This window comes from Legionella donaldsonii (assembly GCF_900452385.1).
GTDB classification, from domain to species: Bacteria; Pseudomonadota; Gammaproteobacteria; order Legionellales; family Legionellaceae; genus Tatlockia; species Tatlockia donaldsonii.
In genome coordinates, this window is sequence record NZ_UGOA01000001.1 from 173015 (window position 1) to 230685 (window position 57671).

Sequence of the window (57671 nt, forward strand, 5' to 3'; positions counted from 1 at the left end):
AAAATGGTGGTATGTCCTGCTGAGAATTTCATCGATTCTTTTTGTAGCTCAACAGTGGTCAAATATTTTTTCATGATCATAAACTCGCTCGTTTATCGTGCAATTGAAAACCGGTTAAAGCCAATTCCATGTTTTTAGTCAAGGCAATGACTTTGAATAGTTCGCCCATTTCACTGGGTTGAAGTAACTGTTTAACTGCTTGTTGGGCCCTTATCCGATTACGGTCTTCAGCCAGTTCATTCAGTAAGCTTAACAAACCGTTGGCAAGCAAAAAAGAGGCTTGATTCGTATAACCGGCAATGTGAAAGCCCGCTGCATGAGCTGCTTCGGCAATATGAGTAAAATCGACATGGGCAGTGATATCTTGCTCACCGACATGAATCAGTGGATTGCTGTGCGCGTGATGGCGATAATGGCACATTAATGTGCCACTGCTACGCTCAGGATGATAATATTCATGGCGTGGGAAGCCATAATCCAGCAAAAAAACAGCGCCTTGAGTCAGCATGGCGTAACATTGTTGTATCCAATCATCAATGAATAAATTTGCTTCTGACTGATAGGGTTTATTTTCGGGGGGTAAAATAGTCGCTACATGAGCAAGCAATCGCTTATCTGTGCAGGGCTTGAAAATTTCTGTTAGTTCCTGTTGCGCATCCAGGGTGATAAAACTTTCCAATATACCCTCGTTTGTTTTTAAAAAACGATGAACAGGCATTGCATCAAGTACTTCATTAGCGATGACCACTCCATTGAAAGCTTGTTCAGGCCAGCGATTGAGCCATGTTACCCTTTCAAGCAAATGAGGGATTTCCTGTCGTATTAATTCCTCTTGTCTTTGGCGTAAATGACTACTGACTTCCATAATATGGTAAGCCTGGGGCAAACATTGATCACGTTCAAGTTGCTTTAAGAGATCAACACAGAGGCGGCCAGAGCCAGCACCAAATTCAAAAAGAAGAGGGTTAGCCATTATTGACAGGAGTTGCTTACATTGTTTGGCTAATGTTTGGCCAAACAAGGGGGTTAATTCTGGTGCGGTAACGAAGTCGCCATGAGCCCCAAATTTTTGCAATCCCGCGCTATAATAGCCAAAATCAGGTGCGTATAGCGCTTGCTGCATAAATTCAACAAAGGGGATATCCCCTTGTTGTATAATCTGACTGCGAATAGATGTGAGTAGGCTCATAATTGCTTAAAAATTATAAAAGTGGGGAACATACCTTGAATCAGGCCAACAAACAAGCCGCTAAAGTGGCTTTGGTAACTGGTGCGGCACGGCGCATAGGTGCTGCAATTGTCAGAGAACTGCATCAGGCTGGTTTTAAGGTTGTTATCCATTGTAATCGTTCGCTGACTGCCGCGGAAGCGTTGGCACAGGATTTAAATCAGCAACGCTCTGGTAGCGCTTATGTTTTACAAAAAGAATTGACAGATGCCAATGCAACAAACGAGTTGATCGCTTCAGTATTGGTCTGGGCCGGACGTGTCGATTTATTGGTAAATAATGCCTCATTATTTATACGTAGTGATTGTACTATCTTCGATGAAACCGGCTGGGATAGGTTGTTTGCGGTTAATGTTAAAGTCCCTTTCTTGTTATCTCTTGCTGCTCGACCTCATCTTGCAGATCAAGAAGGATGCATCGTGAATATTACAGATATCCACACAGATAAACCGCTTAAAGGGTATGCTATTTATTGCCAAAGTAAAGCGGCCTTGCTAATGCAGACCAAAGCCTTGGCTCGCGAGTTTGCTCCTCAAGTACGCGTCAACGCAATTGCACCTGGTGCCATAGCCTGGCCTGAAGATAACAACATGTTAAGTATGGAAACACAGCAACAAATTATCGCTAAGACACCTTTAAAGCGTCATGGAGCGCCTGAATATATTGCGCAAATGGTGCTCGCTCTTGCGACTAATTCTTTTATTACAGGGCAAGTCGTTAATGTGGATGGTGGACGCAGCATTTCCTAAAGCAGCAGTTTTTTTAACTCCCTTTCGATATCCTCAAGTTGTTCAAGTTTGTAAAAAATTTGCAATTCTGTTGGACTCAGTTGTGCTCTGAAATAATAGCGTAATAACGATCGGCTTTGTAACACCGCTTTATAGTCATTTTCCAATTTTGCCAGGTTATGCAAGTGTTGTATAAAAAGAGATTTTATTGTGTCAGGATCAGGATGATTTTCTGTCTTATCAAGGAGATTTTTGTAGAGCCAAGGCTTGCCAGTTCCCGCGCGGGCTATCATATAGGCGTCACAACCACTATTAATCAATGCTTTTGTTAGACTCGCTTTATCACTGATATCGCCATTAGCGATGACGGGAATAGAAACAGCCCTTTTAATTGCGGCAATTTGGGCAAAATTACAGTCAATATTATAGTCATCATTCCAACGTCTGCCGTGGACAATAAGCGCATCAGCCCCGGCTTGCTCTATCGCTTTGGCCAGATCAACATCATTACCATTCCCTTGGATGCGAAGTTTGACTGTTAGGGGAAGCGTAATCATTTTACGAACACTGTTAACTATCTTGAGCAATTGCCGCGGTTCACTGAGTAAGGCGCTACCGGCTCCCTTTTTGCGAATTTTGGTTTTCGGACAACCACAATTAATATCGATTAAATCAGCACCGATGCTCGCGAGGTAAGCGCTTGCTGTGGCCATCATTTCTGGATCATTACCTGCTATTTGGTAGCTGAGCGTTTTTTCTAACGATGAGCGGTAAAGATAGCGTGAATTCAATGAATGCTTATGAAGGACATCATGCGCAGAAATCATTTCGGTTGTGCAGTAGGCAGGGGGCGTAAATTGATAAAATAATTCACGGAAAGGAGCACAACTGAAACCAGCCAAAGGTCCTTGAATTAAACGATTAGGCAAGTGAAGAGAGCCAATACTAAGAGGGCTATTGAGAAAAGAGTGCATCATAATAAGGAGAAAATCTATTAAAGACTACTCACAGTCCGCTACAATTGCTTCTATTATACACAGCCTGTACCGCCAGAAAAATAATTATGCAACAAGAGAACTAACAAGATAGGTTATGCAAGCGATCTATTGGGCAGGTCTCGCAAAATTAGAAGATGCGAATTAGTAAAGAGCCGGTTATAATCCTCTAATTTTTAGGTGTTTTATGGATAAACGATTTTTTTCACCTTTAGAGTTAATGCGGATAGCTACGGAGCATGCTTACTGCGCCGAGTATTTATTACCTGGTAATGCCAAAGTGACCATGTATGGAGATTCCAATTGCGATACGTTAGCGGCAATTACCACACTCATGTATGCGGCTTTTGAATTAACATTCAAAGCATACCTCCTCCATGAACATAAAAAAAATAACCAGCACAAAAACTTAATGGAATTACTGGAATCAGGTCTTGAACTGGAATTATCTCATGAAGATAGGAAACTGTTGAAATATTTAGCACGCCACCAAGCCTTTCGTAAAGGGGTCGATTATGAGCTCTGGGAAGATCGGCAGGATTTGCATGGTTTCTGCGTTGAAATTATTGAGCTTTATGAACGTGTACAACAGTTAATGCCCATAGAATTACAAAGTGAATACCAATCGGTTTAGGAGAAGGCATAAAAATCCTCACAGGCTATATAGTAAGATTTTTTATTGCCCATAATGAAAAGTTCTGCCTAAGAGTCGCTTAGGTCTATTAGGGAAATTAAAGCATGATAAGTGCAAAGCCGATGGAGCAATTATTGGCAGAAGATCAAGCTCTATTAAGACTTAATAAAATTACCAGAATAATTTGTGAAACGACTAATCCGGACGCTTGTAATATCCAATGGAATGAAGCGGAGAAAGATCTCGGGTTTAATTTTGTCCTGCATATGAACGAGTATTCACCGGCTACGGTTCATCATGAGCTATTCCCCATTATTCCTTTCATCCTTGGATTGCCCAATCCGCCTAAAGCTGTTCAGGGCAAAAACAATTTTACTGTAAAGGTAGATACAGTAAATACAGTAGCTGGGGTTTTAAATCGATTGGTGCAACATGAAGTTGAAGCAGTATTAGTCGGTGAGCAAAATTTCTCTTACTTTACTAAATATGGGTTGCCACATCCGAAAACTGGTCGTGGAGCGATGGAAAGGGTTCTATCGAAAGCTAAACGTCTCTTCCATGAACGCACAATGCGGCCTTATGGTATAAAGCTTACTATCAAGGAAAATAATCAGGTAGAAATAATAGTTGATGCGCCTGGCGAGCCAATGATGATTGCAAAGACTCTTTGCTCTATTTGGGGCTTTCCTGTAAATGATGTAGTCGTCAAAGAACGGTCGCTGCTATTTGCTTCTGCTGATGCGATTTTAGACAGCATGGCAGTGAATCGAATTAATTACCAATCGGTGCTCGTTTTAAATAAGCAGGGTGAGCTTGCAATTACAGAATGTACTAGTTCTCTGGGTGAGATACTTGGTACAAGAGAGCATTGCCTGGAGCCTTATTATCCAGAGCTTGATGCACTGGGGCCTGGATTAAGGAAAATGTTTGGTTTAGAGCTAAGGGATCCGCGCCGTTTATACGAACATAGTACAATAATAGCTCACGAAAATAATTGGGCTTTATTTCTGGTTGAAGCGGATGTTTGGGTGGCCGCTTCTGCCCCAACGCTTGTTGAATCGCCTATACCTGAAGCAGAGCGATTTGTTTCCTTAAGCAAGATAAAAGAAAAAGGGATTTTTGGGCAGAGTGCTCCATTGATCCAACATTATCTTTATTTTGAAGCGAATCGTATTGAGAGAGCATTGCAAGCAAATGAGGGGTTGGAAGGAACAATGGTTACCATTGATAGTAGCTTTCAATCCAATCCTGACAACATTAAGAGAAGCCAAGCAGGAGATAATTTTGGCAAAATTTATATAAAAAATAGTGACGGAAGGATTAACCTTATTTATGAGGCGTTTAAACTCAGCCTTCCCCCAACAATCTACCCAAACTGTCAAATAGAATTGGTGGTAGCTGATGATACAGTTGTTCTGAGTAACATTAATCCAGCATTGGTATTTCATATCGTTGAAATCCAGACAAAAATGCATTTTTGTTTCAAACACATTGAGGACGCCCTGCCCGCATCGTGGATTGCAGACCATATTAATACACTGATGAGTGCTCTTGATAAAGAGCCTATTACAATAAGACTTCCAATCATTGACAAAACACAAGCAATTTTAACAAGCTGTCAACAGCTTATTGCACAGTTACCGAATTTTTCTGGTAATGAGAAACAGCAACTGCTTAAATGCTTTATTGCCGAAGTGCAGGCCTATGAGCAAAGTATCCTTGCATTGTCTCCGACACAAAAAACCTTGCTGATTGCTTTTACTTTAGTGGGAACTCTCTTAGGGGTTTCCCTTGGTAGTATGTTTGGTTTATTAGGCGGATTTTGTCTTAGTTCAGGAGCAAATAGCGCTATTCCGGGACTTGGTATGGTTGCTGCTAATTATACAGGTGGAGGTATTGGCGCTGCATTAGCGACTCTTAAAGGAGCGGGTTTAACGGTAATGATTAGTACTGCAGCGAGCAGTTTTTTAGTGGGGATTGTTAGTGGTACTGGCACTTTTCTGGTAGGGCGATTAGGGTTTTTTAGTCCGTCACAATCCCAATTACTTGTTAAAACTTTTTCACAAAAATTACAGGATGACATTAAAAAAGATAAGCTTTTGCAAGATAGCAGTGGAGGTGAGGTGGCGCCAGTCAAAATAGGGGGCAGCGCAGTGCCTTAGGTTTACTAATTGGATATCTATTGCTGAACTTGGCACAATGCTGGTTTCACGCTAGGATTATGTTTTTTTACCCAAGGTGGGATAAATGACACAGCCAGAGGTTACTACAGCACTGACAGTGCAAGAACAACTGTTACAATTGAGTGCCTATCTTAACGGGCGCATCCTTGGTCAAAAAGAGTTGATATCGCGATTATTAATCGCTTTACTGGCCGATGGCCATCTATTGGTTGAGGGTGCGCCTGGCTTAGCAAAAACACGAGCTGTCAAGGAATTATCGTCGGTTGTCGAAGGAGATTTTCATCGTATCCAATTTACTCCGGATTTATTGCCTGGCGATCTGACAGGAACCGATGTCTATCATCCCGAGAACGGTTCCTTTGTTTTTCAACCGGGTCCTATTTTTCATCATTTGATTCTTGCTGATGAAATTAATCGTGCTCCTGCCAAGGTACAATCTGCTTTATTGGAGGCTATGGCCGAGCGGCAAGTTACGATAGGGGGAAAAACTTATCCCTTGCCAGAATTATTTTTGGTTATGGCCACCCAAAATCCCATTGAACAGGAAGGAACTTATCCGTTGCCAGAAGCACAGCTTGATCGTTTTTTAATGTACGTGAAAATTGGTTATCCCGATGTTCAGGTCGAGCGTGATATTCTTATGCTGGCTCGCCGTGAAGCAGAAGGAATGGGTAGCTTAAAGGTAACCACTGCTCCTGTCAGTCCTTTAAGTCAAGTCACTTTATTTGCTGCCAGGCGTGAAGTTTTACGAGTGCATACCAGCGAAGCACTAGAAAATTATTTAGTGCAATTGGTTGTTGCTACACGTAATCCAGCAATTTATAGCGACGAATTGGCACGCTGGTTACGCTTTGGAGCAAGCCCCCGGGCAACTATCGCGCTGGATCGTTGTGCAAAAGCACATGCCTGGCTTGCGGGGCGTGATTACGTGACACCGGAGGATATTCATCTTATTGCTCATGACGTGCTTCGTCATCGCATCTTATTAAGTTTTGAAGCAGAGGCAGAAGGGGTGAGCAGCGATGATTTTATTGATTCTTTATTACGCCTGATTGCAGTTCCTTGAGGTCTATCATGGGTGATGGGGTAATTGTCGAACTTAGCGAATTAATTGCATTAAAGCGTTATGCCCAAAAAGTTAACTATCAGCCTGAAGGTAATGCTTTACGCGCTGGCAATCACCTTTCTAAACTACGTGGTCGAGGGATGGATTTTGCTGAGGTACGTAATTACCAGGCTGGTGATGAAATTCGTCATATGGAATGGCGTGTGACAGCGCGTACTGGCAAACCCTATGTTAAACTTTACCAAGAAGAGCGTGAGCGCCCTATTGTCCTGATTGTTGATTTTAACGCGTCTATGTTCTTTGGTACACGGTTAGCATTTAAATCCGTGGTCGCTGCTCGTTTAGCTGCGATGATTGCTTGGACATCGATTAAGCAAGGGGATCGAATTGGTGGTTTATTGTATTCATCCTCCAGACATGATGAATTTACACCACGTAGCCGGGACGTTGGCGTTCTACCGCTTTTGGCTGCATTAAGTCAATATAGTAAAGAAAATCTTGAGGAAACTTCGCCTCGCCTATTAAGTGATGTTCTGGTTCGTTTGCGTCGTGTGACGCGGCCGGGTAGCGTCATAGTCCTTCTTAGCGATTTTTATCAGATGGATAGAGAGAGTGAGCAACACTTGGCCCGATTGGGAGCGCATAATGATATCCTTGCCTACCATATTTGCGATCCTTTGGAACTTTTGCCTCCAAAACCTAACCACTATGCAATGACCAATGGTAAGCAGGAAATTCTTCTCGATACAACAATTGAAGAAATAAGTCAGGCTTACCAGTCTTATTGCGAATTACGACTAGCTAATTTGCAGTCGCAGTTTAAAAGGTTGCAAATTCAGTATGTACAAGTTCTCGCGGAAACTGATCTACCAAGATTAGTACGGCAGACTTTTCCACGGAGGTCACGTGACTGAATCAGCAGCGCTGGCAAAATTGCGTGATATTCAATTGCCAAACCCCATCAGCTGGTGGCCAATGGCTCCTGGCTGGTATTTTTTAATCTCACTAGCTGTTCTCAGTGTTATTTTTTTACTTTACATTCTTCGCCGTAGTTATCTCTTTGGCCGTGCTAAGCGCGAAGCACTTCAATTATTGACCCATTATCAGCAAGCCTATGAGCAGGATGGCAATAGTCAGCGCAGTAGCATGGAAATTTCAGAATTACTGCGTCGCGTAGCCTTAGTCTATTTTCCCAGGGATAGGGTAGCTGGTTTACAAGGCGAGGCCTGGTTGGCTTTTTTAAATGAAACCGCAAAAGGCGTTGATTTTAACTCAGTACGTCCTTGCTTGTTGGAAGCACCTTACCAAACAGGAAAAAACATGGACCTAAATCCTCTGTTTATTTGTGCAGAAAAATGGATAAAGCAACGGAGAAAACCATGTTCGAATTAGCTGAACCAAGAATTCTACTCTTTTTGCCGTTACCTTTTTTAATTTGGTTTTTAATTCCACGTGCAACGTTGCAATTACCCGCTGCTTTGAAAGTTCCTTTTTATCACGCCATGTTGACTATCGTAAGTAACCAAAAGCGTACTTTTGCCGGTCAGGCACAGCTAGGTTTGTTTTTGCTAATCTGGTCGTTATTACTGCTTGCGGCGGCTGGCCCGCGTTGGGTAGGAGAGCCTAGACCTTTAGCAAGAGAAGGTCGTAATATCATGTTGGTGCTTGATTTATCAGGCAGTATGGCCCTGGATGACATGACATGGCGTGGTCGTCCCGCTACTCGCTTGGCTATTGTTAAACGCACCGCAGAACAATTTGTGCGTGAACGGATAGGTGACCGAATTGGGTTGATTCTTTTTGGTAGTCGTGCTTATTTACAAACACCGCTCACCTATGATCGCCATACTGTATTGCTTCGACTTGAAGATGCCAGTGTTGGCTTGGCAGGACAAACTACTTCCATAGGCGATGCGCTTGGTTTGGCCGTGAAGCGTTTGCAAAATGTTCCAGCTAAAGGACGCATGATTATTTTGCTCACTGATGGCGCCAATAATTCAGGGGTATTGGCACCATTAAAAGCTGCTGAATTGGCAAAATTAGATGAGATTAAAGTTTATACGATTGGTTTAGGTGCAGAGGGGGATCCTCGCGCATTCAATGGGGTTTTTTTTAACATGAATGCCTCCCCTGATCTGGACGAAAAAACGTTGCAAGCGATAGCAAAAGTGACAGGGGGGCGCTATTTTAGAGCAACTGATGTCCAGTCATTACAAACTATTTATGAAACAATCAACCAATTAGAGACTGTAACACAGGAAGACGCAACGATTCGCCCGCAGCATGATTATTATCCTTGGCCATTGGCTCTAGCGCTCTTTTTATTGTTGTATTGGCTCATTAAAAAGATCGCTATATGGACCAGTTTGAAATCAATTTCTGCCCGCCGGGAGTTTTCATCATGATGGCAGATTTCCATTTCCTTCGTCCCTGGTGGTTACTAACCTGTTTACCCTTACTGGGTTTTATTGGGTGTTTATGGCGACAAAGTCCGCGTATGGGAGCATGGGCGACTGTTTGTGATAGTCATTTACTTAACTACTTGGTACAGTCTAAAAAGCAAGGAAAACGGCATGGGGCCTTGTTGTTTTTATTACTTAGTGGCCTATGTATGAGCTTTAGTTTGGCTGGTCCTGCCTGGATTCGCTTGCCGGTGCCAGCTTATCTGCAAATACAGCCAAGAGTATTAGTATTGGATATGTCAGATGCTATGTTAGCAAAAGATTTGGTACCCGACCGTTTAAATCGCGCTAAATTTAAATTGCATGATTTGTTTAAACGTCGGGATGCTGGCCAATTAGGTTTGGTGGTTTATACCGGTGAACCTTTTGTTGTTTCACCATTGACTGAGGATGCACAGACGATCGACGCCCTATTGGACTCTTTAACTCCAGATATTATGCCGGTGGAAGGACAACGTTTAGATAGTGCACTTGAAGAGGCTGGAGAGTTGATAACCCAGGCAGGGTTTGATCATGGCCAACTATTGGTATTGACTGCAGAGACTCCCAGTCTTGCCGCTTTAGAAGTGGCTAGCAAGTTGGCAAACAAACAGATTTTTACTTCAGTAATGCCCATTCTAGCCAATAAAACGCTTAATCCTCTTTTCGAGCGTCTGGCGGTGGCGGGGAAAGGACAACTAGTGTCTTTTACCGACACATCGGCTGATTTAGAGAATTGGCTAAAAAATACCGTAACCGAACAACAATATAGTCGAAGTCAACACAATGATATTCCTATGTGGCGCGATGAAGGGCGTTGGTTTTTACTCCCTGCGCTTGGTTTTTTATTACCGGTATTCCGGCGTGGATGGTTACAGAGGATCGCTACATGAGAGTCCTATGGAGCATTTTCTTATGGAGCCTTGCCAATTCTGGTTATACTTTTAGCTGGCCTGAGCTATGGGTGACGAAAGATCAGCAAGCACAAATGCTTATGCAGCAAAAGCAGTTTGATAAAGCAGAAAAAACTTTTCAGCAGGGAGATTGGCGTGCTACTGCAGCTTATCGTGCAGGGCATTATGAACAGGCAGCAAAAGACTTTCAATCGCTCCAAAATGAACAGGGGTACTACAATCAGGGGAACGCATTGGCCCATTTAGGGCAATATGGAGAAGCAATTAAAGCCTATGAGAAGGCTTTGGCACTAAACCCGCACAATCAAGATGCCATTTATAATCGTAATTTGCTGCAAGAGCTATTAAAAAAAGAAAAGCAGCAACAAGGCAATAATCAACAAGGCAATAATCAACAAGGCAAGAACCAGCAAGGTAAAGACCAGCAAGGTAACGGCCAGCAAGGTAAAGACCAGCAAGGTAAAGACCAGCAAGGTAAAGACCAGCAAGGTAAAGACCAGCAAGGTAAAGACCAGCAAGGTAAAGACCAGCAAGGTAACGGCCAGGAAGGCAAAGACCAGGAAGGCAAAGACCAGGAAGGCAAAGACCAGGAAGGCAAAGACCAGGAAGGCAAAGACCAGCAAGGTAAAGACCAGCAAGGTAAAGACCAGCAAGGTAAAGACCAGCAAGGCAACGGCCAGCAAGGTAAAGACCAGCAAGGTAAAGACCAGCAAGGTAAAGACCAGCAAGGTAACGGCCAGGAAGGCAAAGACCAGGAAGGGAAGGACCAGCAAGGCCAAGACCAGCAGAGTCAAGATCAAGAAAGCAAAACGCAGCAGAGTGAAAAAGAGATGGGTCAGGGAGCCACAACCAAAGAACAAGCTGCCCTAGAGCATGAAAAACAACAGGCAAAAGAGCAATGGTTGCGCTTAATTCCCGATGATCCTGGTGGTTTGATGCGGGAGAAATTTTTACGTGATCACATGCGTAGACAAAGTGGGTGGTATGAATGAAGCGAATTTTAATAAGTTTATTTCTTTGTTGTTGTCTAAAGGTAGTTTTTGCGGATGTCACCGTACAACTTGACGTAACGCAGGTACAATTAGGCCAGCCTTTTAGCTTAACTTTAACACTGGATAGTGCTGTTGATAGCGTTCCTGATTTAACACCATTACAAAAAAATTTTACCATTCTTGGCACGGAACGCAGTATGAATTACAGTGTTATTAATGGTCAAGCACATTCTGTTAGTCAATGGATAATAACGTTAACGGCTAACCGCAATGGGGTTTTACCTATCCCATCGCTGCAAATAGGTCAAGAATATACGAAGGCAAGCAGTATAGAAGTGACTTCGGAAGAAACACCAACAACGAATGTTCAGCCGCAAACGCCTCAGCAAGATGCTGTTTTAGAGACTGACGTGAGTGTGAATAATCCCTTTGTAAATCAACAGGTTATTTTTACTACCCGATTATACTATAGCAGCAGGTTGCTCGATGCATCTTATCAACCTCCTCAGGTGGAAGATGCGTTAATGATTCCTCTTGGGCAAGGACGTCATTACCAGATTTCCAGTAACAACAAGATCTATGCTGTTGAAGAACAGCAATATGCTATCTTTCCACAAAAAAGTGGGGATTTGAAAATTAACCCACCAGCTTTCAACGCCTTGATTTATAGTGTGACTCCAAAACGGGTTCATCTCCAAGCCAAGCCGACTGTTCTTCATGTTAAACCAAGACTTGCAGGCTATAAATACTGGCTCGCTGCGAAACAGGTTTCTCTCTCTGAGACCTATGACAAAAACACAATTACTTTAATGCAGGGTGACACATTAGTACGTACTGTCAAGTTGAGTGCAGTGGCTGTGCCCGCACAATTGTTACCAACCCTGGATTTTGGGAGTTCGGACCAATTTAGTGTTTATCCCGAAAAACCCCAGGAAAAAACTAGTTTTAAACATCCGAATTTAGTCAGCTCTACGACTGTGAAGGCGACGTATTTACTTAACAAAGCGGGGCAAATAACCATACCTGCTATTAAACTAACCTGGTTCAATACAACAACTGGTAAAAAAGAAACAAGCGCTTTACCAGCACTTACTTTGAATGTGGTGGCTTCTGCTGGTGAAACAAAGCAGTCTGCGTCTGCTGCTGTTGCTAATACAGAGCCGGTGGCGCATACAACAGAGGTAGATGCTAAGAAAGAACAGCAAATTACTCTGCCGTCCTTGCGCCCAGAAACCAATGTTGCTTGGTGGCTAGCCAGTGCTTTTGCTATAGCCTGGTTACTTACACTTGGACTATGGTATAGACAACGGCGACAACAGGCAGAAAGGCAAACAGCAGGTCAAGTTATGAAGCAGTTGGCTAAAGCTTGTTTAGATAATCATGCCACTGAAGCGCGTGATGCCTTGCTTAAATGGGCCCGCTTTCAATGGCCTGAAGCCAATTTGTTGAATTTAACAGATGTGGAGAAAATGGTGGATGACACCAGGCTCAAGGAAGAAATTAATCAATTAGCCCAGGCTCTTTACCAGGATGTCAGTCCACAGAAAACTTGGCAGGGAACCGCTTTATGGGCTGCTATTACTTCTTTCAAAGGGGCAAAACTAAGGCCGGAGAATAGCAAAATGACTCCGCTGCCTCCTATTCATCGACTCTAGGGGGGGGTATGCAGCTTGCTGAGTACTGTAAGGAAGATGTACGAGGTTTGGCAAAACTTATCAAAGAAAGAGAAGTCAGTCCTGAAGAAGTGTTGGCTTGTGCTATTCAGCGCATGTATGAAGTCAATCCACAACTGAATGCAATAATTACTGATTGCAGTGATTGGGCACGTCAGCAATTGAAAAAGATGCGTGGTGATGAACCTTTTTACGGTGTGCCAGTACTAGTAAAAGACTTGGGTTTTTCCATGCAGGGAGTGCGTTATACAGCCGGCTCAACTTTTTTGACAACATCTGTTTCGGCATCAAATAGTGATTTTATTGATCGTCTATTGGCCTTAGGAATGTTGCCCTTCGCAAAAACCAATGTGCCTGAGTTCGGCCTTTCTTATGTGACAGAGTCAATTTTACTTGGCCCTTGCCGTAATCCCTATGATTTAAGTCGTACTTCAGGGGGGTCTTCAGGCGGTTCAGCTGCCGCCGTAGCCGCTGGGGTTGCACCCGTCGCTACGGCGAGCGATGGCGGGGGATCTATCCGCATACCTGCGGCTTGTTGTGGACTATTTGGGTTTAAGCCTACTCCCGGTTTAATGCCTGTCGGCCCTTGGGTTGGTGAAGCCTGGTCAGGTTTGTCAACCAATTTCGTATTAACTCGTAGTGTAGATGACTCAGCCCTTTTATTTGAGTTACTCGCTACAAATGTGTTGCCTGAACCTAAAACAAACGTAGTCCATCCACAGCACGATGAGCAGCGCTTTCAACCTTTAAAAATTGCATGTCTTGAGGGGGCTTTTGCAGTTGTGCCTATTGATAAACCTTGTTTGGACGCCTTCGAACAAGCAATAACTATATTAACAAGAACCGGGCATCAGGTGAGCTCCTATAAATTGTCTCTCGATCTGGAGGGAATTGCTGCCTCCGCTTTATGTCTCATTGCAGCCAACACCTGTGCTGAAATTGAAAATCAACAACAGTTGCTTGGGCGTAAGGTGCAAAAAAAGGAATTAGAGCCATTTACCTGGGAATTAATGGGACAAGGGAAGAAGTTGTCTGCATCCCAATTAATTACAGCAAAAAACAAGCTCTACCAACTCTTACGCCCTCTTCATGCACTATTCAACCAGGTTGATTTTGTGTTAACTCCTGCCTTGGCGCAATGGCCTCTTCCTATCGGCAGCTTACCAACCAATGATGATTTTAGTCATTATTTGCAAAAAAATCTTGCTTTTACACCCTTTACTGCCTTGTTTAATCAAGCAGGGCTACCTGCCATGACAATCCCTGTGATGCGTCATAATCATTTCCCACTCTCAGTACAATTTGCTGCTGCCAAAGGGCGAGACAGGTTTTTGTTACATTTTGCTCAGCAATTAAAAACCTTGCTTCCAGATTTTACCTCGCCAGTGATGACTCTTGGAAAAATAAAATAGCGGGCTTCCTTATTAAAGGAGTCCATAAATATTTATTGTTGATTCTCGCTATTTTATAAACACTAGAGTATAATGAAGCCACTTGTAGTTTAGATTTCCTGGCTGAAACATTGTTCTTCGTGAAAATCCCTCCTTTTGTAGTTCAAAGTAGCGAATTTATCGCGTTGCTTCCCTATGATGATTCTGGCTTGGATTGTTTAACGCAAGTGTGTGTTTAATTTAATTTGGAAAGTAGAAATGTCTGTGAAAGAAACTGGCCACGTCAAGTGGTTTAATGATGATAAGGGTTACGGTTTTATCAGTCGTGATAATGGTCAAGACGATGTATTCGTTCATTTTCGTTCGATCAATAGCGCAGCTGGTCGTAAAACTTTGGTAGAAGGTCAACGCGTCGAGTTCATGGTGACCAAAGGACCTAAAGGTCTACAAGCGGAAGATGTAACCGCTGTATAATAATCCTGCTGTTTCTCCAATCTTCTCCCCTCTAGTAATGGACTTTGTGCGCTATTAGAGGGGAGCGAGCTTTTCATTTTTATGAGAAATTCAGACGTAATCATAATTGGTGCTGGTGCTGCTGGCTTGATGTGTGCCATAGAAGCAGGAAAACGAGGGCGGCGAGTACTAGTTCTTGATCATGCTAACAAGGTTGGCAAGAAGATCCTGATGTCTGGTGGTGGGCGATGTAATTTTACTAATTACGAGGTAGAGGCCCGCCATTATTTATCTGCAAATCCTCATTTTTGTAAATCTGCCCTTAAACGTTATACGTCTTTTGATTTCATCAATCTGGTGAAAAAGCATCGTATTCCCTTCCATGAGAAATCACATGGCCAACTATTTTGTGATAATAAGGCTTCTGATATTGTTGCCATGCTCTTGAGTTGCTGCGAGCAAGCAAAAGTCGAAATACGTTTAAATACTGTTATTAATCACGTAGATAAGACAGATAATGGCTATGCTTTAAGGTTAACAAAGGGAGAGCAGTTATTTTGCCAATCCCTGGTTGTTGCAACAGGGGGATTATCCATTCCAACTATGGGTGCATCTCCCTACGGTTACCAATTGGCTACCCAGTTTGGTTTGCCAGTATTGCCTACACGGGCTGGATTGGTCCCCTTCACTTTACAACCTGAAGAAAAAGAGCGTTTGGCCGTGTTATCAGGTATTTCCTTGCCCTGCGAAGTGTCTTGTAATAATCAACGCTTTTCCCTGGATATGCTGTTTACCCATCGTGGTTTAAGCGGGCCAGCAATGTTGCAAATTTCATCTTATTGGCAACCAGGCGGGATCTTGGAGATTGATCTGGATACCAATGATGAATGGGCTTCTCACTTGCCACAACGTAAGCGCTTGGCTCCACAGAGCCGTTTAAAGCATTGTTTGGAGGAAGTTTTGCCCAAGCGAGTGGTTGCTACTTTGGTAGCGGAATCTTTATTAGAACGAGAGTTACAAACGTTATCTGACAAAATTTTGCAAGAAATCGGACAACGTTTACGGCAATGGCGTATTAAACCCAATGGTACGGAGGGATACAGGACTGCTGAAGTGACCTTGGGTGGTGTGGACACGCGAGTACTGTCGTCACAAACGATGGAAGTTAATCATTTGCCCGGTCTTTATTTTGTCGGTGAAGTCCTGGATGTGAGTGGCTGGCTAGGTGGTTATAATTTTCAATGGGCTTGGTCGTCAGGTTGGGCAGCTGGTCAATATGTGTAAACCTTAGCTGAATTGATATTCGGATGTACTCGCTCAGTGATTTCTTCTCTTGGATAGTGGCCCTGACTTCATTGACTGGTTGCAAAATTGATTGTTTTTTAGCAACTTTCTTTCACCGGACTAAGAGTTGTCAGAGCGAATTTAGATAGCGGTTAACGGCTAATCTTGCGCATTGTACTAACTTCCTCTAATGTAGGGGAATTCGTGTAAATGGAATGTGGGCCATGTTGATGCGGTTTTTCTCTTTGTTTTTTATCGTATTATTAGCGTCGAGTTGTGCGAAAGCACCGGCTCATCTGCCTCCAGTTGCAATTAAAGCGGTGCAAAACAGGCAAGTACCTTCTTTCAATCAGGTCCTTGTCGAAGGCCGGATCAATGTTAATTTGCATACTGGCTATGCCCGTCCACAGGTCATCTTATACGGAAATCCCAGTGATTTAATCCATGTATCTACACGAGTAGTCAATGGTATGCTGATTATTAATCTGGGTAGTGGTTATCCTCGCTGCGGAGCTGTTCGAGCCGAAATTCGTGGTCGTTATTTAAATTCCTTCACTTATCGTGGTGCAGGCACTATTACGGGTACTAATTTACGCTCAGGACTTCTTGATCTTGCAATTGATAATCCAGGTAGAACAACATTGGGTGGTTCCATTGTATTGCGTAAAGTGAAGATAAGTGGTGGAGGGAATGTCCAACTCAGCGGTGTTAACGGTAAATATTTGCAATTGACGTTGCTGGGTAAAACAAGGTTGCAATTAGCGGGTATGTTGAATTTAGCCAAGCTCGATTTGGCGGGTCAGAGTTGGGTGAGCATGTATTGGATAAAATCGGATACGCTGACCATACGAGCTCGTGGTAAGACTTTTATCCAGTTGGCAGGTATAGTCAACAAACTGGACGTGGAGTTATGGGATACAGCTCATTTCAATGGTCGATATTTACGCTCAAAACGGACCTTTGCAAAAACACATAATAAATCTGTTGCAGATATTATCGCCGTGAAGCATCAGCATACCTTTGCTACTGATGCCAGTGATATTTATTTTTATAATATTCCTGATACCAAGGCAGATTTCATGGTTTTTGATGGTTCTGTCCTCGATATGCGAGATTGGGATCAGTATGCTATGCGTGAGTACGATCGCTACAATAAATAGCGGTATTAGTTTGAATCAGCTAGCTATTAGCCATATTGTTCTGTTTGATACAGGTTAGGACGCTATCCTTATCGCCATCCAGAGGAATGATATGCGCTGAATTGGCGAGCCAGTGAATAGTCACATTTTCCATATTGGCAAAGCGAGCTGCGACCTGCCAGGAGGCGACGACTTTATCATGGCAGCCAAGAAATAAATCGGTAGGACAGTTAGGCGGTGAAAACTGAAATTGCCTAATAGAGGTTAATACTTCGATAATAACTGCAAGGGGTATCTTGCGGTAAGAAATTTCACAATGCTCATCGGTATATAAATTCCCAGCTACACTTCGTACCTGACTAAAACCCAAATAGTTTAATAGTTTTGCCAGACCCAATGTTCGATTAATCTTTAGACGTAAATCCAGTGCTGGTGCTAATAAATAAAGATGATGGAGCGGGAAACGATTACTCAGGTGACAGGCTAACAATCCTCCCAGAGATAATCCCATGACATCAACCTGAGTAAATTCGTTAACTAATAATTCACAAGTTTGCTCAGCCAGCACAAACCAGTCACTTGCCTTGCTTTGCGCGAAACTATCAAGATTGGCTGCATGTCCTGGTAGCACCGGGCAAATTACAGCATCATAGTAAGCAAGGGAGGGTAGTAAATCACGAAAAACAGCTGGGGACGATGAAAACCCGTGTAACAATAATAAGGCTCGCTGCTTTTTCCCATTACGCTGCTCAATGGGGGCCATCAAAGAAAAATCATCTTGGGTTAAAGAAAAAAGCTGTACGCCCCGTCGCATACAACGAAAAGCATCAATATTCATTCAGATCCTTATGATAAAAAAATTTGCAAAATAAGTGTAAATAAGGCTTCGATTACCCCTTTTACAGCGGTTACTTTGATATTATGTGAATATAACGTGCTTTACTGCTAAAACAGTAGCAGATTTAATAACAATAGCAGAAGAAAGGCAATTTTTTATAAAATTGGTAAAGCCAGAAATAAAATAAGTCAAAAAGGCTAATAAACTAGTTCCATTATTTGAACTATAGTTTATCGCATAAGCTTATCGTAAGTTTTGATATGCTATCTTTAAATTAATAGAGTTAAGAAATTTAGGGTGAATACTATGGGCGATCCGGTCAATGATACAACAACACCAACTACTCCTAAACCTAAGGGGTCTAGTACTGGTGGTCCAAGCCAAACGCAACCGACGCAGACGCAACCAACGCAGCCCCAGCCAACAGGCAAGAAACCTGATGCGAAAAAGGCAGCGCCCAAGACCCCTGCGCCTCAACAACCTAAATCTCCAAAGGCCGAAGATGAGGGTGAGGAAAAGAAAAAGAAAAAAAAGGAACATGAAGAGCCTTTGATTCAGTTGATGCAAGACATTCTCGATATAGTGAAAGAAATCCATAAGCCGCTTACAGATGCAGTGGAAGGGAAAATAAAAGGGCTTGCGAGTGCTGCTGCAAATAAGGTCAAAGAAGGGGTAGTAGCCGGTGCAGGTCTGGTGAAAGACGGTATAGTAGCCGGCGCAACAATGGCAAAAGACGGCATCGTAGCCGGAGCAACTGCTCTTGTAGATAAAATAAAGGACAAATTTTCTTCCAAGGATGAGCCAAAGGATGGACCTGAAGAAATCGAAATGCAAGATATGAAGCCAAAAGTAGATGAGGAAATGGATGAAGAAGTAGATGAGGAAATGGATGAAGAAGTAGATGAGGAAATGGACGAAGAAGTAGATGAGGAAATGGACGAAGAATTAGATGAGGAAATGGATGAAGAAGTAGATGAGGAAATGGATGAAGAAGTAGATGAGCAAATGGATGAAGAAGTAGATGAGCAAATGGATGAAGAAGAGGTAGATGAAGCTTATACAGCAATGGTAGATGAAGGACCTCAAGACCCCAGTCCCTCTAACCTGACCAAGATGTCTTCTGACACCCAATCAACCTCAGTACCGGATATGGATGAAAACAATGAATATGATGGGTTGGCACAAATGTTTAATGGCACTGATAACAGCCCAGAACCGGAGGCACCAAGTCTCGACACATCAACAACGTTATCACAGTAATTGAATTGGCGCGATTTATCGCGCCAAGTCTATGCGATTTAACTTTCCATTAATTTGTGGGGCAAGCTTTCCAAACGACCAGCCTGAGTGACAACAACATAATTAAGTTTACGTTGCAATTCACTGATGGTATCAGCACCGGCATAGGTTAATCCTGAACGTAAACCACCCACGATATCGGCAATAATGGCATCCTGGTTATTGCGATAAGTGACTTCCGTTGCTACACCTTCGGCTGTTTTCCATTCATGCATTTGGCCTAAAAAATCTTCCTGTGCTTCACGCGAAGCCATACCACGATAGCGCTTTACTTGCTTACCGTCTTCTTTACTAATGACTGCACCTGGTGTGGGCTCAGTACCTGCAAGCATGCCGCCAATCATCACAAAATCGGCACCAAAAGCCAGGGCTTTGACGATATCGCCAGAAGTGCGGATACCGCCGTCGGCAACAATTGAACGATCGCTACGGGCACAATCCTGAATACAGGTGAGCATAGGAATTCCAAAGCCTGTTTTAATTCGAGTACTGCAGACAGAGCCGCCACCAATACCCGCTTTAATGATGTCAGCTCCGCATGAGGCCAGGTAATCTGCGCCAGCATAAGTGGCGACATTGCCTGCCATGATGCAACGGCTTCCAAGCAATTGTCTCAGACTCTTCAGTGTTTTACCCACGTATTTGGCGTGCGCATGGGCCACATCTACGCAGAAAAAATCAGCTCCGGCATCCCGCAGTGCTTCGGCTCGTTGCAATTCGCTGTCAGTACAACCGACAGAAACAAAGACCTTCCCATGACAGAGTTTAAATTCCTTGATGTTGTCTTCAATGCTTAAGAAACGATGCAGCGCGCCAATACCTCCTTTGCTGTGCATGAAATTGGCCATCTTGCTTTCAGTGATAGTGTCCATGTTAGAACTTATCACTGGTAATTCCAGAGTTAATTTAGCCAACCGGTCAGTTACGCTGGTATTGACCACTCGCCTTGATTCATGATGGTTATAGGCAGGAACCAATAGGACGTCATCAAAGGTGATGGCTTGAGTGTTCATTATTTATCCTCTGTTAAAACACGTACTATAAATGTTCTGCCGCATAATAAGCAAGCCTTGATCGCTCACCCCGTGTTAACGTCATGTGAGCACTATGTTGCCAATGTTTAAATCGATCGACAGCAAACGTTAAGCCAGAGGTTGTTTCAGTTAAATAGGGCGTATCAATTTGCTTGATATCGCCAAGGCAAATAATCTTGCTTCCTGGTCCTGCCCGCGTGACCAAGGTTTTAATTTGTTTCGAAGTTAAGTTCTGTGCTTCATCGATAATGATAAAACGGTTTAAAAAAGTACGGCCGCGCATAAAATTGAGTGAGCGAATCTTAATTTTATTCTGGAGTAAATCTTGCGTCGCACCTCGGCCAAAACTGCCGCCCTCTTGAGAACTGTGCAGTACTTCGAGGTTATCCATTAACGCCCCCATCCAAGGCGTCATTTTTTCTTCTTCCGTTCCTGGGAGAAAACCGATGTCTTCACCGACAGGAATCGTTACTCGCGTCATTAAAATTTCATTATAACGATTTTGATCCAAGACCTGGGTTAAGCCTGCGGCAATCGTCAATAAGGTTTTTCCGGTCCCTGCCGAGCCTTGGAGCGTAACAAAATCAATGTCTGGATCCAGCAATAAATTCAAGGCGAAATTTTGTTCGCGGTTACGGGCATTAATTCCCCACACGGAATGTTTGGTTTGCGTAAAATCGCGGGCCAATTGTACCACTGTACTGCCCTCAGCAATTTCCTTTACGATTGCCTGAAATTGATTATCATGAGTACTGATACAATCATTGTAATTCCATTGATTGGTTAGTGGGCCGCTGATGCGATAAAAAGTTTTACCATTTTCTTGCCAGGCCTCGATATTTTTTGCATGCGTATCCCAGAAATCATTGTCAAGAATGTGGATGCCACTATGCAATAAATTGACATCATCAAGTACTTTATCGTTGTAATAATCCTCAGCGGGAATACCCAGAATTCCTGCTTTAATGCGTAAATTGATATCTTTAGAAATAATAATGACTTGCCGCTCAGGGTATTTTTTCTGCAAGCCTAAGGCAGTAGCAAGAATTGTATTATCGGCTTTGTGTCCAGGCAGTGACGGCGGGCGGATCTGCTCAAATTCATCAGTCTGAAAAAATAAGCGCCCGCTGCTTTTTACTTTATCAGAAGTGATAAAACTGGGAATGGGCAAGCCGGCAACAATCTCTTGATGGTTGGCATTACTCATCAACTCGACTAACATGCGGTTAGTCTGTCGCACGTTGCGAGCGACTTCAGAGATCCCTGTTTTGTGGCTGTCTAATTCTTCTAAAACAACCATGGGTAAATAGATGTCATGTTCTTCAAAACGGTAGATGGCCGTAGGATCATGCATCATGATATTCGTATCAAGTACGAACAGTTTTGTGTCTTTATTCCCCATATCCATGATTTCATCCTATCAGCTAAAAGATTCATTGTGCTGAGGGCTTGGGACTCAGTCAAGCCTTATTAGACTCAATACCCTTGTTTAGTAAGGGTTTTCAACGGTTTGTTCAGTACAAAAATAATATGGATAGAAAGAATACGTAGTTTCTGGTTTATCCTTGGAGTTTCGCTAAGGTTTGCAGGACTTCAGCGACGTGCCCTTTAACACTTACTTTGCGCCATTCATGGCGTAAAATGCCCTGTGGATCGATAAGGAAAGTACTCCGCTCAATGCCTCGTACCTGCTTTCCATACATTGATTTCATCTTGATCACATCAAATTGCTGGCACAAGATTTCATCCGGATCGCTAATTAATTCAAAGGGAAATTGTTGCTTGCACTTAAAATTTTCATGTGATTTTAAGCTGTCACGGGAGATACCCAATATTTCCGTATTGAGTTTTTGGAACTCTGCGTAAGCGTCCCGAAAATCTTGCCCTTCTGTGGTACAGCCTGGTGTTGCGTCTTTTGGATAAAAATATAAAACGATCCATTTGCCTTGATATATTTTCAGATTACCCTGCAAGCCATTTGTTGCGGTAAAGTTGGAAGACGTTATCTGATCACCCAGTTTCATAATGAGTCCTTTGGTTGTCTAAAAGAAGCTTTTATATCCTAGAGGAAAGACGTGTATTTCGACAATAGCAGCATTTTATTTTATTACGCCGTTAATAATGATTTTCCGCTGCTCATTTAGCCGTATATAAACTGCGCTGCTCGATCAGTTTTGCCTCGTCTAAACAAAAATAAACGCTACTGTGGTATGTGGGATACATGTATAATTATTTTTTTAGTTAAATATTCGAGATTCATGACTACCAACAAACAGCAAAGTGCTACTATCGCTGTTAATAAAAAAGCACATTTTGATTATTTTATCGAAAATGAATACGAAGCTGGCTTAATTCTCGAAGGATGGGAAGTAAAAAGCCTGCGCGCAGGTAAAATTAATCTTTCAGATGCGCATGTAATAATAAAATATGGTGAGGCTTTTCTATTAGGGGCCCAAATTCAACCTTTACCAACGGCGTCCACCCACCTTGCCCCTGATGCGATACGAACACGCAAGTTATTGCTTAACCGCAAAGAACTGAATCAATTGATCGGCAGTGTTGAACGTCAAGGTTATACCTTGGTTCCGTTATCGCTCTATTGGAAGCGCAATCGGGTCAAGATGAAAATCGCATTGGCTAAAGGTAAAAAAACGCATGATAAAAGGGATACCATTAAAGATCGGGATTGGCAGCGAGACAAGGCTCGGCTTATGAAAAAAAATAATTAATATGAGTTCGATATAAATCAGGCATCTGTTTTATATCTCGCTAACGCACTTTATCCCGTCAATGCGCAGCAGCATTATATAGGGGCCAATACAACAGCCCAGTTCGATACTATTAATAGTTATTCCTATCCATTAGTCTGGTATCCAGTTAATTGGGGAGCCATTGTCCAGTTTCATTTGAATGGCACCAAGCACTTGTTGTGGAGTCAGTGTTTGGGGGTTGCTGTGTTCATGAGCTAACTCATTAATGACACTTTGCACGAATCCCGGTTCTTGTTTGTGAACCTTTACTAAATAGAGCGCTAACGTTCTATAAGAACATCCATTTTCGAGGAAAGCCAATAACCCTTTATCTTCATCCGTTAATTTTTCCCCCAGTAATGCGCTACATTCCTCCTCGTTATAATAGTTATATACGAAATTTTCTCGTCTAAAAGGCGTTTCATCGTTGCTTTTCTTGACTGTTTGTACAAATAGAGTTGATTTAATTTTAGGCGAAGCTTGAGAAGAGAGTGCCTGTTTGGAGGGGGGGGAGGATGTGGCTTCGCCAGTTTTTGCAATAATTTTAAAGGATGGTTGAGTAGAATAGCCTGAGTATTCATTGAGCTCTCGCAGTCTAATGTTATCAAAGCTTTCGCCAGGATAACCGTATAAAACCGCGGCGAATTCTAAATTAAGATAGAGTTGTTTTTCATTAATTTTTTCGATTAAACCTGTTTCCAGATAGTCTTGATCCCCTTTGCCAATTTCTTGAAGGAAGGTTTTTGCTGCTGCTGTGGTTGGGAAAGTGACAACCGCACCAGAATTTTCTCCAGCTTCAAACTTAGCACCGGTCTTTTTTAAGCTTGGATAGTGTAGAGCCATGATGTGCCTTAGTCCTTTTTATGGGCGACATGTTATTTTTTAAGACAAAAAATGCGCTTAGTCAAGGTGAAAGCAAAAAAATTCACTCGTTAAACTGTAGCCACTAATTCATTTTTTAATACGCTTATCGACCTCATAAGAGAGGCAATTGCTTTGCAACTTCACTTTAAACATTTAGTTTTAAACGCTAAATGTGGCATACTTGACCAATTTTGGAGATGCCTCTTCTGTATTTTTACCGTTTTGATTACGGAAGAGTTTAATAACTAAGGAGTTTCCTTATGTGTGGGATCATGGGTGCTATATCTCAGCGTGATATTAGTAAAGTGCTGTTGGAAGGATTACGACGTCTAGAATACCGTGGTTATGATTCAGCAGGTATTGCAGTGATTGATGGCACTGGGCATTTGAAACGAGTAAGAATTCAAGGGAAGGTACAAGCTTTAGCAGACGCTATGCAAGAAACAGCGATTGCCGGCAATGCTGGTATTGCGCATACCCGCTGGGCGACGCATGGAAAGCCTTGTGAACAGAACGCACATCCACATATGTCACATGATGAAATTGCTTTGGTACATAATGGTATTATTGAAAATCACGATGCCTTGCGCCAACGTTTAAAGCAAGCCGGTTACCAATTTACCTCTGAAACTGACACAGAGGTAGCCGCACATTTAATTCATTATCATTATCAACAACATGAAGAATTATTGCGTGCTGTGCAAGATGCTGCTCAAGAGATGCATGGTGCTTTTGCCTTGGGAGTTATTCATCAGAAACGCCCGCAAGAATTAGTTGCTATTCGCAAAGGTAGCCCCTTGGTAGTAGGTTTAGGAATAGATGAGCAATTTATTGCTTCCGATGCGCTAGCTTTGCGCTCTTTTGCTCAATCAGTCATTTATCTTGAGGAAGGGGATAGTGCGTTACTCAGTGATGGGCAAGTTTATTTGTTTGATGCCAATCGACAGAAAGTAAAACGTCAGACGCACCCTCTTAATGGCGATAATCAGGCTGTTAGCAAGGGGCCTTATCGTCATTTTATGTTGAAGGAAATTTATGAGCAGACCAAAGTCTTGGCGGATACGCTGGAGGGACGGATAAGCAGTCAGGATGTTTTGAAAGCAAACTTTGGGGAACGTGCTTCTGCTATTTTTTCTCAGGTCAAGCAAATTCATATTGTCGCTTGTGGCACTAGCTATCATGCAGGATTAATTGCCCGTTATTGGCTAGAGTCCTTGACTGGTTTACCGACTCAGGTAGAAATTGCCAGTGAGTATCGTTACCGGGATGTAGTTGTTAATGAGGGTGCTTTATTTATCGCTGTATCTCAGTCGGGGGAAACAGCGGATACGTTGGCAGCTTTATACAAGGCCAAAACAATGAATTATCTGGCCAGCTTGGCTATTTGTAATGTTGCCACCAGTACATTGGTTCGTGAAGCAGATTGTGTTTTCCTAACACGAGCCGGTATTGAGATAGGGGTTGCCTCAACCAAGGCGTTTACTACGCAACTTGCTGCTTTTCTAATGTTAGCTGCCGCACTGTGCAAGGATGAGCGTATTCATACCATTTTAGCCCAATTGCAGGAATTGCCCGCTAATTGTGAGCGTGTATTAAAGATGAATAGCGAAATTGAGGCACTGGCTTCCATTTTTGTGAATAAAGCACATGCCCTCTTCTTAGGACGTGGGGTGCAGTATCCTGTTGCTTTAGAAGGGGCACTGAAATTAAAGGAAATCTCATATATTCATGCAGAAGCTTATCCAGCTGGTGAACTTAAACATGGTCCTTTAGCTTTGGTTGATAAAGAAATGCCAGTGATTGCTGTGGCGCCAAATGATGAATTACTGGATAAATTAAAGTCAAATTTGCATGAGGTCAGTGCCCGTGGAGGTCAATTGGTTGTGTTTGTTGATGATTCGCAAGCCTGGCAACCTAATGGGGCGCGTTTAATTCATGTACCCGCATGCGGTCAATGGGTTGCTCCGATTGTTTACACAATCCCCTTACAGTTGTTGGCTTATCACGTCGCTGTTGCTAAGGGTACGGATGTGGATCAGCCAAGGAATCTTGCCAAATCGGTGACAGTTGAGTGAATGCAGGTTCGCAATTCTGGTTAAATTTATGGCGAGAAGGAAAAACGAGTTTCCACCGTACAGAGGTAAATCCTGATTTAAGTGCTAGATGGTCCAGCTTGCAGTTGCCTACAGAGGCAACTGTTTTGGTTCCTTTATGTGGTAAAAGTCTTGATATGCTTTGGCTTATGGAGCAGGGCTTTCGAGTGATCGGGATAGAGCTTAGTGAGCAGGCGGTACTGCAATTTAGCGAAGAAAATCGGTTAACGCTGGTGAAAAAAATATATCCACAGGCTATCAGTTACCAGACCAAATCATTAACTATTTGGGTCGCTAATATTTTTTCTTTAAATCCGGCTTTTATTGTTCCTGCCGATGCGATTTACGATAGAGCAGCATTGATCGCTTTGCCTCCTAATTTGCGTCCTCAGTATGTACGTTGCTGCCTTCAATGGTTGAAGGAGCGAGGTAAAATTTTATTAAAAACAATGCATTACGATAATTTAGAAATGCAGGGGCCACCGTTTAGCGTGGCGGATGAGGAAATAAGGCGGCTATATAGTAATTGCCAAATCATACAAAGCATGCGCGAAACAAGTCGCCAGGTAGGCGAACAAGAGCCCTTGTATGCTCGTGGATTACGCGAAGTGACCGAGAAGGTCTGGGCTTTACAGGCGCAGTAGTTCTTGAATTACTGCAGTTTTTTGACAGTTAAGAGACAGACTAAGGCAAATGGTCTAAAGTTCGCAAAATGACGGGTAATCGGTATATACTATTCCCGTTTTTTTTATCATGTTTTACGGGGATGTGAATGACTCAAGAGATGTTGGCGTCAGCGACGATTATTGCACAAGAACTTAAAGTAAACGTTTCTCAGGTAGAAACAGCGATTCGTTTGCTGGACGAAGGCGCGACAGTTCCCTTCATCGCTCGTTACCGTAAAGAGGCAACGGATGGGCTTGATGATACCCAACTACGGCAACTTGCTGAGCGTTTGTATTATATCCGTGAACTCGATGAGCGTCGTATAGTTATTTTGCAATCTATTCGTGAGCAAGAAAAATTAACTCCAGAGCTGGAAAAAGCGATTTTAGCAGCTGATAGCAAGACCCGCCTGGAAGATTTGTATTTACCTTACAGACCTAAACGTCGTACAAAAGCACAGATTGCCAAGGAAGCCGGACTCGAGCCGCTTGCTTTAAGTTTATGGCAGAATCCTAATCTCGAGCCAGAGTCAGAAGCGGAGCAATATCTGAATACTGAGTTGGGTGTTGAAGATTGTAAGATTGCCCTGGAAGGCGCACGCCAGATTCTTATGGAGAAATTTGCTGAAGACGCAGAGCTGATTAATGAATTACGTGAATATTTGTGGCAGCATGCTGTATTAAAATCGGAAGGCAGTGGTGATAAGAAAACAGCTGGCAATAAATTTGCTGATTATTTTGATTATGCAGAGCCAATTAAAAAGATTCCATCACACCGTGCTTTGGCTTTATTTCGTGGGCGGCGAGAAAGCGTTTTGCAGTTAACCTTGGTATTGCCGCAAGAGGTGGATTATGTTGAAAAGCGTGTTGCATCCTATTTCAATATTGCTAATGAAAAACGAGCAGCGGATGAATGGTTAGCAGATACAGTACGTTTGACTTGGAAAGTTAAACTATTTACCAAGTTAGAGTTAGAATTACTGACCCGGTTGCGCGAAATAGCGGATGAAGAGGCGATTCATGTTTTTGCCCGCAATCTGCGCGATTTATTACTTGCTGCTCCTGCTGGCCCACAAATTACAATAGGACTTGATCCGGGTATTCGTACTGGTGTGAAAGTCGTCGTGGTTGACATTACTGGTAAGTTACTTGATTACACTACTATTTTTCCTTTTTCACCGCAAAATGAGTGGCATCAATCTATAGCTGAATTGGCCAAATTGGCAGCGAAGTATCAAGTCAATTTATTGAGTATAGGGAATGGTACTGGATCGCGTGAAACAGAACGTTTGGTCGCTGATATGATGAAAATGTATCCGGATTTGAAGCTGACTAAAATTATGGTTAGTGAAGCGGGAGCCTCCGTTTATTCAGCGTCGGAATTAGCTGCAAAAGAGTTCCCGGATCTGGATGTGAGTTTACGAGGGGCGGTTTCTATCGCCAGGCGCTTGCAAGACCCTCTTGCTGAATTAGTAAAAATTGAACCGAAGGCGATTGGTGTTGGGCAATACCAACATGATGTGAATCAGACTCGTTTGGCACGCAGTCTTGATGGGGTAGTAGAAGATTGTGTAAATGCTGTTGGTGTTGATGTTAATACAGCCTCTGTCGCATTATTAACTCGTGTGTCAGGTCTGAATGAAACCTTGGCAAAAAATTTAGTGCAATATCGGGATGAAAACGGTGCTTTTGTAAATCGGGAGCAATTAAAAAACGTAGCTCGCATGGGCGAGAAAACGTTCCAGCAAGCAGCCGGGTTTTTACGCATCATGAACGGTGATAATCCTCTTGACGCTTCCTGTGTACACCCCGAAGCTTATCCTTTGGTTGAAAGGATCCTTGCAGAGCAAAAAGTGAATATTCGCCAAACGATTGGTAATCGTGATTTGTTACGAACTATTAATGCAGAACATTATATCGATGAAAATTATGGTCTCCCAACTATCCGGGATATTTTGCGTGAATTGGAAAAACCGGGGCGTGACCCAAGACCTGAATTTAAAACGGCGAGTTTCAAGGAGGGCGTGGAAGACATCAGTCATTTAAAAGAGGGCATGATTTTGGAGGGTGTTGTCTCTAATGTGACTAATTTCGGCGCTTTTGTTGATATTGGTGTTCATCAGGATGGTTTGGTACATATTTCTGCGATGACACATCGCTTTATCAGTGATCCCCACGCTGTAGTGAAGGCAGGTGATATTGTGACTGTTAAAGTAGTAGAAATAGATAAAGAGCGGCGGCGTATAGGATTAAGTATGAAGTTAGACGAAGAGAAAGCGCCTCTGGTACAAAAAAAGGAGGCGAAGCCCCCGTTGAAAAAGCCACAATCAGCTAGAAAACAGGAAATGAAGAAAAAACCTGAGCAAGAAAGGAAGCAAGAAGCGAAGAAAACAATATTTAATACGGCAATGGCTGATGCTTTGGCTAAATTAAAGCGTGGTTCTTAATATGGAGACCCCTCGCGGCGAGATAACTATCCAAACACTGGCAATGCCGGCTGATACGAATGCGAATGGTGATATTTTTGGCGGGTGGTTAGTATCACAAATGGATTTGGCCGCCGGTGTCCTGGCAAAAAAAATATCACGAGGCCGTGCGGCCACAGTTGCTATTCACAGCATGACTTTTCTGAAACCTGTTCATGTGGGGGATGTTGTGAGTTGTCATGTTGAATTAATTAAGCAGGGTACGACTTCCTTGACCATTGCTGTCGAAGTATGGGCTGAGCCCGCTTGGGGTTCAGGAAAATACCGTGTGACGGAGGGAACGTTCGTTTTTGTAGCCATTGATGATGAGGGAAAGCCAAGACAGGTGCTCAGCAAAGATGACTGTTGATCATAATGATTTGAAACAATGGATTGCCGCCATAGCTACCGTAATCGCGGAAAACACTGATCCCGAACCACACCTCTACACCCCTTTTTTGCACGAGCCAGAATTAGCTTTGCCCTTGATCGACCTTATTGATGATTTGGATGAAGAGAATGTGGATGAAGAACGCTCTTACTATTCTGCCTGTGTTTTTGCTTTAGATATCTGTGTTGCACAATTGCAATCTGCTCAGGAAAACGAAAATAAACTAGCTGGGAAGTCACTTAATCAATTGATGCTTAAAATTGCAGATGCAATTAATAGTAATAAACATAGCTTAAGCTTTTGGCTACCTATTTTAAATGCCTTTTATGACGTTCATGTTGAACTACTTCCTGAATTAAAAGACGCTTATCTGGAATTAGCGGGGCAAGAAGATGAATGGTCACCCGATGAAGAAATTGATCATTTGAATGCTATTCGCGACATGATTGAAGAACTGTCTGATTTGTCGGTCTTTGATATAGCGGAAAACTTTTTTGCCCAGAGTTACGCTATGCCGGCGGATTTTTTTGCAGATTTAATTCTTGATCTCTATAGCATAGAAGAGGGGCAGGATATTGCGCTATTGACTTTACTTCATCCCAAGCAAGAGGTTCGCAATATCGTTGTGGCAACCTTTGAGCACTTAATAGATAAAATTACCTTAAGCTCTGTTTCACTTTCCCGGTTGCAAGCGATTAAAAATTGGTATCCAGTTAGTTACCATGAACAATTTAATCGTTGGTTGAAAATACAGCGCAAGAAAGGCGTTGTATTTCACCATGAAGAATCACCCACACTGGTGCGGATAAAAGCCAGTGAAGTGGATGGTAGTGGCGCCCAGGGGCTTTTTATTCATGTAAAAAAGAATCGCAAACATCGCTTATGTGGTTTGCTTTTTAAACAAGAGTTTGGTATCAAAGACGCTTGGATTACACCGGAAATACCTGCTGAAAATGTCGCTAAATATTATGATGAAGCCTTCGATGACAGCGTGACTTTGCGAACCGTAGACAGTGCTTATTTATTGATGATGACAGGCCATTTTTTGGCTTTAACAATGCAACAGGGCGGTATGCCTGATTTGCACTTGCTAGAAATGCAGGAGTTGCTGGGTTTGCACTTTTTGGCTAATCCGATTGATATTCCGCTCTTTATTGAGCAATTAAGTGTACAAATAACACCATTCACACCCGAAGCAATGCAATCATCATTTATTCGCTCCAAATCATGGCCTTATAGCAAACGTTTTACGGAGTCTTGGTATATTGAGAATGCCCATATTGATAAATTAGTTAATCGCTGCTGCAGTTTTGTTGAAGGTGTGAAAGTTTGTGCTATGGATGAAGCCATTGCGACTGTCTTCGCGAATGAGTTAGAGGCACACCGCGATAAGTGGTTATTTCATTTTTTGTGGGTCGCTTTGTGGTCAAAAGCAAAAACCCGTAAAAATGAAAAGATATGGCAGGATAGCTTTTTTATTGCTTATGCTATTCATACTGGAAGGTCGTTAGATGCTATCCCAATTATGCATGAGATTTGTCGCCAGACGGTTATTAATAGCATTGAAACGATGAATGAGCGTCGTACCTATTTAAACAAAGAATAAGCTGCTTTTATTTCATTTAATGTTTTGTGGATAACTTTGTTCACAAAGGGGAAATGCGTTGAAAAAAAGGGCAAAAAAATAATTAACATATTGATTTTTAGATTTATTTAATTGAAATGCGATTTGCGATTTAACTCACACAATCTGTGGGTAAGTTTGTGGGTTGTTGCGTGAATACCTGAAAAAACCTAACGTTAGATTACTGTACTCATTTGTACCAACAGGGCTATGACAGATCTATCGAAGACAGGATGTAGATTGCTTTATTAGACGTTTTCTTATATGATGGCTGCCTAAAATATACGCATTTTTTGCGCTTTCACGGTTAAAAGTAACTATCATGCTTGATACACTTGCCCGTACACTACTCGCTTTCAGTAATGGCTCAGTAGTTATTCCTTTAATCATTCTTGGTTTTATTTGGCTGGATCGTAATGTTTTTTATCATGCAGCCTGTCTGGTTCTACTAGGTATTGTGGTCAATGTTGCCTTGAAGGTCACTTTCCAAATTCCTCTTCCCCCGGCTTTGGGTAAAGACTGGTTTGCTTTTCCAAGCGGCCATATGCAACTATCGACAGTCTTGTACGTTTGGTTAGCGTATAACGTAGCGAAACCTTTATTCCGATTAGCGGTTGTTGCTTTATTAGTTGGGATTGGTGCAAGCCTTATCCATTTTGATTACCATAATTTGTTTGATGTGTTAGCGGGAAGTTTTTTTGCTCTCCTTTTAATCGTTGCTTATTATCTGCCATCTAAAAAATGGCCGCAAAAAATGCCTCTCATTGTGGTTCTTATTGGTTCTCTGCTGGTATTTTATATTAATTGGCGTTATACGCGTATACCCGTCCATGCATGGATGGCCTATTACGCCTTATCTGGATTTGTTATTTCTGATAAGTTGTGTGGAAGAAATACGGCTCTTTTATTATCACATAAATTATTAGCAACTTTCCTATGCGTTTTGGCGCTTGTTACTATTCATCTGGTTTTTCACCATATGTTACCTAACAATCCCCCTGCCCATATTTATCAACTGGAATGGCTGGTTATTGGTTTGACAGTCCCTACGATGGTTTATATGGCCAGGTGTATTGAGAAACAATGGTCTTCCAGATTTAAGATAGCTACCTAAACAGCCGGACGAGATATCAACATCATAAAATGGAAGTGTTCACAGGGAAGGCTCACAGTGACAAAATTTACTTACCCCGTGAGCACTTACCATAACATAACAATCAGAAAGGCCCGATTAACGGTGGATTTAATAAAAGGCGCATTATGCGCCTTTTATTAAGCGTTTTGCGCAGCTTTTTTTAAGGCTTTTTGATACTGTTTCCAGTCTTTATCTTTTGCAAAGATAAAGTGTGCCGCTTCTTCAATAAAGAAACCCACATCATCAATATTTGCCCATTGGCAATATTGCTGAATAGCTATAAAGGTTTCATTGTTGATCTCTGCCTTAATTTTTTCTTTTTTTATGTTGCGATTACCATTAATAATTGCCATTGTTAATTTCCTTTTTAGTCAATCAAGACGCATCATAACATAAGAAAAATACTAGATGGTAGGAGACACAGCCGCTGTAGGCTCTGGTACCTTGCTACCAGGTACAACTTGTAAAAGTCTTCCCGATAGTTTCGTTGTCAAGGCGAGTTTGGCTCGTGCGTGGATTGCTTGAGTGTTTTGCAGCAAACGGCTTATTTCTGCGTCCTCTGTCTCATCTGTATCACAGAGTTCATTCAGCAATTCCGTTGCCTCAGCAGTCCCCGAGAAGGCGTTATTAATTCTTGATTGCATGGACTCACATTGGTTTGATTGTGCTTGAGCAATTTGTGCTTGCTCTTTAAGGGTTGCTGTTAGCTCTACTAAATCAGTCTCACAACGGCTTAAATCATCTCTAACAGCAGTTAATGTCGCGCTACTATCTGGTTTACTAGTAAGTTCACCAGTGACACTGCGAATTGTTGCCGTACAATGAAGAACATCCTTACCCAATTCATCGAGTTTGAGACTAAATTGACCTCCCGAACTCTGTACCAGTGCTTGGCTTGCATCAAGTACTTCTTTTACTCCAGCTAACCCTTTGATTGCTTGTTGTAAAGATAGAATTTGTTTATTTAATGCTTCTAATTTTTTATCCAAATCAGCTGCATAAGAAGCCAGGGCTTCATTTTTTTGGAAAATTGCATCAAATACTTCGACGAGTCGGGTTTCTACCGCATTGAAGGATTCAATAGACTCGGCTAAATTTTTTTCCATTTTAACAATATTTTCACAGATGTCTTGTTCGCGTTTGCTATCCCGTGCGTTATGGTTATTAAATAGAAAAATCAAACCTATGTAACTACTTATGATAGCCAGTAAGGCGATGGTATTAAATAAGAGGCTGGCTACTAATGCGACTCCAATGACTTCGGCAGTTAAAATTATTTTTTGCCATATAGTCTTTTGACCATACCATTGGGCGGCTGTATCAATGAGACTTTGCCTCAGGTTATAGCGCTTTCTAAGCAAATCTAAATCAGATTTGAATAGCTCAAATCGCTTTTGATGTTCATTTAATCGAGCAAGTTTTTCATGGGCAACTATTTTTAATGAATTAAGTGAGGTATCGGATGCTAATGGTGCATTGGTTTGATTTGATGTAGACATAATTTTAATTTCCTTATATTAGAATTGGTAATTATTAAGCAAAGAATCCCGGGTTAGTCCCTGAGACGGCTCTTATAGGGAGCTGTCTTTGAGCTGCTTCTATTTGGCTGGTAAGCTCGATGACTAATTTTTCGGAGGCTTGCAATTCTGCTACTAAAGCCTTTCTGGTTTTTACTAAATCCTGAATTTTTAGAGACGCACGACTAAGACTTTCCTTACTTGCAGAATGTTGTTCAGCCATCTTTTCCACATCTTTTTCCAAAGAGGCTATTTTTTTACTTTTTTCAGCATTTTCATTTCGGACTGTATCGAGACTTTCTGCAAGTTGTGTGATGCTTTTTTTCGCCGTTTCCAATTGTTCCTGTGTTGTTGCAATCTCATTTTCTCTTTCAAGTAAGGTTGACTTTGCAAGCTCAAGAGCTTGTGAGGCTTTTTCAAGTAAGATTATCTTGACTTTTAATTCCTCCAGGAGTCCTTGCATTTTTTGGTTATTTGCTTCACTAGTTGAGAGCAAGCTGGTATTGGTTGCCATTAATTTATCTTTTTCACTATCAATGACAGCTACACCGCTGTCTAAGCGTTCTAGATTTAAAGCAATTTTTTGGCTATGTACACTAGTCTCCGTTTCCAGGCGCAGGGTTTGTTGCAGGGTAGAATCTACAATACTATCGAGATGGTCCAATCGGCGTTCATTTCTTTCCCGCCCGGTATCCTCGATTTGTTGTATTGCCGCTTCCTCTGCTTGATTTCTTGCGTCATTCATTTTTTGCACAAACACAGTGGCTCCTACACCCGCAGAAGCTGCTGCAAATGTTGTGAAATAAAGAACGACTTTAGAAATGACAATAGTACTTGCTGTGATAGTTAATATCATAAAATAGTCCTTATTTAAGTGGTAATTGACTTTGAATGGATATTCTCGACGGAAGTCAGAGGTTTTCTAAACAGGGCCAGATAGAGAGAGTTGTAGGAGAAACTGCTGCAGTTACATTAAAAGAATTAACACTGGTGTATATTGGGTCATGGACCGCTTCCCTGTCTAAAAAGAATGTCACCTTTAATATCCATACCTTGGTGAACAAAGTCATCATAGCATAAGCAAAAAAGTCAGTCATTAAGATCTATGATGGTACAAATAGAGCGCTTAGTTGTTAAAAATATCAAGATCGGCGATAAATTGACTGACTAAATCATTAAAAGCGTCCGGTTGTTCAAGTATCACTGCGTGGCCTGCATTAGCGATGAAATGAATTTTCTGTTGCCAAAGATTCCTAAATTCTAGCCCCTTCACATAGTGATAATTAATAGCAATATCCTGTCCGCCGGCAATCACGGCAATGGGTTTTTCCCAGGTTGCTACAATTTTTTTTTGATTCAGGCCAATTTTTTCCGTGATTGATTGAGGATAAATAAGACGTACATCGTTATCAGTGTGTAAGATAGCATCTACTAAAAATTGTTTTTCCTGGCTGTAATCATAACCAGAGACTTGTGCTAATAATTGTGCTTCTTTTAAGGTTAAGTCTTTCTTGCCAAAGCATTGTAAGATTTCAGGGGCAAGGACTTTAAATCCTTCCGTTAAACCTAAACTAGAGACTTCGATTGGTGGCGTGCCAGTAATAATAAGGCCTAGTAATTGTTCTAGTCTTGGTATTAATTCCAGGGCCACATGCCCGCCTAGAGACCAGCCTACGATGATTAATTGATTAATCGATAGCTGCTCCACTACTTCTGCCACTATTTCTGCGAAACCAGGAAAATTATAACTGTGTTGGCTATTAAAAGGAGGGGGGCTCTCACCATAACCTGGCAAGTCAAGGGCAATTCGACGGTAGGCGGTGAATATCGGCGCATCCATCTGTTTATGAAAGAATGTTTTATTAGTGCAATGGCCATGAAGAAATAGCAGGGTTATGGGGCTGGCTACATTGGCTTGAGAAAGCGAAACGTTACCAAAAGACGTGGTTAATAAACTAGTCTCATGACTCGATATTGTTCGCAATTGTATACCTGGGTGAGTAAGTCAATTCAATTTAAGGGTATTTTAATTACTCATCATTAATTAAGGAATACAAAGCCAAAGAATGCCTAGAGAAGAAAGACTGCCTAGGGTCCATAGTGTCGAGCGTAAGGTTGCCCAATTGAGTAAGTAAAGCAAATGATAGATACCTCGGGATATTAAATGAAAGATAGCTAATCCCTGTATTAGGCAAGATGTATTATGAGTGGCTATGGCCGTCAGAGCGGCAGTTGAGAAAATAATTAGCGATTCAAAGCTATTTTGATGCGCTGCGACCGCCCGTGCACCAATCCCGGTAAGTGCGGCCTGTTGGGTTCGGGGATGCTTGTTGTCATAACCCCCGGGTTGCTTTTTCATCATTATAACGACTGGAATCTTTGCAAGATAAGGAAGTAGGCAGGCAATAAAAAGACACAAGGTTAAAGTCAGCATCGTTGCTCTATTTAGAAGAAACACTCTTTTTATAGTAAAAGATTTAAGGTTGAAAAGATATTTAGCATCGCGTTGACCTTGGTGATGCAGGGTTACCCGTAATAGAACGAGCCAAATTGCGAAAATGCAATGGCTATGGGTTGCTCAAAGGTATAGTAAGTAGTATTTTTAAACAAGCAAATAGATTTTCTTGGTGTAAGCAATCTATTTGTTTTTGTAGATAACTCGCAAAAATTCAATTAATCAACTAGGCTCTTATAGTGCAACGCAACAAAAACGGAGAAAATTATGAATCAGGACTATTTAAAGAGTTGGGCTGCGATAGCAAATGAAATGCAAAAACCATTTCAGGCTATGATGGAATTGAATGTTAAAATGCTACAAAATTTAACTTATCTGAAACCGGAAGAGTTTTCAGAGATGCATAAACCCGGAGCATTACTCGATAAGCAAGTCAAACTTGTTATGGAGAATAGCCATAAAGCGCTTGATTATATGAAACAATCGTTTCAGATTTTAGAGACTGCTTTTCAAACAATTTCCAAAGAAGCGAAAGTAACTACTGGAAAAACTTTTGAAAATACCATGTCCACAATCAAGCAGGTTACACCAATAATGAAAAAAACGCTGTCAACGACTAAGAAAGCAGTTTCTGCTACGAAGAAGGCAACTTCTTCTGCAGCCAAGAAAACAGCTTCTTTAGCTAAAAAGGCGGCTACTACAACAGCGAAGAAGGCGGCATCTTCAGCTAAAAAGAAAACGCCTATAGTTAAGAAAGCTTCTCCAGCAGCTAAAACAGTTCATGCGGCTAAAAAAACGGCTCCTACCAAGACAACTGCTGCCAAGAAAGCCTCTTCTACCCTCAAGAAAGCAGCTTCTCCAGCGGCTAAAAAAGTAGCTTCTGGCAAGAAAACAGCTCCTGTAGTTAAGAAGGTGAGTCCTGTAGCCAAGAAAAAAGCGTCTCCAGTTAAGAAGGTGGCTGCGGCTAAGAAACCAACCCCCAAGGTATCAACACCAGCCAGCAGAATGTCAACGCCAGCTAGTGGAATATCAACATCAGCCAGTAGAATGTCTGCACCAACGGGCAAGATGTCAACACCAATGAATAGACCACCATTAAGTTCAGGCACAGTATCGACCAGCAAGCCTATGTCTGATATGAAGTTGGCTATGCCTACTGGCAAAATCACAATGCCAGAGAATAGAAGCTCTGTACCTGCTAACAGAATGAATACCACATTCGGCAAATTAAGCACTAGCGAAAATAGAATGTTAGGTTCTGAAAGTGGATCAAAAAAGCCGGATAGTAAATAGGCTAGTGAGGGAACAGTGTTACCGTATTGAGCATTAACCTTCTTGGCAATTGCTCTGAGGGTTAATGCAATTTTAGCAGCAAAGACTATTACAAAATTATTATTTCATAATAAGCCGTTTTAATTACTAGTTTTTATTGTCAAGTTTAGCTGGTTTTTTTGAGGCATTTACGAGCCCGGGGAACTGGAGAAATTGCTCAAAATCTTGTGCTGCCAAAGGCTCACAAAAATAATGGCCTTGAATTTCATTGCAATGATGAGACTGTAAAAATTCAAGTTGCTCTTTAGATTCTACTCCTTCAGCAATAACATCCAACTTTAGATTTTTTGCCAGAGTAATAATGGCCTGTATGATGACCTCATCCGCGTGATTAACATTGATATTATTAATATAGGATGGATCGATTTTTATCCGATCAATAGGGTATATTTTAAGGTGATTTAAGAGCGTGTAACCAGCTCCGAAATCATCCAGAGCGAAATGGACACCTAATTTCTTTAATTGAGCAAAAATAGGATTGATTTCGCCTCCTGTTAAAATGACATTTTCGGTGATTTCAAGTTCGAGATATTGAGGCTCTAAACCGGTTTCTAATAGTATCGTTTTAATGATGTCGGCCAAATTAGGTTGTTTTAGTTGTTTGCTCGCTATATTGACTGCTATGCGGATTTTGGGGAATCCTAATTCCTGCCATCGCTTATTTTGCTTGCAAGCCTCCCGTAGAACCCATTCACCAATGGGAAGAATTAAGCCGGTTTCCTCTGCCAGAGGGATAAAATTAATGGGAAGAAGAATACCTTTTTCTGGATGGTGCCAGCGAATGAGTGCTTCGGCTGATACGAGTTTCTGCGTAGCCAAATCGAGTTGGGGCTGATAGCATAAAAAGAATTCTTTATTCTCAATCGCGCGATGCAAGTCAGATTCTAATTGCAAGCGTGCTGCACTTTTCTCACCGAGATTTGCAGAATAATATTGAAATTGATTTCCACCTTGCTCTTTTGCGTTATACATTGCAATATCAGCACTACGTAATAACTCTTCAAAAGTTTGACCATCTTGCGGAAAGACAGCAATACCAATACTTGGTGTTACTAGAATTTCCTGTCCATTAACTATAAAGGGTTTATTGAAAACCTGTAACAGCTTGTTGGCAATTTTCCCCGCCTGGGTGTCATTAGCTAAGGATTCCAATAGGGCAACAAATTCGTCCCCACCAAGACGCGCTAAGATATCCTCTTTCCGCATCACTTTTTGCAGGCGTTTGGCTGCTTCTTGTAATAATTTGTCACCTGCAATATGACTAAAACTGTCATTGATTAATTTAAAGCGGTCGAGATCGAAGAAAAGAAAACAAAACATTGTTTTATTGCGTCGGGCACAGGAAATAGTTTGGGTTAGTCGTTCTGCTAAAAGAATACGATTGGGTAATTGGGTTAAAGCATCATGAGTAGCCTGGTACTGCAACTGTGCTTCTAGCTGGGCGCGTTTGGTAATATCACGGAAACACCAAATACGGCCTGTTATTTTATCGGCAATTTTATAGGGTTGGGTATAGATTTCAACAACCTGATTTTTGTTATACCTGAGAGTGTTTGTTGCCGTGTTATTTTTCTTACTTGCCAAGTGCTGGGTGATTTTTAAAAAAGCATGGGAATTTTCCATTTGCCCAGCAATATAGTGTAAAAGTGCATTGGCATCGTTTTTTGCCATCATGGTTTTGGGAATATGAAACATATGCATCAGATTTTTATTATAATCAATAAGACTATTGGTATTATTCATTACTAAAATGCCATCAGCAGAGGCTTCAAGTGTTCCCCTGGTAACAGAAAGGGATTCTTGCAGGGATTGAGTACGTTCTTTAACTTGGGTCTCCAGTAATTTAGTATAATCGCGGGATTCTTGCAGAAGTTGCCACTTCTTGGTCAGGGCGCAGGATAATTGCCGTACTGCAATGCTATCGAAGGGTTTTTTTAAGATAAGTAAATTTTCACGTTGTCCTAGCTGTTGAATCGTTTCTTCCCAAGTATAGTCTGAATAAGCAGTACAAATGACTATTTGAATATTCGGGTCAAGCTGCCAAATTTTTTTTGTTGTCTCTATCCCATCCCAACCAGGCGGCATCCTGATATCAACAAAAGCCAGTGCGTACGGATCATTATCATGGAGCGCTTCGGCAATTTTTGCTACACCATCTTGCCCCTGTGTAGCGGTTACAATGCGGAATTTAGGCAGGCTGGATTCAGGTTTCTTTTGGAGACCAAACATTTGTTTTTCGAACGAGTCTAATGCAGCGTCCTCTACATTTTCTGCGCTATTTTTAGTTGACAAGATTTTGATGAAATCCGAATGAATAGCCGGATTATCATCAATAATGAGAATTTTCATATCCTTTGTAGCTATCGTCATTCAGAAATCTCCCGGAAAGCTGCTTTAAAGGAACCGCTAAAGTAAATTCGGCGCCCTGCCCAAATCCTTTACTTTTGACTAGCAAGGTTCCTCCTAATTCTTTTGCTGCCAGGGCACTGGCATGTAGGCCAAAACCATGGCCATGAGATTTTGTAGTAAAACCAAAGGTAAAAATTTTGCGCAGATTTTCAGCGGTGATACCAATTCCATTATCACTAATGATGAGCTCTGCCTGATTAGTCATTGGATTAAGTCTTATCTTAATTTTGATGGTTTTATTCAGTACATGATGTTTAGGATCGGTTAAGGCATCTTTGGCATTTTGAATTAAATTGATAATGATTTGTAATAGTTTGGCTTTGTCACTCATGAGTTCGCAGTGATGTTCCACTTCTTGATGAATAGTAATATCTTGTTTTTCAATAGCATTTTTGCACATGGAAATTGCGGTATTCACAATCTCCGGAAGGAGTAATTTTTCCGCAATGCCTGAAACCCCGCTAATGGACTCCTGCATGGTGACTATATCACCGATATGATGGACTTGTTCAGCCAAGCACGTGATTTCTTTATCAATCTTATCGTATTCGGTAGTGATTTTTGTAACAAGGGCTATCAAATAATCAGGCAAGATTTTTCCTTTTTCATCTTCGTTCAGATAGTACGCAAGATTGGTAATGTTTTCTTTTAACATAGTAGAAACAGCAGTCAAATGAGGTACATAAGGTTTATTGATCATTTCCTTAACCAGGTCTATAGAAACATTGACGGTATTAAGCACATTGCCAATATTATGTAAAATGGATGTCGCGAGCTCTGTCATGCCCGCTTGTCGTGCCAGGGTAATTAATTGCGAATTTAGATCACAATTTTGCAGATAAGTCTGATAATGGTTGCATGCGGCAGTGGTGCGAGCGATCAATTCTTCCGGTTCAAAGGGTTTTGATAAATAATCATCTGCTCCTGCACCTAAGCTGCTAACGACAGCTTCATTACCTGCTTTAGCCGTAATTAAAATAATAGGTATATGGGTAGTAGAGGGATCTTCTTTAAGAAGTTTAGTCAGTTGGTAGCCGTCAATAAGCGGCATCATGATGTCAGAAAGAATAACATGTGGTTTATATTGATGAACCGCATCGAGTGCCAATTTGCCGTTCTCAACTGCAATCACGTCAAAATTATTCTCAAGTAAAGACGTTATATAATGACGGATATCGCGATTATCATCTGCAATGACAATAAAGGGACGCTCTTTTTTTGGAGACGTTTTAGCAGGTAAGGAAGCAATGCCCTGCTCAGGAGTTGCCAGAAGAGTAAAATCAACCTTAAAGTTATGCGGTGTCGAGGAGGCTATGGCGTCTGATTTAGTCGAGGCAGGTGGTGCTTGGGCAGTACGTTCTGGCAGGCTGATATGAAAAGAAGAGCCTTTACCTACCATACTGTCAACTCGGATATTTCCTTGCATTAACTCAACAAATTGTTTAACCAAGGTCAAACCAATGCCACTTCCTTCATAAGCTCTGGTACTTGACGAGTCAACTTGATGGAAGCGTTCAAAAACAAATGGGATTTGAGCTTGAGGAATGCCTGCTCCGGTATCAGTAACCAGAAGGTCAATCGTTTTTTTACTGCGTTGAAGGGTTACCTTAATCTCCCCTCCTGGCGAAGTGAATTTAAGAGCATTACTTAATAAATTGAAGACAATTTTTTCAATTATTTTTTTGTCCAATAAGACTTGTTTAATTGCCGGAGCAGGAAAGAATTGGAGGCTAATTTTACGTTCCTGAGCCAAGCCCTGGATATCATCAATTAATTGCGCGATGAACTGATTTAAATCTACCGGTTCTTCGTATAATTCAAATTTATTTGCCTCAAGTTTGGTAAAATCCAGCAAGTTATTGACCAATATATAAAGCCGGACAGCATTGCGTTGCATACGGTATAAATTTTTTGTTACTTCAGCAGGGAGTGAATTCCCCTCATTTAACAGAATAGTTTTAAGCGGACTTAAAATGAGTGTTAAAGGAGTACGTAATTCATGACTTATATTGGTGATAAATTCAGATTTTAAGCGGTCTACTTCCATTAGTTTATAATTTTTATCCCGTGTATCAATCAGGGCACGGCGTGCTGTATCAACAAGAAAATTAACCAGCATCGTTAGTTTTTGAATGCTTTCTTCTTGGCTGTCGATCTTAATCGTAAAATCAAAGTCTCCTTTTACCGCCAGGCAAAGTTGATCTGCTATTTCTTCAATGTTCTTTTGTAATGTGGAGAATGTTTGTTTTGCCATAGACTCAAGTTCCTAGCTTTGTCCACCGAATGTGAATTTCACACTCATCATCTCCTAATTTTAGACATTTTTTCTCTGTTATAGTGGTTTCATCTTGATAATAATTAATTACCCACAGGGCTAAGGTCTTATACAAGCCGCAAAGTTTATTAGGAGAACGATAATGAGTGATAAGTTGATTGGGGAGTTGTTCTACTCTGAATTTATCATTGATAGCCCGGCGAGATTCTACATCCACCATGCTTGTAGCAAAGCAATTATGAATCGTTGGTTGTATGGATAAAAATTCATAAGAATTTTTCGACATTCGAAACCAGGTGGGGAAGCGTTTAATGGCATCCTCACCGAAATAATTCGCGTAAGTTTGATAGGCCTGTTCCGGAGTTATTTTTAAGATTTGCAGAGCAGCATCAAACAAGCGTTGCCATTCTTCATCAGAATAGACCGTATTCATTTGAAACTCTCTGTCATTGGGTACTTTCGCAAGGGCTTTTACTTGGCGAATTCCTTCCTCTCCTGCGAGGTCGGCAATCATTTGTATTAAAATTTTTTGCATAAGACCAACCATTCACTAACTCCTTATCAGCAATGAGGCATCTAAATTCAAATTTTAATATAGCTGTATTGCTTGCGTGTCTGGCAGCCATAATTCAAGTATGGCAGTAATCTATAGACTGTGTTTTGGCTTATAGTTAAATTTTGGCATAAAGAAGCAAAGAATGTGAAAATGATAAGAAAATTAAATAATCCCACTCATTAGGGAAGACAATTAAAACAATTCCGGCGTGCATTTTGCTTTCCAAATGGAATCGGCTCTCATGAATGGGGGCAGTAGGTTGATTATAATTATCGCATGATGAAGGAATTTCGATATTTATGGTTTTTGCACTTAATTTATTGATAGTGATTGCTGATCAATTTATGCTTTTTATCGTTAATATGTTGGTCGCAAGACACGCCGGGGAAGAGTTATTTGGAGATTTTACGGTTGCAACGAATGCTCTATGGCTATTGGCAACCATCATTACTTTTGGCATTGATTCAATTATAGCTTATTACGTACCTAAATTTTATGTAAAGAAGAGGTACGGTGAAATTATTCGATTAACGGTTTCCATGAGAGGGTTTCTAAAACCCATTTATTTGACCTTATTTGTCTCAGGGTTGTTATTAAGTTTAGCCCTTATAGGACTCGGTCAAGCGTTAACAACATTGGATTTTTTTGAGATTACGCATCCTTTTTTACTTTTTTTATGGGGTACAGTTGCACTGTCCTTATATAATATTTTCATCCAGTTTTTCCGTGCCATCGATTATATGCGTACGGCGGTAATCTTGAGTTTATGTCAAACAATCATTTATTTTCTCTTGAGTTTATTGACTTACTTTTACCTTTACCCGGTTTTTTTTCATCAAGATGCTCATTACTTTCCGCATGTCATGCTGATTGGTTTTATTTTAAGTTACGCTTTTATCTTGCTTATCTCAGTTTTTATTCAGCAGCGAACAAAAATCCAACTGTATAGGAGTCATGTCACTGTCGATCTACATAAGCAGCCTATATGGAAGGAAAAGATGTATGGATACACTATACAAAATTTAAATAGGTATATTTTCACAGCGATTCCTTTACTGGTGATTGAATGGCTAGGACATCATGAACATTCCGCGGGACTATTTTCGGCAGTTACCTCGATTATTTCATTAGCTTTTATTGCTATAGGTCCAATTGGTATTTTAATTGGTCCAGATATTTCTGCGGCTTTTGCGCAAAGTAGAATGATACTCAAACGAACAATAAAGAAATATTTGGTGATTTGCTTTGTCACCTCGCTTGTTATCGTCATCATTATGGCTTTCTTTGCCAAACCCATTCTTTTGTTGTACAAATCAAATTTTATTAATGCATTACCCTATACTTATATTTGTCTAATAAATGTTATGACCTATGCGGTTTCAATGCCTTTGTCCAAAATGATAGAGTATTCGCATAAAGGCAGCGTGGTAGGGGCAAAATTGACGATGTCTATTTTGTTATTTCAATTTATTTCATGCCTTATTCTGATTCCTTGGTTAGATTTGACAGGGGCTATTATTTGTTATGTAGGTATTAATGTTGTTTATAATGCTGTCATGGTTATTATGGCGCTAAGAATTTATCGCAGCGAACCATTTGATGGCCATACAGTTTAATAGGGCCGAAGAAAAAGGATTTCACATGCTAATTCTCTATTCCTATCCGGAGTTATTTGGTTTACCTGATAATAATCCCTTTGGCCTCAAGGTTGATACCTTTCTAAGACTGGCAAAAATTAATTATCAACTGGAACATATTCTTGATACCAAGGATGCGCCTCGAGGACAATTACCCTATATTCTTGATGATGGTGAAATGATTACAGACAGCAATCGGATCATTCAATATTTGACTAAAAAATATAAGCTCACTTTCGATAGCAATTTGAATCCAACTCAGAAAAATCTACATTTTCTGGTGACAAGGCTTTTGGATAATCACTTATACTGGGTGATGTCATACTCTCGTTGGCAAGATGAACGGTTTTGGCCCTTGTTTAAAGCGGAATTTTTACGCCAATTTCCGCAATTGGCTGAAAATTCTTTGGAAAAGACAAGAAATTACAACATTCAAAAGTATCATTACCAAGGCATTGGCCGCTATAAAACAGAAGAAATTTATCAAGCTGGTATTGATAATTTAAAAAGTATCGATCGAATGCTGGCCCATAATGATTTTTTCTTTGGCTCGAAATTCCATACTATTGATGCTTGCTGCTATGGATTTTTGGCAAATATCCTTTATTTTAATATAGAAACGCCACTGAAAGAATTTATGGTGAATGAAAGCGCTCTAGGTGCCTATACAAATCGGATACGAGCTCTACTCTGTTATTAATAGACGCCTCAGTATCTATATGGCGCGCTGGAATACGGCAATACAGCAGCATTTAGAAATATCAATAAAGAAGTCTAGTGGTTTTGTACTAACAGCTCCTTGGCATGTGAACGTGTCTGCTCGGTGATGGTCAAACCACCTAGCATACGGGCTATTTCATCAACTTTTTCTGCAACAGTCAGAGGTATTATCTGTGAGTATGTTTGATTACTATCGCTGTGTTTTTCAACAACAAAATGATGATGTGCGCAAGAAGCAACCTGTGCTTGATGAGTAACACAAAACACTTGGAGGCGCTCACCCAGTTTGCGTAATAATTGTCCCACCAAAGCAGCTGTAGCACCGCCTATTCCTACATCCACTTCGTCGAAAAGAAGGGTAGGAGTAGAGCCACGTTGTGCGGTAATCATCTGAATGGCAAGGCTTATTCGTGAAAGCTCACCGCCAGAAGCTATTTTTACCAAAGCCTCTGGCACCATACCAGGATTGGTACAAACCTTGTACTCCACTTTATCTAAACCATGTGGCTGCATTTTTTCCAAAGCAGTAAATTCAATTTCTATATAGCCTTTAGGCATGCCTAGTTGTTGAATACAGGCGGTTATTTCCTGGGCTAGTTTTACTGCGTGTAACTGCCGTGACTTTCTAAGTGTTTGAGCAGCGGATTCAAAGACTTGGATTTGTTGCTGATACTGTTGTTGTAAATAATGAGCCCTGTTTTCAGAATTTTGTAATTGCTCTAATTCTTTTTGTAACGCCTGGGCATGCTCGGGTAATTGATTGGCATCAACATGATATTTGCGTGCCGCCTGGTGTAACGCGCTAATTCTTGTTTCTACTTCCTGTAACCGTTCGGGGTCTAATTGTACCTGTTCTGAAAAATGCTTTATTTCATCGAATGCTTCTTCGCATTGAATCAGAGCGCTGTTAACTAATTCACAAGCATTCCTAATTTGAGCTTTTTCCTGTGGTAATTCATGCAGTAATTGCATGATTTGATTAAGTCCCTGGCAGATATTGGGCTCATTATCTGCGCTGAGTAGATGGGAAATTTGCTGTGTACGTTGTAAGTAATCCTGCGCGTGATGTAACAATTGATGCTCTTCATGCAAAGTCTGCATTTCATTCTCATGCAAGGCGAGTTCTGTTAACTCCTCAATTTGAAATTGTAACAAATTGATTTTATCACTTTGCAGCTCTCGATTTTGCAAGCTGTCTAGTTCTTGCTTTGTTTTTTGACACTGTTTATAGAGTTTATTGACTTCTGTGACTAACGTGCTGTGACCAGCATATTGATCCAACTGTTCTCGATGGGTTTGATGGTGCATGAGCGTTTGATGTTGATGTTGTCCGTGAATATGTACAAGCATTTCACTTAATTCTTTGACCTTCTGTAAGGGAAAAGGTTGGCCATTAATATAAGATTTAGAACGTCCTTCGCTATATAGAACCCGGCGAAGCATGATAATACCTTCATCACAACTGATATCCTGCTCTGTAAGCCAACGAGCAGGCTCCGAGTCTGCTTCAAAATGAAAGCAGGCGCTTATATCGCATTTTTCTTCGCCAGTACGGATAACGGAGGCGTCAGCACGGCCACCTAAAGCCAGCATAAGCGCGTCAATCATGATGGATTTACCAGCCCCCGTTTCACCGGTAAAAGCGGTCATTCCATTTGCAAAATCAAGCTCCAATTGTTTAACTATGGCAAAATTTTCAATGCGTAAGGTAGTCAGCATGATTTATCCTGGTGTTTGGCTTCCCAACCTAGTTTAACTCGTAATGTATCGTAATAATGGTAATCTCGAGGATGTAATAAACGCAGTTGCTGAGCATTTTTTTCGATAGAAACTAATTGTCCGGGTTTTACTAGTCGAGATTCATGGCCGTCACAGCTAATGCGTAAATCGCTTTCATTACGCTCACTGATTTTTAAATCAATTTTCACCTGACCATCAACAACGACGGGTCGTGAACTTAAGCTATGCGAAAACATGGGTACCAGGACAATGGCATTAAGTTGTGGATGCATAATGGGGCCGCCAGCTGATAAAGCATAGGCGGTGGAACCAGTCGGGGTAGCTAGAATCATACCGTCTGAACGATAACGACTGACAAATTGTTGATTGATGAACACGTCAAATTCAATCAGATGGGTCTCATTACCACGACCTAATACGACATCGTTCAAGGCATCGCCTTGGAAATAAATCTTTTCACCGTCATGAATACGGGTATGTAATAAAAAGCGTAGTTCTTCTTCGTACTTACCAGTCAATACGGCGCTAAGATGGTGTTCTATGTTATTGGGTGAAATATCAGTTAAAAAGCCCAAACGGCCACGATTAATGCCTATTACCGGAACATTGACCTTAATTGCCATGCGTGCGGCAGATAGCAGACTGCCATCGCCGCCTACGACGACGATTAAATCCTCCTTGTCACCCATGGCCTCACGGGGAAGGGTTGGCAAATTGATATCGAAATGCGATGCGGTATCAATATCAAGAAAGGCAGTCACTTGCTGGCTTTGTAAAAAATCAACCAAACGGTGTAGGCTTTCATTAACCCCTTGATTGGCTCGATGTTGTCGTGCATACAAAATAACTCGTTTGAATCGTTGTTTCATATTCTGCTGCTTAGATTAGTAATAGCGTGGAGGATTGTAGAATGTTTTTTACAATACCATTTTTTCCCATTCAAAAAAATGGCTATATGAATGCGGTGTATAAGAAGAGAAATCCCGCTTGCGTATGGCAAGCGGGGGAGGAGTATTAATCTTCACTGGAAGCACGTGAAGCACGTTTACGTTCGTGCTCCTTCAAGGCTTTTTTACGTAGACGAATCGATTGGGGTGTAACTTCAACCAGCTCGTCATCATCGATGAATTCTAAAGCCTGTTCCAGAGTCAGTTTAATTGCTGGCGTCAGGATAATATTTTCATCACTACCTGAGGCACGGATATTGGTCAGTTGTTTTTCTTTAGTAACATTCACAACCAGATCATTATCACGGGCATGAATGCCAACAATCATTCCTTCATAACAAACAGCTTGAGGTTCGATAAACAAACGGCCACGATCCTGTAAATTGAATAACGCAAAGGCACGTGCAGTACCTTGGCAATTGGCAATCAAAACACCATTGATGCGTTTTCCAATTCGTCCACGAATAGCAGGGCCGTAATGATCATAAACATGATACATTAATCCTGTACCTGACGTACTGGACAAAAATTCGGTATGGAAACCTATCAGGCCGCGTGTTGGAATAAGATAATCGAGTCGTACACGCCCTTTTCCATCAGGAACCATGTTTTGCAGCTCGCCACGGCGTTCGCCCAGTTTTTCCATAATACTGCCCTGATGATTTTCTTCCACATCAACTGTCAGGCGCTCATAGGGTTCTTGCTGTTCGCCGTTTTCTTCACGGAGAATGACTTCTGGTTTACAGATAGCCAATTCAAAACCTTCACGCCGCATATTTTCAATGAGAATTGATAAATGTAATTCTCCACGACCCGAAACTCTGAACTTATCTGGATCTTCAGTATCTTCGACGCGTAAAGCCACATTATGGAGGAGTTCAGTTTGTAAACGTTCACGCACTTTACGACTTGTAACAAATTTGCCTTCTTGCCCGGCGAAGGGTGAATCGTTAATCTGAAAGGTCATACTGATTGTGGGTTCATCAACTGTCAATGCAGGCAAGGCTTCAACGTGGTTGGGGTCGCAAAGCGTATCAGAGATATTAAGTTGTTCAATACCGGTCACAGCAATAATATCGCCTGCTCTTGCTTGCTCCACTTCAACTCGCTCAAGCCCTTTGAAACCAAGTAATTGCAATAAGCGGCCACTACGGACGTTACCGTCTTTATCAATAATTTTAACAGGCGATTTGGCTTTAATCTGACCCCGCGTAATGCGGCCGATACCAATGGTGCCTACGTAGGACGAATAATCCAGCGAGCTAATTTGCATCTGGAAAGGGCCGTCAGCGTCTACATTCGGCGGAGCGACTTTATCGATAATAGTTTGCAGTAATGCATTCATATCCGACGCTTCCTCATCCAGGTCAAGCTTGGCATAGCCATTTAAAGCAGAGGCATAAACAACCGGGAAATCAAGTTGGGCATCCGTGGCGCCAAGATTATCAAACAGATCAAAAACCTGATCCATGACCCAATGAGGCCTTGCGCCGGGGCGATCGATTTTATTGATGACTACAATAGGATTTAAACCGCGGGCAAACGCTTTTTGTGTTACAAAGCGCGTTTGAGGCATCGGGCCGTCAACAGCATCGACTAACAGCAACACACTATCGACCATCGATAGAATTCGCTCAACCTCGCCGCCAAAATCAGCATGCCCTGGTGTATCGACGATATTAATTTGATGATCACGCCAGTGTACACAGGTATTCTTGGCTAAAATAGTAATACCACGTTCTTTTTCCAGGGCGTTAGAATCCATCAGGCGCTCAACTTTAGGAGCACGCTCATTCAGAGTCCCTGTTTGTTGTAACAGTTTGTCGACCAAAGTAGTTTTGCCATGATCGACGTGAGCGATGATGGCGATATTGCGAATTTGTTCAATCATAAATGACCTATGTTTGACGATAAAGGAGGGCTACATGACTTTTACGCAGTGAAGCAAAAGCAGAGCATCTGTTCATGGATTCGACATTATACATGGATTGCTATGTAAATCCTATCAACTCGCTTCTTACTCGTGCTAAGAAGAATTAACAACGTTCACTTTGAGTCTGCAGCGACTTAATTTAAGTATAAGACATTCAACATGAAGTAATGAGAGTAGAGGCCTGTCTTTCGGCAGGCCAGGAAAAGTGGATTAATGCATTGCCAGTGGCAGACACATCAGCAAGGTCATAATATAAAAAAGGCTGGTTTTTAATGCTCGCCGCCCTTTGATCAAAATAGCCATCATGGTTAAGCCGATAACACCCGGGTAAGTCATCTCAAGTAGAGGAGCTAAAAAGGCAGCAATACCTTTAAAATCAAGGAGTGAAATGATAAATGAGAGGCCGGTAGTTATAAATAAGAGCAGTGGAAATTTGTTATCACTAAGCCTAAATAGTGAACAAAGATAGCGAGCATAGAGATTATTCAAAGCAACTGCAGTAGTCAAGCAGGAAAAAAACATGGCAACACCCATAAACAATGTCGCACTATTACCCATCGCATGTTGGGCAATACTGGGCAACATCAATTCAGGTGCTACATTCTTAATCAGAAATGAATAATGGGAGCCAAGGAATACCAGGCCCAGATAGATAAGGGCTAAAAGAGAGGCTCCGAGAATAGAGGATTTAACTGCAAATAAGATAATTTCACGAGTCTTGGCTTGTGGCAATGATTGTTGTATCTGAGTAAAAATAAGCGCCGAGAAGAAAAAAGCAGCGAATAAATCCATGGTCTGGTAACCGGTGGTAAATCCATTCATAAAAGCCACTCCTCTGGTTGCTTGATCCCTGGATTCTGGTGCCTTAAAAATAGCGATGGTAATCAAGATAACCAGAGTCGTCAGCAAGATGGGACTCATCCATTTACCCAATATTTTGATCATCACTTTGTCATTTAAACAAAAGAAAAAAGTGATAATACAAAAAACAAGACTAAAAGAGGTCAGAGTGATTTGCGGCATTAAATAGCTAAAGCTACCATAAGCAACAGTAATACAGCGGGGGACAACACCAAAAGAACCAAGAAGGGAAAGCATAAACAGGGGTAATAACAGACTGGCCAGTTTGCCGGCTTCACCAAAAAATGCATGGTAGTTTCCCTGATATAGTTTAATAACAAAAAGACCTAAAAGGGGTAAGAAAATGCCGGTTATCAATAGACCCGTGAAACCCATGAACCAGGAATCACCTGCCGCGTAACCAATTTGAAGTGGAAAGACCAGATTTCCTGAGCCGAAAAACATCGCAAAAATTGCGAAACCATAAACTAAGATGGATTTATATTGTTGCATAGTCTGTCCCCGATTTTTATTTTCATTTAGGTGGTGAATACATGTGTAAAGGGTAATTAAATGGCCGCGAGGGCCACATTGACGACTAAGACAACGCAAAGAAGGAGGTTTAGAATAACAACATGATAAAAATCTATTTTTCTTGCCTGCGGCAGAAAAAATGATAATTCAGATTGTGGTGTAAACAATATTTTTACCATGAAATAAATCGTCTTTAATATGCACAATTTTACCGCACTCTAGATCCTTTATACACATAATCGTGCTTGTTGGCAAGCGTAAACAGACGATAGGTTTTACAAATTCTTAACTAAATTTTGCATTAATAACTGATCTTCCAGGTGTCCCGGTATGGCAAAATGAGCAAGTTTTGTCCCATGAGGAGGAATAGGAATGACAACGATTGAGAAAGACGGTGCCCTTAGGAAGCAAATACTCCATGAAGAAAGAATAAAACAGCTGGAAATGAAAGCAGAATTGGCGAAACTTAATAGTGAAAGGCGTGAAGCCAATGCCAAAGATTTCCATGCGAAAGATGCTCAAGGTAATCCTGCGCCAAAATCCTATTGGCAAAAAGTAGCTGAAAATGCACAGGTATTGCAAAAGAAAGGTATGGAAAATTATGCGGATTGGGTTTCTGGAATGAATTCAATCATCAATACGCTCATGGATTTATCACTTGCTCTGGCTTACGATCCAATTGGGAATAGCGATTATGCCGCTTTAGGGATGCTTAATATGGCCGGAGAGTTTGCTCATGAGATGGTTCCTTTCAAACAAACTCGTGAAGCTGCTTGGGAAGGAGTGGCAGGCTGGGCTATGAAGACAATGGGTGCCGGACCACTGGGAAAATTGGGCTTAGGGACGCCTATACCTGCTATAAAATTTAGCGTGAATGTAGATGATGAAGGGCGTCTAACGTCGTCAGCGACCAAGAATGGTATTGCCTTTTCAGAAAGGGAAAAAATGCATTTTGATACTGGGGTATTATGGTGGGCTGAGCAAAATGGCTACAAGCCGGAAGATCCAAAGGCAGAAACACTGGTACTAAAAGATAGTGATGGTCATGTAATGAATAGCGAGACCTTCAAGAAACTCAGTATGGGTCAAACCAAGGGTTTAAAAAGTTTGATGGAAGGACGTTTCGAAATGGCTATGGACTACGTTCATGCCTGTTCTCCACGACCTTAACGGAACCGTGAAGATGATCTTCCTGATGGCGGTAAAGAATTTTTATCACGATGAGTTTACCTTTGTAGCCGGGTAATGAATGATGTTATGGAAAAAAACACTGTCTTCATTCTGGTTACGGTACCCGTGAGATTGATTGGCCATAAACCGTAGCGCTTCACCCTGCTCTAAGGGTTGCCAGATCCCGTTTAGCAAGATTTCCATGTTGCCACTAACGACTACAACATGTTCAATGACACCAGCTTCATGTGGGGTTGATAAATGTTCGCAGCCAGGTAAAAGCTCAATGACAAAGAATTCAAAATTTACCTCTTCATCAAAAGGAAAAAGCGGGGTAATACGAATTTTTTCATCATGATGGCCGAGGCTCTCCCTATTGGCTGCACGGTAAATAAGACCTTGGTTAGCAATGGGGGATTCTTCTAAAAAAGAAGAAAAAGAGGTATGGAACCCATTGGCGATTTTCCATAAGGTAGCCACGGTAGGGCTGGATTCTTGGCGTTCAATTTGACCAAGCATGGCTTTACTGACCCCTGTTTCCTGAGCCGTTTTGTCGAGACTCCAACCATGCAGTTGGCGTAAGTTTCTTAAGGTCAGGGCAATATGTTGAGCTATATTTTGCAAATTTAGTTCCTAGATGCATTGTGCGTTATAGCGCACAATGATACCATACTATTCCTTGTGCGTTATAACGCATGCAACTCGGTGTGCATCAGCAAACTCACAAGAATCCTCAGAAAAATGATGACTTGGGTTTTATTATGAGTAAAAAAATCTCTCTTTCCAATATCACTGCCGCTTTTATAGCAGTACTGGTCGGATTTAGCAGTTCTGCTGCGCTTATTTTTCAGGCAGCGACAACAGCAGGAGCAACTTCGGCGGAGATTAGTTCTTGGGTTTTAGCTCTTGGGGTTGGAACAGGAATTAGTTGTATAGGGCTCTCTCTCTATTACCGCATGCCTATTTTAACTGCTTGGTCAACCCCCGGCGCTGCCTTGTTAACGACTGGGTTATCGGGTGTTTCCATGCCTGAAGCCATTGGTGCATTCATCTTTTCAGCCTTGCTCATTATTGTTGCTGGTGTAACGGGTTGGTTTGAACGAGTATTGATGCGTTTGCCGCGCGCATTAACAGCGGCAATGTTGGCAGGCATTTTGTTACGCTTTGGTTTGAATGTTTTTATTACTATGCAAGAGCAATTCTTGCTGATTTGCACGATGTTCATTAGCTACCTATTTGCTAAACGCTATTTTTCCCGCTACACCATTCCCATCGTTTTGCTGGTAGGGATATTAGATGCTGCAGGTCAAGGTCTATTGCAGTGGCAAAATGTGCATGTTGCCGTTTCTTCGCCAATATTTACGATGCCAGTTTTTTCATGGTCGGTAGTACTTAGTATTGGTATTCCACTCTTTCTGGTTAATATGACTTCACAAAATATTCCAGGTGTTGCCGCACTTCATCATGCTGGTTACCATCCACCGATTTCTCCTTTAATTAGCTGGACAGGTATTACGAACTTCCTTTTAGCTCCTTTTGGTGGGTATGCTTTTAATTTGGCTGCTTTTACGGCTGCAATATGCATGAGTGAAGAGGCAGGTAAAGAGCCGACTCAACGCTACCGTGCAGCGGTTTGCGCAGGATTTTTCTATTTTATCTGTGGAATTTTTGGGGCTACAGTAGTTGCCTTATTATCTGCTTTTCCCCGTGAATTAGTTTTAGCGATAGCAGGATTAGCTTTATTCGGTACCATTGCAAATAGTTTGAAAGCTGCATTAGAAGAGGAAAAACAACGTGAATCTGCTTTAATTACCTTTCTTGTTTCTGCTTCGGGAATATCTCTTTGGGGAATTGGGGCCGCTTTTTGGGGGTTAATAGCAGGTGTACTATCCTTAGTATTATTAACTCATTATAAAGTTTCCTCTTCACAAGAAGTAACTGATTTGAGGACTTTACGTGAATAAATGAAAGGCGGTTTATGTTCTTATGATTACCTTAACTGACAATGACCGCCAATATTGCTTTTTTCTCACTCAGACTCAATCCCCGACTCAATATAACTTAGGTCGTTATTTGCAGGAACAAGGTTGGTCTGCGAGCCATTTTGAAGAGCAGGCTGATTTTGGGGAAGGAAATTTACACTTTAATCTGCAGGCAGCTGAACAACTTGAATTTAAACATCGTTTGGCCGAGTTAGTGCATCAATTTTGTTCCGCGGTGATGCCCCTGACTTATTGTATTAATGATCAAACCTGGCCGGCGGTATTGCAAGACATAGCTGATAAATACTATCGCCACGGTTGGCAATACTTGGATCAAATTGATAATTTGGTGTGGATCTTAAAGCCGGCATTATTGAACAATGGCAAAGAAATAAAAATTTTTCAGAAATTAAGCGAATTAGAGCGGCATTTTCTTTCTACCAGGCGCCTGGGTGGCGAACAGGTCTTACAGCGTTATCTAACAGAGCCCCATTTGTTGCGTGATAGACATAAGTACAGTATCCGTATGTTTGTAGTGCTTACTAATTACGCAGGAGTTTATCTTTATCCGCAAGGCTATTTTAATGTTGCCTTACATCCGTTTGAACCACAAAATTTTCTTGATCTTCGCCCGCATTTGACGAATGAACATTTAAGTGATGAAGAGGCAAATGTAGTTCAGATTCCAGCGCAGCGGTTTGCGACTTTTACTGCATTTTACCCGTTAATAAAATCAATTTTGTCTGAGGTGATGAGGGGGCTGCAACAGCTCTACCCACAAGCCTTTGTCTGTAATCAACGGCGTGAATTGGCTATCTTTGGTTTTGATTTTATGGTTGATAAAGATCAGCGATTGTGGCTCCTGGAAGCCAATCATGGGCCGTGCTTTCCTATCGATGATGAGCACCCCTTACAAAAATATTTGTATTATGATTTCTGGCAGGCTTTTATTGCTAGCTTCGTTATGCCTATAGCGACAGAATGTACGATTGAACAAATTCAATACCAACAATTTGAACCTATCTGAGTCTTGCTTCTGCATGTTAATTGTAAAAGAGGGACTACTGGCGATATTGAGTTTTTGTAGACTGTTTGACAAAGAACAATGAGTAAATTAGGATAAATTCGATTTTTAAAGATGGCACGGGGTGCCGGGTTACCGGCTGAGAAATACTCGTTGAACTTGAACTGGATAATACCAGCGTAAGGATGCCTTCAAAAGATCTATTACCCGATTTTAGGGCTGCTAACATTTCATTGGCTTGAGAAGTGTAACTGGCTCCTGGGTAATGGAGCCCTTTTGCCATCTCCCTTTATTTTTTACCCAGGAGATCGAGCAATGCAGACACTTCATTCAAGAACGACCCTTCTTCTAAATTGGCGCGCTAATCCTTACCATACGCCGATTTTTGTTGCTCAGGCAAAGGGATATTATCGTCAGGAGGGCATCCACCTGGCTATTATGGAGCCTAATGATCCCAGTGATGTCACGGAGATTGTTGGTTTGGGCAAGGTGGATTTTGGAGTTAAAGCAATGATCCACACCGTAGCGGCGCGAGCCAAGGGCTATAATCTAAGTTCCATTGGCACGTTGCTTGATGAACCACCTACGGGCCTTATTGCCTTAAAATCAAGTGGTATTCAGACCTTTCATGACATTGTAGGCAAGCGAGTTGGTTATATTGGTGAGTTTGGCAAAAAAATTATTGATGATTTAGCAAAACTTGCAGGGATTGCCGCTTCAAGTTATGAGACAGTCCGTATTGGTATGAATCTTACAGACGCTATTTGCCGTAATAAAATCGATGTGGGAATTGGTTTTATTAATTTTCAACGGGTTGAATTGGACTATTTATGCGGGGAAACCATTTTTTTACGTCTCGATCAATTAGCCGGGCTTGGTTGCTGTTGCTTTTGCTCCATTCAATTGATTGTGCCTGACACGACGCGACAGCAGCCGGAGTTGATTAAAGGTTTTTTAAGAGCGACTCAACGGGGTGCAGCCTACACAACTGAATATCCCGATGAAGCCTTTGAATTGCTATGCGAGCAGCAACCCCAACTGCGGCAAGAGATGTATCAGAGAGTATTCATCCGCACTTTACCCTTTTTTTCCCGAACCTTGCTCAATGTTTCCCGTGATTGGAAGAAAGTCAGAGATTATAGTGAGCATTTGCAAATTATTGATAAGGCGTTTGACATTCGTCATTGTTATAGTAATGAATTTTTACCAGCAAATCCTTATTCTGAACTTGATCCAATTGCTTGCTGTATCGAATCAATTGATACGATTGAAGGCTAGCTAAGGCCTTTTTCTTGTGTTAGTTTTTCTGCGGGTGGGATTATCACTGTTTCCACCCACGCTCTGCTAGGGCCAAAATAATAGAGGCAAACAAGCAGAAAGCACAGGTCACTGCAATTTCGTTGCCATCGGTTTCTTAAAGGACATGAATTTAATAAAAATCAAGAGCATCTGGTACGTTGTTTGCTAAACTATTATAAAAAGTAAAAGAAATGGGGGATCTCCATGAAGCCTTTGATTCTACATCCCACCGAACTTAGCCAGTGGCATGCCTTAGTAAATGAGGCGCAGGCGTCTACTAGTCTCGTGCTCAATGAAAATACAGAAAGTTATTTGGTTTTCCTGCTAATGCGGTTTTCCCAGGGGACTAAATTAATAGAATCAGTTATTGCTCTTGATTTTCTTGAGTCAATGAATAATCCAAGACGGCGCCAGCTCGAATTATTAAGAGATGTAGGTGATAAAAGCTTGCTTTTTTGTGGGCTTTTTCCAGGGATAGCCGAGCGTCGTCACCTCAGTCTTGATTATTTTGCCGATATGGGGCAGGCCGCTTATCTAACGATGGGTGAATTGCAGGATAGGCAAGAAGGGGACCTCTATCTGCAATTAAGCGCGCAATTTCTTCATCTCCAACAAATTTTACGGGCAATGCGCGGTGATTTTTTGCAATGTAGCAATGATAGAATGCTAAAGATAAATGTCCCTTTGCAATAAACTTGGTTTCATCTTGGTTAGCGAAATTTTTGTATTTCGCTAACTTATACAAATAAGACTTAATTAATGATTAATGGTTAAATAATTTTCACCTACAACCGTTTTTAACAATTGGTAGGCAGGATGTTTTTGCGAGTTAACTTTTTTTAACTGCAATTGTCCACCGCGATTTTCCATATAAGTAGGTTGATAGCTTACCTTGTTAATCACGGTAGCTTCATCGCGTTTTTCCAAATAGAGTGATAGCAAACCGCTAGCGCGGTTTTTCAAGCTGCCTTGATTAGAAATAAAATTACCTAATGAATAAGCAACAAAGACCCGTTTCCCCC

General features: G+C 41.5%; 52 protein-coding genes and 1 riboswitch (2 of these 53 running past the window's edge). Of the genes, 30 read left to right on the top strand and 22 right to left on the bottom strand.

Annotated features, from left to right (window positions below; genetic code table 11):
* A protein-coding gene (locus DYC89_RS00810) for a 6-pyruvoyl trahydropterin synthase family protein (protein WP_115222609.1) crosses the window boundary here: on the bottom strand, positions 1-74 show its beginning. It extends 421 nt beyond the left edge of the window; only the first 74 of its 495 coding nucleotides appear in the window; its start codon is at positions 72-74; its stop codon lies off the left edge, out of view.
* 2 nt (positions 75-76) lie between these two features.
* A complete protein-coding gene (locus DYC89_RS00815) occupies positions 77-1189 on the bottom strand; it encodes a class I SAM-dependent methyltransferase (protein WP_115220079.1) in 1113 nt (370 codons plus the stop codon).
* Between the two features lie 35 nt (positions 1190-1224).
* Between DYC89_RS00815 and DYC89_RS00820 the strand changes: the two genes are divergently transcribed.
* Positions 1225-1977: a pteridine reductase gene (locus DYC89_RS00820; RefSeq protein WP_181879291.1), complete on the top strand. Its 753-nt coding sequence runs from the start codon at positions 1225-1227 to the stop codon at positions 1975-1977.
* Here DYC89_RS00820 and DYC89_RS00825 read toward each other — a convergent pair.
* Entirely contained in the window at positions 1974-2930 is a 957-nt protein-coding gene (locus tag DYC89_RS00825) for a tRNA dihydrouridine synthase (protein ID WP_181879434.1), read from the bottom strand. The genes DYC89_RS00820 and DYC89_RS00825 overlap by 4 nt on opposite strands.
* Before the next feature lie 208 nt (positions 2931-3138).
* On the opposite strand from DYC89_RS00825, the gene DYC89_RS00830 reads away from it, so the two are divergent.
* The 13 genes from DYC89_RS00830 (at position 3139) to DYC89_RS00890 (ending at position 17142) form a co-directional block, all read left to right on the top strand.
* Positions 3139-3585, top strand: coding sequence for a hypothetical protein (locus tag DYC89_RS00830; protein ID WP_115220082.1), 447 nt, complete (start codon positions 3139-3141; stop codon positions 3583-3585).
* Between the two features lie 104 nt (positions 3586-3689).
* On the top strand, positions 3690-5747 hold the full coding sequence (locus DYC89_RS00835; RefSeq protein WP_115220083.1) for a TMEM198/TM7SF3 family protein: 2058 nt from the start codon (positions 3690-3692) through the stop codon (positions 5745-5747).
* An 85-nt stretch (positions 5748-5832) separates the two neighbouring features.
* The gene (locus DYC89_RS00840; protein ID WP_115220084.1) at positions 5833-6834 is read left to right on the top strand and encodes an AAA family ATPase; all 1002 of its coding nucleotides are present in this window, start codon (positions 5833-5835) and stop codon (positions 6832-6834) included.
* 8 nt (positions 6835-6842) lie between these two features.
* Positions 6843-7748: a DUF58 domain-containing protein gene (locus DYC89_RS00845; RefSeq protein ID WP_115220085.1), complete on the top strand. Its 906-nt coding sequence runs from the start codon at positions 6843-6845 to the stop codon at positions 7746-7748.
* A complete protein-coding gene (locus tag DYC89_RS00850; protein ID WP_115220086.1) occupies positions 7741-8226 on the top strand; it encodes a DUF4381 domain-containing protein in 486 nt (161 codons plus the stop codon). The genes DYC89_RS00845 and DYC89_RS00850 overlap by 8 nt, the downstream gene beginning before the upstream one ends.
* Positions 8214-9239: a vWA domain-containing protein gene (locus DYC89_RS00855; RefSeq protein ID WP_115220087.1), complete on the top strand. Its 1026-nt coding sequence runs from the start codon at positions 8214-8216 to the stop codon at positions 9237-9239. Before DYC89_RS00850 ends, DYC89_RS00855 begins: the two co-directional genes overlap by 13 nt.
* Positions 9236-10168, top strand: a complete 933-nt coding sequence (locus DYC89_RS00860; RefSeq protein WP_115220088.1) for a vWA domain-containing protein — start codon at positions 9236-9238, stop codon at positions 10166-10168. The genes DYC89_RS00855 and DYC89_RS00860 overlap by 4 nt, the downstream gene beginning before the upstream one ends.
* Positions 10165-11181, top strand: coding sequence for a tetratricopeptide repeat protein (locus tag DYC89_RS00865; protein WP_115220089.1), 1017 nt, complete (start codon positions 10165-10167; stop codon positions 11179-11181). The genes DYC89_RS00860 and DYC89_RS00865 overlap by 4 nt, the downstream gene beginning before the upstream one ends.
* Positions 11178-12836 (top strand): BatD family protein, encoded by a 1659-nt coding sequence (locus tag DYC89_RS00870; RefSeq protein ID WP_115220090.1) that lies wholly within the window; start codon positions 11178-11180, stop codon positions 12834-12836. The genes DYC89_RS00865 and DYC89_RS00870 overlap by 4 nt, the downstream gene beginning before the upstream one ends.
* Before the next feature lie 8 nt (positions 12837-12844).
* Positions 12845-14266 (top strand): amidase, encoded by a 1422-nt coding sequence (locus DYC89_RS00875; protein ID WP_115220091.1) that lies wholly within the window; start codon positions 12845-12847, stop codon positions 14264-14266.
* Between the two features lie 237 nt (positions 14267-14503).
* Positions 14504-14719: a cold-shock protein gene (locus DYC89_RS00880; RefSeq protein ID WP_058443552.1), complete on the top strand. Its 216-nt coding sequence runs from the start codon at positions 14504-14506 to the stop codon at positions 14717-14719.
* Positions 14720-14800: 81 nt separating this feature from the next.
* Positions 14801-15982: an NAD(P)/FAD-dependent oxidoreductase gene (locus DYC89_RS00885; protein ID WP_115220092.1), complete on the top strand. Its 1182-nt coding sequence runs from the start codon at positions 14801-14803 to the stop codon at positions 15980-15982.
* Between the two features lie 224 nt (positions 15983-16206).
* A complete protein-coding gene (locus tag DYC89_RS00890; RefSeq protein ID WP_115220093.1) occupies positions 16207-17142 on the top strand; it encodes a GIN domain-containing protein in 936 nt (311 codons plus the stop codon).
* 19 nt (positions 17143-17161) lie between these two features.
* On the opposite strand, the gene DYC89_RS00895 is transcribed toward DYC89_RS00890, so the two are convergent.
* The gene (locus DYC89_RS00895; RefSeq protein WP_115220094.1) at positions 17162-17959 is read right to left on the bottom strand and encodes an alpha/beta hydrolase; all 798 of its coding nucleotides are present in this window, start codon (positions 17957-17959) and stop codon (positions 17162-17164) included.
* Between the two features lie 306 nt (positions 17960-18265).
* On the opposite strand from DYC89_RS00895, the gene DYC89_RS16420 reads away from it, so the two are divergent.
* Positions 18266-19219 carry a hypothetical protein gene (locus DYC89_RS16420; RefSeq protein WP_181879292.1) on the top strand — a complete coding sequence of 318 codons (954 nt, stop codon included), beginning with the start codon at positions 18266-18268 and terminating at the stop codon, positions 19217-19219.
* 38 nt (positions 19220-19257) lie between these two features.
* On the opposite strand, the gene DYC89_RS00905 is transcribed toward DYC89_RS16420, so the two are convergent.
* The 3 genes from DYC89_RS00905 to DYC89_RS00915 all read right to left on the bottom strand — a co-directional run bounded on the left by DYC89_RS00905 (position 19258) and on the right by DYC89_RS00915 (position 22316).
* Positions 19258-20271: a guanosine monophosphate reductase gene (locus DYC89_RS00905; protein ID WP_115220095.1), complete on the bottom strand. Its 1014-nt coding sequence runs from the start codon at positions 20269-20271 to the stop codon at positions 19258-19260.
* Positions 20272-20296: 25 nt separating this feature from the next.
* Positions 20297-21700, bottom strand: coding sequence for a PhoH family protein (locus DYC89_RS00910; protein ID WP_115220096.1), 1404 nt, complete (start codon positions 21698-21700; stop codon positions 20297-20299).
* A gap of 151 nt (positions 21701-21851) precedes the next feature.
* A complete protein-coding gene (locus tag DYC89_RS00915) occupies positions 21852-22316 on the bottom strand; it encodes a peroxiredoxin (protein ID WP_115220097.1) in 465 nt (154 codons plus the stop codon).
* 234 nt (positions 22317-22550) lie between these two features.
* Here DYC89_RS00915 and smpB point away from each other — a divergent pair, with 234 nt between their 5' ends.
* A complete protein-coding gene (gene smpB, locus DYC89_RS00920) occupies positions 22551-23021 on the top strand; it encodes an SsrA-binding protein SmpB (protein ID WP_115220098.1) in 471 nt (156 codons plus the stop codon).
* 132 nt (positions 23022-23153) lie between these two features.
* Here the strand turns inward: smpB and DYC89_RS00925 are convergent, their stop codons facing one another.
* The gene (locus DYC89_RS00925; RefSeq protein ID WP_115220099.1) at positions 23154-23885 is read right to left on the bottom strand and encodes a hypothetical protein; all 732 of its coding nucleotides are present in this window, start codon (positions 23883-23885) and stop codon (positions 23154-23156) included.
* A gap of 281 nt (positions 23886-24166) precedes the next feature.
* Here DYC89_RS00925 and glmS point away from each other — a divergent pair, with 281 nt between their 5' ends.
* The 6 genes from glmS to DYC89_RS00955 all read left to right on the top strand — a co-directional run bounded on the left by glmS (position 24167) and on the right by DYC89_RS00955 (position 32258).
* Positions 24167-25981 carry a glutamine--fructose-6-phosphate transaminase (isomerizing) gene (gene glmS / locus DYC89_RS00930; RefSeq protein ID WP_115220100.1) on the top strand — a complete coding sequence of 605 codons (1815 nt, stop codon included), beginning with the start codon at positions 24167-24169 and terminating at the stop codon, positions 25979-25981.
* The gene (locus tag DYC89_RS00935) at positions 25978-26643 is read left to right on the top strand and encodes a thiopurine S-methyltransferase (RefSeq protein WP_115220101.1); all 666 of its coding nucleotides are present in this window, start codon (positions 25978-25980) and stop codon (positions 26641-26643) included. The genes glmS and DYC89_RS00935 overlap by 4 nt, the downstream gene beginning before the upstream one ends.
* Before the next feature lie 128 nt (positions 26644-26771).
* The gene (locus DYC89_RS00940; RefSeq protein ID WP_115220102.1) at positions 26772-29111 is read left to right on the top strand and encodes a Tex family protein; all 2340 of its coding nucleotides are present in this window, start codon (positions 26772-26774) and stop codon (positions 29109-29111) included.
* A gap of 1 nt (position 29112) precedes the next feature.
* On the top strand, positions 29113-29499 hold the full coding sequence (locus DYC89_RS00945; RefSeq protein WP_115220103.1) for an acyl-CoA thioesterase: 387 nt from the start codon (positions 29113-29115) through the stop codon (positions 29497-29499).
* Positions 29489-31126 carry a hypothetical protein gene (locus DYC89_RS00950; RefSeq protein ID WP_115220104.1) on the top strand — a complete coding sequence of 546 codons (1638 nt, stop codon included), beginning with the start codon at positions 29489-29491 and terminating at the stop codon, positions 31124-31126. The genes DYC89_RS00945 and DYC89_RS00950 overlap by 11 nt, the downstream gene beginning before the upstream one ends.
* A gap of 340 nt (positions 31127-31466) precedes the next feature.
* Complete coding sequence (locus DYC89_RS00955; protein WP_115220105.1) at positions 31467-32258, top strand: phosphatase PAP2 family protein; 792 nt, start codon at positions 31467-31469, stop codon at positions 32256-32258.
* Positions 32259-32416: 158 nt separating this feature from the next.
* On the opposite strand, the gene DYC89_RS00960 is transcribed toward DYC89_RS00955, so the two are convergent.
* The 5 genes from DYC89_RS00960 to DYC89_RS00985 form a co-directional block, all read right to left on the bottom strand.
* Positions 32417-32632 carry a hypothetical protein gene (locus DYC89_RS00960; protein ID WP_115220106.1) on the bottom strand — a complete coding sequence of 72 codons (216 nt, stop codon included), beginning with the start codon at positions 32630-32632 and terminating at the stop codon, positions 32417-32419.
* 51 nt (positions 32633-32683) lie between these two features.
* Positions 32684-33778: a hypothetical protein gene (locus DYC89_RS00965; RefSeq protein WP_115220107.1), complete on the bottom strand. Its 1095-nt coding sequence runs from the start codon at positions 33776-33778 to the stop codon at positions 32684-32686.
* A 34-nt stretch (positions 33779-33812) separates the two neighbouring features.
* Entirely contained in the window at positions 33813-34652 is an 840-nt protein-coding gene (locus DYC89_RS00970; protein WP_115220108.1) for a hypothetical protein, read from the bottom strand.
* 270 nt (positions 34653-34922) lie between these two features.
* Positions 34923-35780 carry an alpha/beta fold hydrolase gene (locus tag DYC89_RS00980; RefSeq protein ID WP_181879293.1) on the bottom strand — a complete coding sequence of 286 codons (858 nt, stop codon included), beginning with the start codon at positions 35778-35780 and terminating at the stop codon, positions 34923-34925.
* 60 nt (positions 35781-35840) lie between these two features.
* Positions 35841-36230 (bottom strand): MAPEG family protein, encoded by a 390-nt coding sequence (locus DYC89_RS00985; protein WP_115220111.1) that lies wholly within the window; start codon positions 36228-36230, stop codon positions 35841-35843.
* Between the two features lie 288 nt (positions 36231-36518).
* On the opposite strand from DYC89_RS00985, the gene DYC89_RS16875 reads away from it, so the two are divergent.
* Positions 36519-37544, top strand: coding sequence for a hypothetical protein (locus DYC89_RS16875; protein WP_342767865.1), 1026 nt, complete (start codon positions 36519-36521; stop codon positions 37542-37544).
* 126 nt (positions 37545-37670) lie between these two features.
* On the opposite strand, the gene DYC89_RS00995 is transcribed toward DYC89_RS16875, so the two are convergent.
* The 3 genes from DYC89_RS00995 to DYC89_RS01005 are packed head-to-tail and all read right to left on the bottom strand — an operon-like array spanning position 37671 to position 42814.
* Positions 37671-39953, bottom strand: coding sequence for an EAL domain-containing protein (locus DYC89_RS00995; RefSeq protein WP_245953919.1), 2283 nt, complete (start codon positions 39951-39953; stop codon positions 37671-37673).
* Positions 39913-42246, bottom strand: coding sequence for an ATP-binding protein (locus tag DYC89_RS01000; RefSeq protein ID WP_115220112.1), 2334 nt, complete (start codon positions 42244-42246; stop codon positions 39913-39915). Before DYC89_RS01000 ends, DYC89_RS00995 begins: the two co-directional genes overlap by 41 nt.
* A 4-nt stretch (positions 42247-42250) precedes the next feature.
* Positions 42251-42814, bottom strand: coding sequence for a heme NO-binding domain-containing protein (locus DYC89_RS01005; RefSeq protein WP_115220113.1), 564 nt, complete (start codon positions 42812-42814; stop codon positions 42251-42253).
* 308 nt (positions 42815-43122) lie between these two features.
* Here DYC89_RS01005 and DYC89_RS01010 point away from each other — a divergent pair, with 308 nt between their 5' ends.
* Both DYC89_RS01010 and DYC89_RS01015 read left to right on the top strand, forming a co-directional pair.
* The gene (locus DYC89_RS01010; protein ID WP_115220114.1) at positions 43123-44439 is read left to right on the top strand and encodes a hypothetical protein; all 1317 of its coding nucleotides are present in this window, start codon (positions 43123-43125) and stop codon (positions 44437-44439) included.
* A 25-nt stretch (positions 44440-44464) separates the two neighbouring features.
* The gene (locus DYC89_RS01015; protein ID WP_115220115.1) at positions 44465-45160 is read left to right on the top strand and encodes a glutathione S-transferase family protein; all 696 of its coding nucleotides are present in this window, start codon (positions 44465-44467) and stop codon (positions 45158-45160) included.
* A gap of 74 nt (positions 45161-45234) precedes the next feature.
* Here DYC89_RS01015 and recN read toward each other — a convergent pair whose 3' ends face one another.
* The 4 genes from recN to DYC89_RS01035 all read right to left on the bottom strand — a co-directional run bounded on the left by recN (position 45235) and on the right by DYC89_RS01035 (position 51153).
* On the bottom strand, positions 45235-46899 hold the full coding sequence (gene recN, locus DYC89_RS01020; protein WP_115220116.1) for a DNA repair protein RecN: 1665 nt from the start codon (positions 46897-46899) through the stop codon (positions 45235-45237).
* The gene (locus DYC89_RS01025; RefSeq protein ID WP_115220117.1) at positions 46893-47789 is read right to left on the bottom strand and encodes an NAD(+) kinase; all 897 of its coding nucleotides are present in this window, start codon (positions 47787-47789) and stop codon (positions 46893-46895) included. Before DYC89_RS01025 ends, recN begins: the two co-directional genes overlap by 7 nt.
* A gap of 145 nt (positions 47790-47934) precedes the next feature.
* Complete coding sequence (typA, locus tag DYC89_RS01030) at positions 47935-49758, bottom strand: translational GTPase TypA (RefSeq protein WP_115220118.1); 1824 nt, start codon at positions 49756-49758, stop codon at positions 47935-47937.
* A 252-nt stretch (positions 49759-50010) separates the two neighbouring features.
* Entirely contained in the window at positions 50011-51153 is a 1143-nt protein-coding gene (locus DYC89_RS01035; protein WP_115220119.1) for a branched-chain amino acid transport system II carrier protein, read from the bottom strand.
* Between the two features lie 393 nt (positions 51154-51546).
* On the opposite strand from DYC89_RS01035, the gene DYC89_RS01040 reads away from it, so the two are divergent.
* Positions 51547-52344, top strand: a complete 798-nt coding sequence (locus DYC89_RS01040) for a hypothetical protein (protein WP_115220120.1) — start codon at positions 51547-51549, stop codon at positions 52342-52344.
* A 45-nt stretch (positions 52345-52389) separates the two neighbouring features.
* Here the strand turns inward: DYC89_RS01040 and DYC89_RS01045 are convergent, their stop codons facing one another.
* Complete coding sequence (locus DYC89_RS01045; protein ID WP_115220121.1) at positions 52390-52968, bottom strand: helix-turn-helix domain-containing protein; 579 nt, start codon at positions 52966-52968, stop codon at positions 52390-52392.
* 137 nt (positions 52969-53105) lie between these two features.
* Between DYC89_RS01045 and DYC89_RS01050 the strand changes: the two genes are divergently transcribed.
* The 4 genes from DYC89_RS01050 to DYC89_RS01065 all read left to right on the top strand — a co-directional run bounded on the left by DYC89_RS01050 (position 53106) and on the right by DYC89_RS01065 (position 57342).
* Positions 53106-54308 carry a benzoate/H(+) symporter BenE family transporter gene (locus DYC89_RS01050; RefSeq protein WP_115222611.1) on the top strand — a complete coding sequence of 401 codons (1203 nt, stop codon included), beginning with the start codon at positions 53106-53108 and terminating at the stop codon, positions 54306-54308.
* Between the two features lie 22 nt (positions 54309-54330).
* Positions 54331-55353: a tubulin-tyrosine ligase gene (locus tag DYC89_RS01055; RefSeq protein ID WP_115220122.1), complete on the top strand. Its 1023-nt coding sequence runs from the start codon at positions 54331-54333 to the stop codon at positions 55351-55353.
* A gap of 107 nt (positions 55354-55460) precedes the next feature.
* Positions 55461-55553: riboswitch (TPP riboswitch) on the top strand.
* Positions 55554-55665: 112 nt separating this feature from the next.
* A complete protein-coding gene (locus DYC89_RS01060) occupies positions 55666-56628 on the top strand; it encodes an ABC transporter substrate-binding protein (RefSeq protein WP_115220123.1) in 963 nt (320 codons plus the stop codon).
* A 225-nt stretch (positions 56629-56853) separates the two neighbouring features.
* Entirely contained in the window at positions 56854-57342 is a 489-nt protein-coding gene (locus tag DYC89_RS01065; protein ID WP_115220124.1) for a hypothetical protein, read from the top strand.
* Between the two features lie 63 nt (positions 57343-57405).
* On the opposite strand, the gene DYC89_RS01070 is transcribed toward DYC89_RS01065, so the two are convergent.
* On the bottom strand, positions 57406-57671 hold the end of the coding sequence (locus DYC89_RS01070; RefSeq protein WP_115220125.1) for a CapA family protein. 766 nt of this gene lie beyond the right edge of the window; only the last 266 of its 1032 coding nucleotides appear in the window; its start codon lies beyond the right edge, outside the window — the gene reads right to left on this strand; the stop codon is at positions 57406-57408.

Coding starts and splice junctions, on each gene's coding strand:
- DYC89_RS00825 (WP_181879434.1), bottom strand. CDS start 2,930: ATGCACTCTTTTCTCAATAGCCCTCTTAGTATTGGCTCTCTTCACTTG.
- DYC89_RS00830 (WP_115220082.1), top strand. CDS start 3,139: ATGGATAAACGATTTTTTTCACCTTTAGAGTTAATGCGGATAGCTACG.
- DYC89_RS00955 (WP_115220105.1), top strand. CDS start 31,467: ATGCTTGATACACTTGCCCGTACACTACTCGCTTTCAGTAATGGCTCA.
- DYC89_RS01040 (WP_115220120.1), top strand. CDS start 51,547: ATGACAACGATTGAGAAAGACGGTGCCCTTAGGAAGCAAATACTCCAT.
- DYC89_RS00950 (WP_115220104.1), top strand. CDS start 29,489: ATGACTGTTGATCATAATGATTTGAAACAATGGATTGCCGCCATAGCT.
- DYC89_RS01065 (WP_115220124.1), top strand. CDS start 56,854: ATGAAGCCTTTGATTCTACATCCCACCGAACTTAGCCAGTGGCATGCC.
- DYC89_RS00860 (WP_115220088.1), top strand. CDS start 9,236: ATGATGGCAGATTTCCATTTCCTTCGTCCCTGGTGGTTACTAACCTGT.
- DYC89_RS00835 (WP_115220083.1), top strand. CDS start 3,690: ATGATAAGTGCAAAGCCGATGGAGCAATTATTGGCAGAAGATCAAGCT.
- DYC89_RS00925 (WP_115220099.1), bottom strand. CDS start 23,885: ATGGCTCTACACTATCCAAGCTTAAAAAAGACCGGTGCTAAGTTTGAA.
- smpB (WP_115220098.1), top strand. CDS start 22,551: ATGACTACCAACAAACAGCAAAGTGCTACTATCGCTGTTAATAAAAAA.
- DYC89_RS01010 (WP_115220114.1), top strand. CDS start 43,123: ATGGTTTTTGCACTTAATTTATTGATAGTGATTGCTGATCAATTTATG.
- DYC89_RS00875 (WP_115220091.1), top strand. CDS start 12,845: ATGCAGCTTGCTGAGTACTGTAAGGAAGATGTACGAGGTTTGGCAAAA.
- DYC89_RS01055 (WP_115220122.1), top strand. CDS start 54,331: ATGATTACCTTAACTGACAATGACCGCCAATATTGCTTTTTTCTCACT.
- DYC89_RS00965 (WP_115220107.1), bottom strand. CDS start 33,778: ATGTCTACATCAAATCAAACCAATGCACCATTAGCATCCGATACCTCA.
- DYC89_RS00970 (WP_115220108.1), bottom strand. CDS start 34,652: ATGATATTAACTATCACAGCAAGTACTATTGTCATTTCTAAAGTCGTT.
- typA (WP_115220118.1), bottom strand. CDS start 49,758: ATGATTGAACAAATTCGCAATATCGCCATCATCGCTCACGTCGATCAT.
- DYC89_RS00915 (WP_115220097.1), bottom strand. CDS start 22,316: ATGAAACTGGGTGATCAGATAACGTCTTCCAACTTTACCGCAACAAAT.
- DYC89_RS01015 (WP_115220115.1), top strand. CDS start 44,465: ATGCTAATTCTCTATTCCTATCCGGAGTTATTTGGTTTACCTGATAAT.
- DYC89_RS00855 (WP_115220087.1), top strand. CDS start 8,214: ATGTTCGAATTAGCTGAACCAAGAATTCTACTCTTTTTGCCGTTACCT.
- DYC89_RS00890 (WP_115220093.1), top strand. CDS start 16,207: ATGTTGATGCGGTTTTTCTCTTTGTTTTTTATCGTATTATTAGCGTCG.
- DYC89_RS00905 (WP_115220095.1), bottom strand. CDS start 20,271: ATGAACACTCAAGCCATCACCTTTGATGACGTCCTATTGGTTCCTGCC.
- DYC89_RS00985 (WP_115220111.1), bottom strand. CDS start 36,230: ATGCTGACTTTAACCTTGTGTCTTTTTATTGCCTGCCTACTTCCTTAT.
- DYC89_RS00880 (WP_058443552.1), top strand. CDS start 14,504: ATGTCTGTGAAAGAAACTGGCCACGTCAAGTGGTTTAATGATGATAAG.
- DYC89_RS00870 (WP_115220090.1), top strand. CDS start 11,178: ATGAAGCGAATTTTAATAAGTTTATTTCTTTGTTGTTGTCTAAAGGTA.
- DYC89_RS16875 (WP_342767865.1), top strand. CDS start 36,519: ATGAATCAGGACTATTTAAAGAGTTGGGCTGCGATAGCAAATGAAATG.
- recN (WP_115220116.1), bottom strand. CDS start 46,899: ATGCTGACTACCTTACGCATTGAAAATTTTGCCATAGTTAAACAATTG.
- DYC89_RS01025 (WP_115220117.1), bottom strand. CDS start 47,789: ATGAAACAACGATTCAAACGAGTTATTTTGTATGCACGACAACATCGA.
- DYC89_RS00910 (WP_115220096.1), bottom strand. CDS start 21,700: ATGGATATGGGGAATAAAGACACAAAACTGTTCGTACTTGATACGAAT.
- DYC89_RS01060 (WP_115220123.1), top strand. CDS start 55,666: ATGCAGACACTTCATTCAAGAACGACCCTTCTTCTAAATTGGCGCGCT.
- DYC89_RS01050 (WP_115222611.1), top strand. CDS start 53,106: ATGAGTAAAAAAATCTCTCTTTCCAATATCACTGCCGCTTTTATAGCA.
- DYC89_RS00940 (WP_115220102.1), top strand. CDS start 26,772: ATGACTCAAGAGATGTTGGCGTCAGCGACGATTATTGCACAAGAACTT.
- DYC89_RS00945 (WP_115220103.1), top strand. CDS start 29,113: ATGGAGACCCCTCGCGGCGAGATAACTATCCAAACACTGGCAATGCCG.
- DYC89_RS00840 (WP_115220084.1), top strand. CDS start 5,833: ATGACACAGCCAGAGGTTACTACAGCACTGACAGTGCAAGAACAACTG.
- DYC89_RS00845 (WP_115220085.1), top strand. CDS start 6,843: ATGGGTGATGGGGTAATTGTCGAACTTAGCGAATTAATTGCATTAAAG.
- DYC89_RS00995 (WP_245953919.1), bottom strand. CDS start 39,953: ATGACGATAGCTACAAAGGATATGAAAATTCTCATTATTGATGATAAT.
- DYC89_RS01000 (WP_115220112.1), bottom strand. CDS start 42,246: ATGGCAAAACAAACATTCTCCACATTACAAAAGAACATTGAAGAAATA.
- DYC89_RS00885 (WP_115220092.1), top strand. CDS start 14,801: ATGAGAAATTCAGACGTAATCATAATTGGTGCTGGTGCTGCTGGCTTG.
- DYC89_RS16420 (WP_181879292.1), top strand. CDS start 18,266: ATGGGCGATCCGGTCAATGATACAACAACACCAACTACTCCTAAACCT.
- DYC89_RS00960 (WP_115220106.1), bottom strand. CDS start 32,632: ATGGCAATTATTAATGGTAATCGCAACATAAAAAAAGAAAAAATTAAG.
- DYC89_RS00815 (WP_115220079.1), bottom strand. CDS start 1,189: ATGAGCCTACTCACATCTATTCGCAGTCAGATTATACAACAAGGGGAT.
- DYC89_RS01005 (WP_115220113.1), bottom strand. CDS start 42,814: ATGGTTGGTCTTATGCAAAAAATTTTAATACAAATGATTGCCGACCTC.
- DYC89_RS00865 (WP_115220089.1), top strand. CDS start 10,165: ATGAGAGTCCTATGGAGCATTTTCTTATGGAGCCTTGCCAATTCTGGT.
- glmS (WP_115220100.1), top strand. CDS start 24,167: ATGTGTGGGATCATGGGTGCTATATCTCAGCGTGATATTAGTAAAGTG.
- DYC89_RS00895 (WP_115220094.1), bottom strand. CDS start 17,959: ATGAATATTGATGCTTTTCGTTGTATGCGACGGGGCGTACAGCTTTTT.
- DYC89_RS01035 (WP_115220119.1), bottom strand. CDS start 51,153: ATGCAACAATATAAATCCATCTTAGTTTATGGTTTCGCAATTTTTGCG.